This is a genomic window from Streptomyces sp. NPDC037389 (assembly GCF_040636475.1).
GTDB lineage: Bacteria > Actinomycetota > Actinomycetes > Streptomycetales > Streptomycetaceae > Streptomyces > Streptomyces hesseae.
This window is the reverse complement of record NZ_JBEZUS010000002.1, coordinates 630,724-687,290: the sequence shown is the minus strand read 5'-3', so window position 1 is coordinate 687,290 and position 56,567 is coordinate 630,724. Positions and strand designations below refer to the sequence as shown.

At 66.9% G+C, this 56,567-nt stretch carries 57 protein-coding genes, 2 tRNA genes and 1 pseudogene (2 of these 60 only partly in view); 22 read left to right on the top strand and 38 right to left on the bottom strand.

All coding sequences use genetic code 11. The annotated features are described in order from the left end of the window. Both AB0E98_RS06680 and AB0E98_RS06675 read left to right on the top strand, forming a co-directional pair. Window positions 1-5,363 carry the 3' portion of a DUF6197 family protein gene (locus AB0E98_RS06680; protein WP_361699258.1) on the top strand. 1,372 nt of this gene lie to the left of the window's left edge, so only the last 5,363 of its 6,735 coding nucleotides appear in the window; its start codon lies off the left edge, out of view; it ends in the stop codon at window positions 5,361-5,363. Between the two features lie 79 nt (window positions 5,364-5,442). Further along, entirely contained in the window at window positions 5,443-6,822 is a 1,380-nt protein-coding gene (locus tag AB0E98_RS06675) for a DUF3987 domain-containing protein (RefSeq protein ID WP_361699256.1), read from the top strand. Between the two features lie 113 nt (window positions 6,823-6,935). On the opposite strand, the gene AB0E98_RS06670 is transcribed toward AB0E98_RS06675, so the two are convergent. The 27 genes from AB0E98_RS06670 to AB0E98_RS06540 all read right to left on the bottom strand — a co-directional run bounded on the left by AB0E98_RS06670 (window position 6,936) and on the right by AB0E98_RS06540 (window position 31,354). Continuing rightward, window positions 6,936-7,232, bottom strand: coding sequence for a hypothetical protein (locus AB0E98_RS06670; protein WP_361699254.1), 297 nt, complete (start codon window positions 7,230-7,232; stop codon window positions 6,936-6,938). After that, window positions 7,232-8,074 carry a peptidoglycan-binding protein gene (locus AB0E98_RS06665; RefSeq protein WP_361699252.1) on the bottom strand — a complete coding sequence of 281 codons (843 nt, stop codon included), beginning with the start codon at window positions 8,072-8,074 and terminating at the stop codon, window positions 7,232-7,234. The genes AB0E98_RS06670 and AB0E98_RS06665 overlap by 1 nt, the downstream gene beginning before the upstream one ends. Before the next feature lie 58 nt (window positions 8,075-8,132). Next, window positions 8,133-8,429 (bottom strand): hypothetical protein, encoded by a 297-nt coding sequence (locus tag AB0E98_RS06660; protein ID WP_361699250.1) that lies wholly within the window; start codon window positions 8,427-8,429, stop codon window positions 8,133-8,135. 4 nt (window positions 8,430-8,433) lie between these two features. Then, window positions 8,434-8,988 carry a hypothetical protein gene (locus AB0E98_RS06655; protein ID WP_361699248.1) on the bottom strand — a complete coding sequence of 185 codons (555 nt, stop codon included), beginning with the start codon at window positions 8,986-8,988 and terminating at the stop codon, window positions 8,434-8,436. 3 nt (window positions 8,989-8,991) lie between these two features. Then, the gene (locus AB0E98_RS06650) at window positions 8,992-10,125 is read right to left on the bottom strand and encodes a hypothetical protein (protein ID WP_361699246.1); all 1,134 of its coding nucleotides are present in this window, start codon (window positions 10,123-10,125) and stop codon (window positions 8,992-8,994) included. Window position 10,126: 1 nt separating this feature from the next. Continuing rightward, window positions 10,127-10,957, bottom strand: coding sequence for a hypothetical protein (locus AB0E98_RS06645; protein ID WP_361699244.1), 831 nt, complete (start codon window positions 10,955-10,957; stop codon window positions 10,127-10,129). After that, window positions 10,950-11,708 (bottom strand): hypothetical protein, encoded by a 759-nt coding sequence (locus tag AB0E98_RS06640; RefSeq protein ID WP_361699242.1) that lies wholly within the window; start codon window positions 11,706-11,708, stop codon window positions 10,950-10,952. The genes AB0E98_RS06645 and AB0E98_RS06640 overlap by 8 nt, the downstream gene beginning before the upstream one ends. 8 nt (window positions 11,709-11,716) lie before the next feature. Beyond that, a complete protein-coding gene (locus AB0E98_RS06635; RefSeq protein WP_361699240.1) occupies window positions 11,717-12,790 on the bottom strand; it encodes a hypothetical protein in 1,074 nt (357 codons plus the stop codon). After that, window positions 12,791-14,008, bottom strand: coding sequence for a siphovirus ReqiPepy6 Gp37-like family protein (locus AB0E98_RS06630; RefSeq protein ID WP_361699238.1), 1,218 nt, complete (start codon window positions 14,006-14,008; stop codon window positions 12,791-12,793). Window positions 14,009-14,032: 24 nt separating this feature from the next. Beyond that, window positions 14,033-14,935, bottom strand: coding sequence for a phage tail family protein (locus tag AB0E98_RS06625; RefSeq protein ID WP_361699236.1), 903 nt, complete (start codon window positions 14,933-14,935; stop codon window positions 14,033-14,035). 113 nt (window positions 14,936-15,048) lie between these two features. Continuing rightward, window positions 15,049-21,810: a CHAP domain-containing protein gene (locus AB0E98_RS06620; RefSeq protein ID WP_361699234.1), complete on the bottom strand. Its 6,762-nt coding sequence runs from the start codon at window positions 21,808-21,810 to the stop codon at window positions 15,049-15,051. A gap of 9 nt (window positions 21,811-21,819) precedes the next feature. Continuing rightward, a complete protein-coding gene (locus AB0E98_RS06615; RefSeq protein WP_361699232.1) occupies window positions 21,820-22,017 on the bottom strand; it encodes a hypothetical protein in 198 nt (65 codons plus the stop codon). A 212-nt stretch (window positions 22,018-22,229) separates the two neighbouring features. After that, window positions 22,230-22,448 carry a hypothetical protein gene (locus AB0E98_RS06610; RefSeq protein WP_361699230.1) on the bottom strand — a complete coding sequence of 73 codons (219 nt, stop codon included), beginning with the start codon at window positions 22,446-22,448 and terminating at the stop codon, window positions 22,230-22,232. A gap of 123 nt (window positions 22,449-22,571) precedes the next feature. After that, the gene (locus tag AB0E98_RS06605) at window positions 22,572-23,498 is read right to left on the bottom strand and encodes a hypothetical protein (protein ID WP_361699228.1); all 927 of its coding nucleotides are present in this window, start codon (window positions 23,496-23,498) and stop codon (window positions 22,572-22,574) included. A gap of 68 nt (window positions 23,499-23,566) precedes the next feature. After that, window positions 23,567-23,950: a hypothetical protein gene (locus AB0E98_RS06600; protein ID WP_361699226.1), complete on the bottom strand. Its 384-nt coding sequence runs from the start codon at window positions 23,948-23,950 to the stop codon at window positions 23,567-23,569. Next, window positions 23,947-24,297, bottom strand: a complete 351-nt coding sequence (locus AB0E98_RS06595; protein ID WP_361699224.1) for a hypothetical protein — start codon at window positions 24,295-24,297, stop codon at window positions 23,947-23,949. The genes AB0E98_RS06600 and AB0E98_RS06595 overlap by 4 nt, the downstream gene beginning before the upstream one ends. A 330-nt stretch (window positions 24,298-24,627) precedes the next feature. Next, entirely contained in the window at window positions 24,628-24,966 is a 339-nt protein-coding gene (locus AB0E98_RS06590) for a hypothetical protein (RefSeq protein ID WP_361699222.1), read from the bottom strand. After that, a complete protein-coding gene (locus AB0E98_RS06585) occupies window positions 24,966-26,063 on the bottom strand; it encodes a hypothetical protein (protein WP_361699220.1) in 1,098 nt (365 codons plus the stop codon). Before AB0E98_RS06585 ends, AB0E98_RS06590 begins: the two co-directional genes overlap by 1 nt. Window positions 26,064-26,138: 75 nt before the next feature. Further along, the gene (locus AB0E98_RS06580; protein ID WP_361699218.1) at window positions 26,139-26,612 is read right to left on the bottom strand and encodes a hypothetical protein; all 474 of its coding nucleotides are present in this window, start codon (window positions 26,610-26,612) and stop codon (window positions 26,139-26,141) included. An 11-nt stretch (window positions 26,613-26,623) separates the two neighbouring features. After that, a complete protein-coding gene (locus AB0E98_RS06575; protein WP_361699382.1) occupies window positions 26,624-28,066 on the bottom strand; it encodes a phage portal protein in 1,443 nt (480 codons plus the stop codon). Window positions 28,067-28,097: 31 nt separating this feature from the next. Continuing rightward, window positions 28,098-28,175: transfer RNA gene (locus tag AB0E98_RS06570), tRNA-Leu, on the bottom strand. 217 nt (window positions 28,176-28,392) lie between these two features. Next, the gene (locus AB0E98_RS06565; protein WP_361699216.1) at window positions 28,393-29,349 is read right to left on the bottom strand and encodes a hypothetical protein; all 957 of its coding nucleotides are present in this window, start codon (window positions 29,347-29,349) and stop codon (window positions 28,393-28,395) included. Window positions 29,350-29,411: 62 nt separating this feature from the next. Then, a complete protein-coding gene (locus AB0E98_RS06560) occupies window positions 29,412-30,008 on the bottom strand; it encodes a hypothetical protein (RefSeq protein ID WP_361699214.1) in 597 nt (198 codons plus the stop codon). An 18-nt stretch (window positions 30,009-30,026) separates the two neighbouring features. After that, window positions 30,027-30,200 carry a hypothetical protein gene (locus AB0E98_RS06555; protein ID WP_361699212.1) on the bottom strand — a complete coding sequence of 58 codons (174 nt, stop codon included), beginning with the start codon at window positions 30,198-30,200 and terminating at the stop codon, window positions 30,027-30,029. 48 nt (window positions 30,201-30,248) lie between these two features. After that, complete coding sequence (locus AB0E98_RS06550) at window positions 30,249-30,686, bottom strand: hypothetical protein (protein ID WP_361699210.1); 438 nt, start codon at window positions 30,684-30,686, stop codon at window positions 30,249-30,251. A 227-nt stretch (window positions 30,687-30,913) separates the two neighbouring features. Continuing rightward, window positions 30,914-31,192: an HNH endonuclease signature motif containing protein gene (locus AB0E98_RS06545; RefSeq protein WP_361699208.1), complete on the bottom strand. Its 279-nt coding sequence runs from the start codon at window positions 31,190-31,192 to the stop codon at window positions 30,914-30,916. 66 nt (window positions 31,193-31,258) lie between these two features. After that, window positions 31,259-31,354, bottom strand: a tRNA-OTHER gene (locus AB0E98_RS06540). Window positions 31,355-31,732: 378 nt separating this feature from the next. On the opposite strand from AB0E98_RS06540, the gene AB0E98_RS06535 reads away from it, so the two are divergent. Beyond that, window positions 31,733-32,248 (top strand): hypothetical protein, encoded by a 516-nt coding sequence (locus AB0E98_RS06535; protein WP_361699206.1) that lies wholly within the window; start codon window positions 31,733-31,735, stop codon window positions 32,246-32,248. A gap of 82 nt (window positions 32,249-32,330) precedes the next feature. Here the strand turns inward: AB0E98_RS06535 and AB0E98_RS06530 are convergent, their stop codons facing one another. Continuing rightward, on the bottom strand, window positions 32,331-33,131 hold the full coding sequence (locus AB0E98_RS06530; protein WP_361699204.1) for a helix-turn-helix domain-containing protein: 801 nt from the start codon (window positions 33,129-33,131) through the stop codon (window positions 32,331-32,333). Window positions 33,132-33,453: 322 nt separating this feature from the next. Between AB0E98_RS06530 and fabG the strand changes: the two genes are divergently transcribed. The 14 genes from fabG (at window position 33,454) to AB0E98_RS06460 (ending at window position 42,955) form a co-directional block, all read left to right on the top strand. Beyond that, window positions 33,454-34,173, top strand: a complete 720-nt coding sequence (fabG, locus tag AB0E98_RS06525; protein ID WP_361699202.1) for a 3-oxoacyl-[acyl-carrier-protein] reductase — start codon at window positions 33,454-33,456, stop codon at window positions 34,171-34,173. Window positions 34,174-34,294: 121 nt separating this feature from the next. Beyond that, complete coding sequence (locus AB0E98_RS06520; RefSeq protein WP_361699200.1) at window positions 34,295-34,642, top strand: hypothetical protein; 348 nt, start codon at window positions 34,295-34,297, stop codon at window positions 34,640-34,642. Beyond that, window positions 34,639-35,412 (top strand): PD-(D/E)XK nuclease family protein, encoded by a 774-nt coding sequence (locus AB0E98_RS06515; protein WP_361699198.1) that lies wholly within the window; start codon window positions 34,639-34,641, stop codon window positions 35,410-35,412. The genes AB0E98_RS06520 and AB0E98_RS06515 overlap by 4 nt, the downstream gene beginning before the upstream one ends. 89 nt (window positions 35,413-35,501) lie before the next feature. Then, window positions 35,502-36,230, top strand: coding sequence for a BRO family protein (locus AB0E98_RS06510; protein WP_361699196.1), 729 nt, complete (start codon window positions 35,502-35,504; stop codon window positions 36,228-36,230). Beyond that, window positions 36,230-37,054, top strand: a complete 825-nt coding sequence (locus AB0E98_RS06505; RefSeq protein WP_361699194.1) for an AAA family ATPase — start codon at window positions 36,230-36,232, stop codon at window positions 37,052-37,054. Before AB0E98_RS06510 ends, AB0E98_RS06505 begins: the two co-directional genes overlap by 1 nt. Before the next feature lie 199 nt (window positions 37,055-37,253). Next, window positions 37,254-37,541 carry an endonuclease VII domain-containing protein gene (locus AB0E98_RS06500; protein WP_361699192.1) on the top strand — a complete coding sequence of 96 codons (288 nt, stop codon included), beginning with the start codon at window positions 37,254-37,256 and terminating at the stop codon, window positions 37,539-37,541. A 43-nt stretch (window positions 37,542-37,584) separates the two neighbouring features. Next, a complete protein-coding gene (locus AB0E98_RS06495) occupies window positions 37,585-37,980 on the top strand; it encodes a CHC2 zinc finger domain-containing protein (RefSeq protein ID WP_361699190.1) in 396 nt (131 codons plus the stop codon). Further along, on the top strand, window positions 37,928-38,500 hold the full coding sequence (locus tag AB0E98_RS06490; RefSeq protein ID WP_361699188.1) for a toprim domain-containing protein: 573 nt from the start codon (window positions 37,928-37,930) through the stop codon (window positions 38,498-38,500). Before AB0E98_RS06495 ends, AB0E98_RS06490 begins: the two co-directional genes overlap by 53 nt. Next, the gene (locus AB0E98_RS06485; protein ID WP_361699186.1) at window positions 38,500-38,895 is read left to right on the top strand and encodes a hypothetical protein; all 396 of its coding nucleotides are present in this window, start codon (window positions 38,500-38,502) and stop codon (window positions 38,893-38,895) included. The genes AB0E98_RS06490 and AB0E98_RS06485 overlap by 1 nt, the downstream gene beginning before the upstream one ends. A 5-nt stretch (window positions 38,896-38,900) precedes the next feature. Then, a complete protein-coding gene (locus AB0E98_RS06480) occupies window positions 38,901-39,713 on the top strand; it encodes a metallophosphoesterase (RefSeq protein ID WP_361699380.1) in 813 nt (270 codons plus the stop codon). After that, the gene (locus tag AB0E98_RS06475) at window positions 39,703-40,269 is read left to right on the top strand and encodes a hypothetical protein (protein ID WP_361699184.1); all 567 of its coding nucleotides are present in this window, start codon (window positions 39,703-39,705) and stop codon (window positions 40,267-40,269) included. Before AB0E98_RS06480 ends, AB0E98_RS06475 begins: the two co-directional genes overlap by 11 nt. Before the next feature lie 19 nt (window positions 40,270-40,288). After that, the gene (locus tag AB0E98_RS06470) at window positions 40,289-40,828 is read left to right on the top strand and encodes a hypothetical protein (RefSeq protein ID WP_361699182.1); all 540 of its coding nucleotides are present in this window, start codon (window positions 40,289-40,291) and stop codon (window positions 40,826-40,828) included. A gap of 78 nt (window positions 40,829-40,906) precedes the next feature. Then, the gene (locus AB0E98_RS06465; RefSeq protein WP_361699180.1) at window positions 40,907-42,706 is read left to right on the top strand and encodes a DNA polymerase; all 1,800 of its coding nucleotides are present in this window, start codon (window positions 40,907-40,909) and stop codon (window positions 42,704-42,706) included. Between the two features lie 12 nt (window positions 42,707-42,718). Then, complete coding sequence (locus AB0E98_RS06460) at window positions 42,719-42,955, top strand: hypothetical protein (protein ID WP_361699178.1); 237 nt, start codon at window positions 42,719-42,721, stop codon at window positions 42,953-42,955. A 248-nt stretch (window positions 42,956-43,203) separates the two neighbouring features. Here the strand turns inward: AB0E98_RS06460 and AB0E98_RS06455 are convergent, their stop codons facing one another. After that, on the bottom strand, window positions 43,204-44,868 hold the full coding sequence (locus AB0E98_RS06455; RefSeq protein ID WP_361699176.1) for a recombinase family protein: 1,665 nt from the start codon (window positions 44,866-44,868) through the stop codon (window positions 43,204-43,206). Between the two features lie 24 nt (window positions 44,869-44,892). Here AB0E98_RS06455 and AB0E98_RS06450 point away from each other — a divergent pair. The 3 genes and pseudogenes from AB0E98_RS06450 to recX all read left to right on the top strand — a co-directional run. Then, window positions 44,893-45,189: pseudogene (locus tag AB0E98_RS06450) on the top strand (AI-2E family transporter); the annotation flags it as partial. Between the two features lie 199 nt (window positions 45,190-45,388). Then, window positions 45,389-46,513 (top strand): recombinase RecA, encoded by a 1,125-nt coding sequence (recA, locus tag AB0E98_RS06445; protein ID WP_361699174.1) that lies wholly within the window; start codon window positions 45,389-45,391, stop codon window positions 46,511-46,513. Window positions 46,514-46,521: 8 nt separating this feature from the next. Further along, window positions 46,522-47,142, top strand: coding sequence for a recombination regulator RecX (gene recX / locus AB0E98_RS06440; RefSeq protein ID WP_361699172.1), 621 nt, complete (start codon window positions 46,522-46,524; stop codon window positions 47,140-47,142). Here the strand turns inward: recX and AB0E98_RS06435 are convergent. The 8 genes from AB0E98_RS06435 to AB0E98_RS06400 all read right to left on the bottom strand — a co-directional run bounded on the left by AB0E98_RS06435 (window position 47,124) and on the right by AB0E98_RS06400 (window position 53,710). Beyond that, window positions 47,124-47,579 carry a rhodanese-like domain-containing protein gene (locus tag AB0E98_RS06435; protein WP_361699170.1) on the bottom strand — a complete coding sequence of 152 codons (456 nt, stop codon included), beginning with the start codon at window positions 47,577-47,579 and terminating at the stop codon, window positions 47,124-47,126. The two genes, recX and AB0E98_RS06435, sit on opposite strands and share 19 nt — an antisense overlap. Beyond that, window positions 47,576-48,112 (bottom strand): cysteine dioxygenase, encoded by a 537-nt coding sequence (locus AB0E98_RS06430; RefSeq protein ID WP_361699168.1) that lies wholly within the window; start codon window positions 48,110-48,112, stop codon window positions 47,576-47,578. Before AB0E98_RS06430 ends, AB0E98_RS06435 begins: the two co-directional genes overlap by 4 nt. A gap of 122 nt (window positions 48,113-48,234) precedes the next feature. Beyond that, on the bottom strand, window positions 48,235-48,321 hold the full coding sequence (locus AB0E98_RS06425) for a putative leader peptide (RefSeq protein WP_361699378.1): 87 nt from the start codon (window positions 48,319-48,321) through the stop codon (window positions 48,235-48,237). A gap of 32 nt (window positions 48,322-48,353) precedes the next feature. Then, window positions 48,354-50,111 carry an FAD-dependent monooxygenase gene (locus AB0E98_RS06420; protein ID WP_361699166.1) on the bottom strand — a complete coding sequence of 586 codons (1,758 nt, stop codon included), beginning with the start codon at window positions 50,109-50,111 and terminating at the stop codon, window positions 48,354-48,356. Between the two features lie 221 nt (window positions 50,112-50,332). After that, entirely contained in the window at window positions 50,333-51,229 is an 897-nt protein-coding gene (locus AB0E98_RS06415; RefSeq protein ID WP_361699164.1) for an amino acid ABC transporter permease, read from the bottom strand. Continuing rightward, window positions 51,226-51,876: an amino acid ABC transporter permease gene (locus tag AB0E98_RS06410; RefSeq protein ID WP_311611015.1), complete on the bottom strand. Its 651-nt coding sequence runs from the start codon at window positions 51,874-51,876 to the stop codon at window positions 51,226-51,228. The genes AB0E98_RS06415 and AB0E98_RS06410 overlap by 4 nt, the downstream gene beginning before the upstream one ends. Window positions 51,877-51,924: 48 nt before the next feature. Then, on the bottom strand, window positions 51,925-52,848 hold the full coding sequence (locus AB0E98_RS06405) for a glutamate ABC transporter substrate-binding protein (protein WP_361699162.1): 924 nt from the start codon (window positions 52,846-52,848) through the stop codon (window positions 51,925-51,927). A gap of 85 nt (window positions 52,849-52,933) precedes the next feature. After that, entirely contained in the window at window positions 52,934-53,710 is a 777-nt protein-coding gene (locus AB0E98_RS06400) for an amino acid ABC transporter ATP-binding protein (protein ID WP_126916400.1), read from the bottom strand. A 256-nt stretch (window positions 53,711-53,966) separates the two neighbouring features. Here AB0E98_RS06400 and AB0E98_RS06395 point away from each other — a divergent pair, with 256 nt between their 5' ends. Both AB0E98_RS06395 and AB0E98_RS06390 read left to right on the top strand, forming a co-directional pair. After that, a complete protein-coding gene (locus tag AB0E98_RS06395) occupies window positions 53,967-54,677 on the top strand; it encodes a response regulator transcription factor (protein ID WP_361699160.1) in 711 nt (236 codons plus the stop codon). 12 nt (window positions 54,678-54,689) lie between these two features. Further along, window positions 54,690-56,096 (top strand): HAMP domain-containing sensor histidine kinase, encoded by a 1,407-nt coding sequence (locus tag AB0E98_RS06390; RefSeq protein WP_361699158.1) that lies wholly within the window; start codon window positions 54,690-54,692, stop codon window positions 56,094-56,096. Between the two features lie 65 nt (window positions 56,097-56,161). On the opposite strand, the gene AB0E98_RS06385 is transcribed toward AB0E98_RS06390, so the two are convergent. Continuing rightward, on the bottom strand, window positions 56,162-56,567 hold the end of the coding sequence (locus AB0E98_RS06385; protein ID WP_361699156.1) for a TAXI family TRAP transporter solute-binding subunit. 593 nt of this gene lie beyond the right edge of the window; 406 of the gene's 999 nt are visible here — the last part of the coding sequence; its start codon lies beyond the right edge, outside the window — the gene reads right to left on this strand; the stop codon is at window positions 56,162-56,164.

Here is a 56,567-nt window from a genome sequence, read left to right as displayed (position 1 = left end):
CGGAGTTGGTGGAGACCCGGTTGGAGGACCGGGTGTGGCGGGTGGAGAGGTACGGGCGCGTCGGCATCATGGCGTCGTACCGGTGGGGTTGGGAGTACCGGCCCAATGGCAGGTTCGCTGAGGCAGGTTCGGGGAGCAACGTCGATGGGGCATTTCGAAAGCGGGCCGCCTACTACCTGACAGTGGGCGGGCTGGACGACATCCCCACGGAACGTTGGGTGATCGCGGGCACAGACGCCCCGCACGGGAAGAACGCCACGGAGTGCGGTCCCGGGGGGTGGATGCACGGCGGGTGCCGTGCCCGGAAGTCACCAGGGCGCTTCCTCGTGGACATCCTTGCCGAGGACGGTTCCGTCATGGACCGGATCGGTGTCTGTGCCGAGCACCTGGCCCGCCGTCTGTTCGAAGCGCACGGGCACACGGGCGACCCGTGGCACGAGGCGCACAAGCTCTGTGGCAAGACGTCCGGCCAGTGGGGTTCCTGGGTGGACTGGAAAGAACGGCTATACGAGCTCGTCGCGGAGAGGGTGACGGCCGCCCTGGAGGCAGGCGAGTACAACCCCCGTCCCGACGTGGTGTCGGCCCTGTACGCGGAAGCGCGGGTGATCGGCGAAGCGGTCGCGGCGAAGGCGGCTCGGGCCGACAAGCAGAAGAAGGCGGCCGTGCAGGCGGGCTCACAGACGATGCAGGCGGAGGAGAAGACGGTGAAGGCCCCGAAGGTCAGCGGCATCGCGTTCGACGGCGAGCGGGGCCGTGAGCGGGCTCAACTCCTGGGTCACGCCTACTGGGTGTCGATGCTGGCGGGCACGTACTTCGTGAAGCACCTTGAGAGCGGTGTGGAGATCGCCAAGGGTGTTCAGGGGCGCCCGGCCATGAAGCGGGCCATCCTCACGGACGCGGTGGAGCGCGGCCAGCGGCAGATCACCGGGGCAGTCGTCAAGGTCGCCGTCGCGGCCCCGTCGACGGCGGTGGAGACGACGCCGGAAGAGTCGGCCCCCGAGTACGGGTGGGAGCTGTACGGCCAGCGGTTTGCCATCGGCGACGTGGTCCGCCCGGGGCACCCGCGTGCAGAGGAGGGCACGGGCGTGGTGGCCTCCGTGCGCGAGCGCGGTGACGGCGAGCAGATAGCGGGCGTCCGCTGGGGCCGGAACCCGGTCCCCTACGAGCAGTGGTCGGGAACGCTGGTGTCCGTGCCGGTGACGGTGGTGGAGCGGGCCGAGGCTCCACAGGCACTCACGCCTGCCCCCGCCCCGAAGGCTGAGCTGGCGGACGTGGTGGACGCGGAAATCGTCGACGACGAGCCCCAGGAGTGCGAGGACTGTGAGGAGTCCCCGTGCGCGTGCTGGGACCCGGACGCGCCGCAGCCCGAGACGGAGACGAGGGAAAGCCATGCGGCCGAGACCTACCCAGAGCTGCGGCGGTGGCTGACGCGGTGGCAGGAGGGTGACCGCAAGCGGGTCCTGAACCTGTTCTGTGGCCCTGGGGGTGCTTGTGTGGCGCTGCGCAGGATGCTGCGGAGCGACGTGGACATGATCTGTGTCGACAGCAACGCGCGCTGTGTCGCGACGCAGAACGCCGCCGGATGCACGGCCATTCAGGCGGACGTGACGACCCTGGACCCGTCGGACCCGGTCTTCCGTGACGTCCACGGCCTGATCATCACGCCGCCCTGCATCGACTACACCGACGCTGGGAAGCGGCTGGGCCGTCTTACCGAGAACATCGACATCCTCGGGGAGGCATGGGACTGCGCCCGGCGCGCGGCAGGGACGATCCCCCTCTGTGGTGGGGACCACCCCGACTTCGGCAAGGAGGTGGGGCGCCGCCTGCCCGACGGCGCCACGTGGTTCGACGTCCGGCGCGACCTGGACGGCTACTCGGGCGAGACCGGCGGGCTCATGCTGGAGATTGCCATATGGTCCCTGGGCCTGGAAGCCGCTGGGGCACCTCTGGAGTGGGTGGCCGTCGAGCAGTCCTCGAAGCTGCCCGAGGAGATACGCGGGGAAGTCGTCGCTGACTTCCAGCTTCTCGGGTGGTCCATCGCCGAGTGGAAGATCGCCGACGCGGCCGACTATGGCGGCCCCTCGCACCGTGTACGGGCTCTGCTGTACGCCCGCCGTGACGGCGGCGCCATGAGCATGGAGGCGCCCGGAGACCTGACCACGGGCGCGGCACAGGCCACGGGACTCCCGCAGGGAACAACGGTGTGGACGCGGGGCAACCGCAAGACCTCCGGCGGCAACGCCTTCACCATCACCGACGAGCCGTGCACCGCCATTACCAGCAAGGTGCGTTCCTGGGACGTTGCAGAGCACGGTGGACGCTTCACCCTCGAACAGGTCGCCGCCCTGGTGACCATGCCCCGTGACTTCCCTGCACAGGGCTCCCGCACGGCCATCTGCCAGCAGCTCGGCGACGTCTTCATGCCCGTGGCCGCCGTCGCCCTGCTCGGGGCAGCTCAGGGCGTCGCGTGGATACCGGCGCTACGGGAGTACCTCGCAGAGCAGTTCCCCAACGTCCACGGCGTTGAGCCCACCGAGGTTCGGGACACATCGCCCGCCGATGGGGGCGACACCCTGGAGCCAAAGGAGACAGCCGACGCGGAGGGCATCCCGGATGTCCCGGCGGTCCGCTACACGCCCAACAGCGTGATCGTTCCGGACACTGCGCCGGAAATCCTCCGGTGGGCCGCCTGCCACATTGAAAACGTCGGCCTCCACCAGGGGCAGCGCCTGTTCAACGGGCCGGGGCGTACGGTGACGTTGGCATGCCGCCCTCGTGGAGCGTTGTCCGTCGCTGCGGGCTTCGGCCGGATAGCCTCGGGTCGCACCTACGATCACGATGCGATCCGGGCAGCGGAGCGCGAGGCGCTGCGCTTGCTTGCCGAGCACGTCACCGGACAGCCCATGGAGGTGCTGACCGACTCGGCTGCGGTACGGGCGTGTTACTGGCGCCCGGTCGATGAGTGGGGCATGGCCCAGGGCCGTACAGCGGCCGAGGTGGCGAAAGTAATGCGCGCGGTGGCGGCCGGTGCTGCCCCGGATGCCGACACGGCGGAAAACCCGGCCGAGGGTCCGGCCGGCGACGGGGGCCAGGATTCCCCGCTCGCCGACACGGGCGAAAATCAGCAGACGCCTGCCGAGGCCGAGGAGGCGTCCGCGCCAGTGGCCGTCTTCACCGCGAGCCGCAACACCGCGCCTACGAAGATGCGTGTCCTGTGGCGTATGACCCGCGCCGAGGCCATGCGACTCTGCTCGGACGATCGCTCGGCGGGCCGCAATCACATGCTGTGCTGGACGGCCGACCCTGGCACGGAAGGGGAGGACTGGGCCTTCGTCGAGGACAACGGGTCGCATGACGGGCTCTTGGCTGACCTGGGCATCGTCCCCGCCCGCACGTGGCAGGAGCCGGAACCGGAACCGGAACTGATCGTGGCCCAGAATCCGCCCGAGCATGGCGGCACGTTCTCCTACCGCTGGACTGCCCAGATCGGCGGGGACGACGGCTACGGCATCACGGGCGACTGTCAGGGCAAGGTCACCCGGGGTGTGCCAGCCCACAAGTCCTTCCGGGCGTACTGGGCGCACGGCGAGAGTGACGAGCTGAACGTGTGGACGCTGGGCCTGGCCTCAACGTGGGAGGAAGCCCAGGAGCTGATCCGGGAGCACTGGCGCCGATCCCGTACGGAGGACGCGTGCACCGTGGCTGTGCGCATGCGCTACGCCTCCGGTGAGTGGCTGTTGCCGGATGTCGGCGACGGCGAGGCGATCACGTACCACGTCGAGAACTTCTGGACGATCACCAGCGTGCAGGGGCACCGGTACGAGGTGACCAGCGGCGGCCGGAAGTGGCTGACCTACCGGGGTGACGACCTCCACGTCCACCACATCGACGGTGACGAGCTCGTGTTCGTCGGCAAGACCACCAAGCACTACGAGCAGCAGTGGCCGCAGATGCTCGGCATCCTGCGGGACCACTCGGCCGCGCTCGCCCCTGCCGACACGGCGGAAATCCCGGCCGATGTCCCGGCCGGCGACGGGGGCCAGGATTCCCCGCTCGCCGAGACGGGCGAAATCCAGGCCCAGCTTGAAAAGCAGGTGCGTACGCAGATGGCATACCGGATCAACGACGAGCAGCGGCGTGCCGTGTGGAGGCTGGCCGGGGAACGGATCCAGCAGGAGCGCAGACGGCAGGACAGCACGCCGGAGCCGGTAGCCCCGGCGGTTGCCGACGGCGAGTCCATCACCCCCATGAACCCGGGGTGGGGTCAGGAGTGGTGGCTCTTCCGGGACGCCCACGGCTATGGGTACGAGATAGCGCACCGGTCGGACCGCTGGTATGGGCTCGCCCGCCTGGAGGAGGGGACCGGCGTGGGCGGGGCGACGATCCCCGGCGACCTGAAGCCGGTTGTCCAGGGCGGCTGTGCCACGGCTGACGAGCTGCTGGAGCTGTGCCGCGAGCTGGGCAGGCAGCGCGCCTACAAGGACCCTGCGTCCCGGTTGCTGGAGCGGATGGCGCGCCAGGTTGCTGACGTCTGGGTCTCCCAGGAACCCATCCCGAACCCGTACGACAGGACCGAAGACCCCATGCGCAAGACCGTGCTTGTCCCCGTGGAGAAGACCCTGTGTGACGCGCACGTGGCGCGCGACGGGTCGGAAGTTGAGGCCACGGAGCAGCTCACCCTCGGGGGCCGTTCGTGGGACCTGTGCGGCGAGCACGCCGAGAAGTTCGCCGGGCTCCTGGTGGAAGCGCTCGGCGAGCCCGGCACCGCCGCCGACGTGGCGGAAATCCCGGACCAGGGCCCGGCCGGCGACGGGGAGGCGGATTCCCCGCCCGCCGACACGGGCGAGAACGACGACCAGGAGCAGAGCGAGCAGGACGACGAAGCCCCCACGGAATTCGATGCGGTCGACGGCACGCGGCCGTCGGTGATGCTCTGCGGCAGGGTCCCCGGATACCACTGGGACGACGCCCGGGACGCTCTTCGCCGCGCTGGCTACGAAGTGGTCGGCAGGGCCGACGACTCCACCGTCCTCCTGGTCCTGGGCGAGGACGGCGAGTACAACACCAAGAAGCTCCAGGACGCCCGCGAGCGGGGCATTCCCTGCATGGACGTGCGCGAGTCCGGGCGGTTCCGCGACGCGGTGAGGTCCGGGCGGTTCGAAGGTGGTGACCGCCTGCCGCAGCCGGTGAAGGCCGCGAGTTCGGGAACGAGCGAGAAGGAACGTGGCCAGGCCATCCGGGCATGGGCCAGGAGCCACGGATATACGGTCACGGCCCGGGGCCGCCTCTCCGCCCGGATCAAAGAGGCGTACGAGCGCGCCCACAGGAACGAGCCGGAACAGCACACGCTAGCGGCCTAACAGCGTGGGACGGGCGCGAGGTAAGCGCGCCCGTCCCACCTAGCCAACCCTATCGAGACCTTTGAGAGATCGAGCAAACATGCGCATCATCAAGGACACCGAGCCGATGTTCTACGGCCCCATCGGGGCTGCTGTGGCCCGTATCGCGCCGTTCGCGGAGACCGACCCGCTCGGGATCTACGTTGCTGCCCTCACCCTGTGGTCCGCCGCTATCAGCGGCACGGTCCGCGTGGCCTCCCGGGGCAGCACCCGCCCCGTGCTGGTCTGGTCGGCCCTCGTGGCCCGGTCAGGCCGAGGAAAGGGCGAAGCCCTCCGAGGCGCTCACCACGTCGTGGGACAGGCCCTCGACCGGTTCCTCCACACCCACACCATCTCCGGCATCACCTCCGGGGCCAGCCTGGTCAATCATCTGTGGGAACAGCAAGAGGCAACCTCCGAGACCGAACAAGGCCGCGACGTACGGTCGTTGGTCCTGGAAGAAGAATGGTCGGAGATTCTCAAGCGCACCAAACGCGACACCTCCTTCACCACCAAACTCCGGACCGCGTGGGACGGGGCGACACTGCGGAACACCACCAAAGAAGGGCCGCAGGAGGTCAAGGCTCCGGCCATGGTGCTGCACGCCCACATCACCCCGTCGGACTGGGCTACCTACGTGGCGCAGTCCGACGCGGCAGGCGGCTCCTACAACCGCATCTTGCCGTTCCTCCTCGCAGCCGTGCCGATGATGGACGACGAGGTTCAGTTCCCGCCGGTGGAGGGGGAGGCGCTGACCGAGGCATACAAGTGGGCCACCGCAAAACCCCGGGTGGTCACCCTCTCCGAGGACGCAAAGCCCCTGTGGCGCATCGTGCGCCGGTACGCCCGCATCCTCAGTGAGACGCTCCCCGAGGACCAGGCAGTCTTCATCGAACGAACCGCAGAACAGACCTTGCGCGTCGCGGCTTGCCTCGCCGCCTCCGAGCGCTCCGAACTCATCACCGCCGGACGGCTCAACGCCGCGTTCAACCTGGTACGCCGCTCTGTCCAGGACGCCGTACAGATCGTGACACGGGCCGCAAAGCAGAGGGCGAAGAAGCAGCCTCTCAGCCTTGCCGACAAGGTCCGCGCCCGGGTGTTGATGCACGGCGGCCGGGCCACGTCCTCTCAGGTCCTCCCGTACGTAGGGGCGACCGCCGCAGAGGTCAAGGCCCTGCCCGGCATCGTTGTCGAACACGGAAAAGGCACCGGGGGGCGTCCGACCGTCATCCTCTCCCTCGACGACGCCGACGACCGTGCACCGGCCGCCGAGCCGGAGCCGGACGTGAAACCGGACCCCGTACCGGCCCCCGAGCCCCGGAAGGCCACGCCGCCGACCCGCCTGCGGACGGTCCCGGCTCCCGCGAAAAAACCGGCACCGGTCCAGCCGGCCAGGCCCCGGCCCGCACGATCGGAGAACATGTTCTTCTCCGTACTGTAAGAGCCTGAAACGAAAAAGGCCCCGCCCATCCAAGAAACGGATGGGCGGGGCTTGCTGTATTTACTCAGAATGCTATCTGGAATATAGAGGCTGATTGCGATTTCGAGGCTGGGTTAGTTAGTTGGGCTGTCGGCGGCCTGGAAAGTCTTACGTACAGCCGATTGGGCCAGCAGTTCGAACGCCTCCATTGTCTTGGAGTTCTCCACCCGCTGGGTCACCTCACCGGCGCCCAGGAGCGCGGCCGCCAGGGCCAAAACAGCCTCCTGGGGGATGCTCACGTACTGGGCGATCAGATAGACGGCCGCAGCGGCGATGCTGTACAGCCGGGCCGGATGCTCCCGGGCTATTTCAATGAATGGGGAGGCGGCGGCCGGTCCTCGATGCCGACCGCGCTTCGGTATCGACGCCATTAGGCTGCCCGCCCGAAGTCGCGCTTCAGCCGGTCCAGCTGGAGCTTGCCCGGAATGCCGTCAGCATCAGCGCCACGGTCACCAATCTTAATCTGGTACTTCCGCATGGACTCGGTGTCCGCAGAAGTCCACACCGGGCCGGGGCCCTCCTTGTACGCGGAGCAGCCTGCCGCGACGAGCATGCGACCGAGGCGGGTAATGTGGTCGCCCTTCGCTCCCGGGCCGTACGCGAGGCCATCAATCACGACCTGGCGGCCGGAATCGGTCGGGGTGGCCGGGCGGGAGCCGCCGGCCGGGATGTCGTCCTCCGACGCCTCACGGCCGAAGAAGACGACACTGTCACGACCCTTCCATTCCGGGTCGGCCACGACGATGCCCTCCGGATAGGCCGGGTACCCGTAGCCGTAGACGTAACTCGACTTTCGAGGGCGGGCCTTTCGGTAAACGCCGTCACCTTCCGCACTGCCGCTGTCGTTCGTGTTGCCCTCGACCGTGTAAATGGTGTCGTCGGTGTAGGAGGTGACGATGCCGACGTGTGTGCCGCCACCGGAACCGAAATAGACGACGGCGCCGATACCCGGGTACTCCGAGAAGCGGCCCTGGTCCTCAAACCACGAAACGCCCTCAAAGCAAGATGCGGTGACCGGCGCGAGGTCACTCGCCCCGGCCTCCTGGAAGACCCAGCTTACGAACGTCGAGCACCACGGCTGTTCGTCGGACCAGGCCAGGCCGGGCACGGCCCCTGAGAACTTCTGGGAGTTGTCCCAGTGGCCGCCGGAGAATCCCTCCTGATAGCCCACCTCACTGCGGGCGGTGTCGAGTACCTTCTGTGCAACAGACATGCAGCCTCCTGTAATTGGGCATGAAAAAGGCCCGCATGAGCGGGCTTCGGATGAGGGGTTAGTTAGAACGCTCGGTGGTGGGGCGGAGGATCCGGGCCGGGTCCAGGGCGGTGAGAAGAGCGATCAGGTGGGCGTTCTCCGCCTCGATGCGCTTCAGACGTTCCTTGATCTCCGCCAGATCCTCCTGGAGCCGGTCGGCCCTTGCCTTCTGGGCCTCGGCTTCATCTCGCCACACTTCGGCGGTCTTGGCTTCCTTGGAGGCCTTGACGACGACGTAGCCGCCGATCACGGTCGCCAGGATCCCGACGATCCCGAAGAGGTCCAGGATCAGGGTGGATGTAGCGATACGGGTCACCTGACTATCTGCTGGTGCCGGGTGCCATGAGCACCGCGGAAAAACGGTTCAGTTGGGGGCTGGTCCGTGAGCCGGCCGACACCTCCCAAGAGCCCGTGCCCGGCGCCGCGTAGGCCCGGAGACTGATCCGGTCCCCCTTCTCGGCGACCAGCTCGCTGCGCAGGGAGCATGTGAGGTAGGTCCCGCCCACGACGATCGGGTTGTGGGAGCGGAGCCACTCCTTCTCGGCCTGGCCGGTCTGGGTGACGAGGGTGAGGTGGAGGGCGGGTCGTCGGGTGGTGTCCCGTGGGGACAGGGCGGTGAAGTTGGCGGTCACGAAGTAGGTCCCGCTCGTCGGCACGGTGAAGGTGTCCGCGGTGGTGGTCCAGCCGCCGGCCTCGTCGATGACGTCCCACTTAAGGGTTTTAAAAACTCCGGAGTCCGGCACGCTTGCGATCGTGCTGACGCCTGCTGCGGCCAGGCGAGGCGGGCTGGCCAGCTGCCGGTGGACGTCGCGCACACGGGCGTTCATCGTGGCGGCGTCGGCCAGATCCCGAGGGGACCAGGAAGAGAAATCCATTCCTCACCCCTTCATTGCGGTGGCCCCGGGGGCGAGCATCACCGCGGACAGCCCGTTCCACCGCTCGGTTCGGATGTCGGCCCCGTAGCCCTGCCAGGTCACCTCGGCGCCGGTGCCGAGGAAGTCGACGCCGAGGAAGTCGCCCTTGGACAGGAAGACGAGGTCCGTTCCGCTGATGCCGGTCGGGTAGGTCGACCTTGTGTTCTGCCGCTGCCGCAGCGACAGGAGCGAGCCGTTGCGCAGAAGATTCACCTGGTAGGAGCCGAAAGCGCCTTCGGGGCCGTCGCGCTGGACTGCGAGGGTGAGGGCGACGAGGTAGACGCCCGTGGCCGGTGCGGTGAGCGCGGTGCCGTCCCTGCTGAGCACCCACCCGCCGGACTCCTCGAACCCGGCGGTCGACCAGCCGACACGCACCGCTTGGTTCGGCGGTGTGCTGTAGGACAGCGGACGAGCCACGGAGACCCGCGGCGGACTGTACAGGCCTCGGATGGGGTCGCTGATGCGGGCCGTCATCATGGCGGGCGTGGCCTGCTCGCTGTCGCGCCACTCTCCAGCCGCGACGAACAGTGAGGGTGCCGCTGAGAAGGCGGGTACTGGGGCGGTCAGCCGCGCGGTGAAATGGCTCTCCGTCTCGCCGGTCTGCACGGCGTAGGCCGTGCTGGGTGAGCCGCTTTCGAGGTAGACCGCGACCGCGAGGGCGTCGCCGGCCGTCAGGTGCGTGATCGTCGCGGCCGAGACGGTCTGGACGTCGCCGGGCTGCTGGACGATTTCCCGGACCGTGGCCACGCTGACGGTGCCACTCGCGGTGCGCCGGTAGAGGTAGAGGATGACCCCGTCACCAGCTGCTTGGGTGGCGCCGGATTTCACGCTCACACTGCCCGACAGGACGTACACGCCGGTGTCGGGGACGGTGAACCAGCGGCGGTCAGCGTCGGCGGAGAAGGCGTTGGTGTCGGCGGTGGACCACCGGATGACGCTGGAGGAGCCCCGGGTGACCGACTGACCGGGTGCCGCTCCCCGGAACGAGATCCGCGGCGGGTCGGCGAGATACCGCAAGGGATCGCGCACCTGGTCGTTGAGCTTTCGGGCGGTGACGGTTTCCCGCCGGGCCCACGTGGCTATGGGGGGTGCTGCCATATCACTCCAAGAAAGTCGTGGACCCGAGGATCGAGGCGCGGTCGTCGCCCAGGATCCAGGTGGGCTTGCCGTCACTCCGCCCCGGCACCGTGATCACCGCGACTGCGGCTGTGTCGACGGTCGTGTCCATGCGCAGGGAGCCGGGGGAGGCGCCAGCACCAGGGGTGTCGGCGGTCAGAAGGCTGATCTGCTGCGTGCCGAACTGGCCGAGGCGCTGTGCGCGCGGAATGACTCCGTCCGGCCAGGCCGCTCCGGTCAGGGAGTCGGAGACGGTCAGCACGGCGTACAAGGTCGTGAAGTCCTGAGAGGAGCCCAAGGGGACGGTGTTCACGCGCTGGTGCTCGGTGATGCCCGCCACCGGGGTCAGGGAGACGGCGCTAGTGTCCCCGCCCCGGTAGGCGAGGTTCATCACCGCCGTGGTGGTGCTGCCTGCCGTGTCCCACACGGTGGTGGGCCCCCGGGAGGGCTCCCACGGCCACACCGCAACGAGTAAACGGATCCCGGATCGTAGGGTGTAGACGGTCGGCAGGACCCCGGCCGGCGACCGCAGCGGCGCCATCGGAGACTGCCCTCCGTACTGCGCACAGATGGACACCATCAGGTCACCGGTCCGTACGTCCGCCGGGACCGGCAGCTCGGCTAGGTCACCGGAGACGATCCCGGAAACGCTGCTGGAGTAGGACGGGAACTCGCGCGGCGACGGGGCCTCGGAGCGCCATTCGGCACCGTCCCAGTACAAGGGTGGTACCGCGCGCCACGTGGTCCCGTCGAAGACCTGGAGCGTCCGGTCGACCCACGTCTTACCGTCGAAGACCAACAGCTGATTAGCCATACTTCACCCACACGTCCCCCGCTCGCGGGGCGGACGGCGCGAGCGGGCCGGAGAACACCCGGGCGTTGCCGAGGTTCGCAGCGGTGACGGTGCCACTGCTGATGACGGACCCGTCCCCCTTCACCTGGAAAACCGCTCCCTCACTCGACGGACTCGCCGCGGTGGAGCTGACATTGATCACCGTCTGCCCCGGCCCGAACCCGGGGGCACCGATACACAGGGGCGTCCTCTTGCCGATGCTGTCGAGGTAGAGAGCCCCGGTGCTGCGAAGGCGGGTGCGCTCCGCCCCGTCGGCGGTACGCAGCCGGAGCACGTTGCCGGACGGGTCGTCGGTGACCACAGCGGACAGCCATGCATCACCGGTGGGGACTTGGACTTCCGTGCCCCGAGCGGGCAGGTAGGAGGCCAGGCGTTCATCGGTGTACGCCCGCGACTGGTGCGGGTCGACGTCCACCAGGTGCTTGCGGAGCCGGTCTCCCACCGTCACGGAGACCAGAGCGATCCGGCCCACACCGAAGTCGACCCAGACCCGCTCGGCGTCGTTGGCCGGGCCGTAGAAGGCGGGGATGAATCCCCGGACGTCGGCCTGTAGCTGGATGATCGGTGCGCCGTCGGCGTCGGTCAGGTCGGTGATCTGCCGGGCCCCGTCCGAGGGGCCGTCCCAGACCGTTCCCACCGCGCCGGGGACGCGCCGGCCGTCGATGTCCTCAGCGACATCGGAGGCCGTACCGCCGAAAAGATTCCGCGCCATGAGGCCCCCTATTCGTTGTAGATGTTGGTTTCGTAGGTGCCGGAGAAGAAGATGGTCGACCGTCCGGGAAAGACCCGGAGCGCGTCCATCCCCTCAGAGACCCGCTCGCTGTTCTGGTGAAAGATGCTGGCGTGCGTGGACCCGCCACCGGGCCAGCAAAGGGCCTGGAGCTGGATGAAGTTGGCGAGTCCGCCCCGGTACTCCATATTGCGCATGTGGCCGGCGAGGATCTGGCCGGTATCGCCGTTGGCCTGCTGGGGCAGAGCGAAGCCGATGGGATCGTCCTGCCGGTTCCTGATATTCGTGGTCGTGGTGTTGGAGATGCTGATCGAGTAGTAGACGACGTTCGGAGCGATCCACCGCCAACGCCCCTTGAAAATCATTCCGTTGGTGGGCACGTTGACCGCGTTGGCCAGTCCTGGGGTGTAGGTGCGGGACTTGCCGAGATGGCGGGTGACCATGTAGCCGTCGCGACCCCGGTAGGCCTCATAGGGGGTGTCTCCGCCGTTGCTGTCCATGTCGTAGAGGAACGAGCCCATGGGAAGGAAGTCCGCGGAGGCTCGGGTGTTCCACGGGGTGCCCACGGCCGGCGGCATGTCGAAGGGGGCGCGCAAAGAGAGCTGCGGTGAGCCGTCCTTGGCCGGGACGTCGATCTCGTAGAGCACCATTTCCCACTGCTGGCCCGGTACTCGCCGGGGCAGCGGAGCGATCGGGGAAGCACTGGGCTGGCCCTTGATCACCGCCAGGTTCACCGACCCCTGCGCCAGGTCGGCGCGCAGGGTCAGGGTGTCCTTGCGGGCCTTGTCCGTGGGATTGGCTTCGACGGTGACGGATGCGGAGGCGGTCAGTTGGTAGTAGAAGCCGCCGACCCATGCCCGGCCGGGCTGGATCTCGATCGTGCGGCCGTTGATGACAGCGGCGGAGAACGGCAGGGCGCCGGAGGCGTACGACTCACTGGTGAGCCGGAAATCGACCCGGTCCCCGCCCCACATATTGGCCATGGCTTGCCACTGGACTTCGGACACTATCTCGGTGCCCCCGGTCTTACTCGACTGGGAAAAGGGGTAGCTGATCTCTGCCATTCACATCCTCGCTTCCAGCTTCCGCAGCTTCTCCCGCATGTCGAAAACTGTCTTGTAGAGATTCAGGGGTGAACCGGTGCCCTGGTCACCGATCTTCGGCGTGACCGCAGAAACACGACCACCGTCCTCAACAGAGATGTTGACCTCACGGACGACGTCCGTGTACTCCTCGCCATCGACAGCCACGGTCACCTTGTCGCCCACGAAGTAGTCGCGGCCGAACTTCAGTTGCTCGGTGTCGATCGGGTAGATCTGGAAATTTCCGTTGCGGGCCCCTTCACGCAGGGCGTTCTCGGCCGCCTCGATGACGGCCTTCTTCGCCGCCTCGAAGTCGGCATCCGAGACCTCTGTCTTCGCCTTCACCGGCTTGCCCGTTGCCGGGTCCGTCTTGAGGGGAAGGTCGCGGCGGTCAATGAACTGCTCGATCTGGAGGTTCCATTCCTTCTCGGCCTCCTCATCGACCTTCTGAGTGATATACCGGTCGGCTCCCTCGCCTTGGCAGGCCACGATGGCTCGGGTGACGCGAGGGGCTGTGAGTGTCCAGGTGTACTCGCGGAGGTTGCCCAGCTCCGGGGCGAAGCGGACGGTCTTGGTCTTGTCGTGCGGTTTGAAGACGTCCAGGACGATGCGCTTGCGGTCGGGGTCGTGCACGAAGCGGTAGCCCACGTTCTTGGTCCTGCACCACTCTTCGAGCTTGGTACCGAGCACGTCGAAGCGGAGGTTGTCCGCGACCGTGTCCCCGACCAGCGGGTTGACGCCGACGTCCACGCCTGCAACCTGCCGGTCGGGCAGGGCCTTGGAGCCGATGGCGTGGTCGAGCTCCCACCACAGGGCTTGACCGGCGGGACCGCTTGCGCTGCGGCTGTCCTTCGCCTGGTACTGCTGACCGACCGGCTTGGACGGATCAGGAAAGGCCAGCCGACCGTAGGCAAGTTTGTTGTCACACTTCCCCCCGACGAACACTGAACCGGCACCGGTGTGCTGCTCAACCGTCCAATACCGCTGGAAGAACTCGATCTGACCGCTGAAGATCGGGAAGTTGACGCCGTCTTGCCAGACAATGATTCCACCACCGCGCTGCAAGAGCTGCGCTTGGGGCGTGCGGTCCTTCACAAGAATCTGCCATGTACCTTGCTGACAGAACCGGATGACCAGATCCATTTTGATCCATGTGTCAATTTCTCCAATCCGGTTCAGATCCTTGTCCCGGACCTCCACGCGATATCCCACACACACCTCATGTCAGTAGCTTTCGTAACGGGGCCGGAGAGTGAGCTTCAGGGAAGCAGGGCCGCTGCCAGCCGTGAGGCTCACGCCGACGCTGCTCCTCCCGGGCTGGACCGGCCACAGGGACGGGGAGGCGTCCAGTAGAGGCCAGTAGTTCTTGCCCTGGTCGTCGGTCAGTGTCTTGCGGCCGGGACGGGTGTCCACCGTCAGCACCCGCCCCGCTGCCACGGTGTCGGCACCGTTGGCCGGTGCGGTGATGCCGAATGACTGGCCGTCCGGGCTGGTGAAGGTGAACCCCCGGACCGGCCCCCGGATTTCCCACACAGGCCACGCGTCGACCTCGCCGGGATTGAGCACGGGAATACTCTGATCGGCCATGGACCCGCGACTGAGGGGTACGGGGAAGAACGCCTCTTTCTTGCGAAGGAACGCCTTCCCCTGGTTGAACGTCCACTCAGCAACGCGGAGATCATCCGCGTAGAAATACGGGTCGAATGCCGTCAGCTGGATCCCGTACTTGATCCACCGGAACCCTGCATTGTCAGCGGCCTCGTTTCCCTCCATCCCGGCCTTGTAGTAGCAGTAGAGCTTGCGGACCTGAGAATCAGCCTCAACGAATTTCAGGACGCAGTATCCGCGTGTGGGGTTCAGCGCGGAGATTAGTTTGCGCTTGAGTTCCTTGAGTGAGCGCCGGTCGACGCCGTAGAGATAGACGGGCAGCATCACCTCGCGGGCCGCCGCACGTGCCGACCGGAACATCGAGCCGTCGAGGTTCGGGCTGCTGTCGGCGTGCAGTTCGAAGGGGGGCGTGTCCAGGCCGGTGGCGCCGGCCTGGAGCAGGATTCCGGGCCATCGCCGGTCGGTGAAGGAGGTGAGGGGGATTTCCTCCCCCTCACCGTCGCTTCCTGTGATCGACACGTAGGTGTGCCCCCACGCCATCGCATGGGGCGGGATCGGTACCGGATGAGGCCGGTCTTCGAGAACCCGGTCTCGGGTTGCCGGTATCGGAATGTGCGCACCCTCCTTGTCAATTACATGCCGCCGTGCATCACCTCCGCGTACTGCATGGCCCGCAGCACCGCCTGAGTCGTCGACTCGGCTTTGGCCTCGTGGACGTGAATCTCGTAGGTCCGGCCGCCCAGGAGTTCCTGGGTCTGGCGCGCGGTGTGGACCCGCTCACCGCCCCGGAAGTCCACGAGTTCCGGCCCCTGCTCACCCACCAGGCGAAGACCAGGTGAGGCCGAGAGGGTGCCCATCCAGTAGCCGGACGTGCCGCTCAGGGCCCGGCGCCACCCGGAGCCGTAGCGGTCGATCGCGTACGACAGACCGGCATAGAGGCTCGCTGCCGGGTGGTACTGCCCGAGAGAGCGGTACGGTCCCGCGTACGCGTCGAAGGTCGACTTGATCACCTGGAGCAGGCCCTTCGACGGGTCCCCGGCCAGGGCGTTGGAGTCCCAGTTGTTGACGGCGTTCGGGTCGCCACCGGACTCCACATCGATGCGGTGAAGCACCAGGGGAACGTCCGCGAGGTTGATGCCGCCACGGCCGCCGAGTTCCTGAATGATCCGCTCGACGAGCGGACTCCACCGGCCGACGGCGTCGCCGACGAGCCCGGCGAACTCGCCAGTGCCCTCGGAGAACCGGGCCAGGGAGCCCGGCCACGGGTTGAGGAACGGGCCCTCACCCGCACCAGGAGCACCGCCACGTGGGCGGAGTGCGCCGTCGGCCCTGTTGCCGTACCCGAGCTGGCGTCGCAGGGACCGGGACTCGTTGCCGCCGACCGTTTCGAGCTGGGTGCCCTGGCGGCCGGTGACAATGTTGATGTGGCCCCAGTCGCCGGGGCCGAAGCCCCGGTAGACCATGAGGTCACCCGGGCGGGCCGACGCGGTCGGGACCATGGGCATGTGCTCGGCCCAGGTAGCCACCGCAGGCCACCGGTTGCCCGGTGTCCCGGTCGGCGAACCGCCGTACGCGACGGTTGCCTGCGCGTGGTCGACGATCCAGCTGACGAAGTCCGCGCACCAGGATTCGTATGCGTCCGATCCGATGTACTTCCGGCCGGACAGGTCACCGTTCTTCGCCTCTTGGAGGGCGAGCTTGACGACCTGGCCGCCGCCCCCGGTGGCATGTTCGTCCACCCAGCGGCCCCACCGGGTTAGCCACGGCTCGGCCTTGCCGAAACCGTCCGAACTGAGCCGGCCGACCTGCCCGAACTTCGAGCTGATCGACTTCAAGTGCGGTGTGATCGCCGCGTCCCAGCCCTTACGGACCGCCTCTTCGTAGCCCTCAAGGGGATCGTTCTGGTGCTTGTGCACCCAGTCTCCGCCGCCGACGACACCACCGTTCGCGAACGTGTTGCCCCCGCGGCGGGCGATGTCGTTCCACCGGTAGATCGTTTCTGCGCCGAGGGCGCGTACGACCTCCGGGCGAAGAATGCCCTCGCCCTCGCTGAGCAGTGCGGGGACGTTGTCGACGCCCGGCCGGTAGCCGGGAACCACACCACCAAGGGAGAACTGCACCGGAGATAGCGGTGCGGGCGTCCCGGCGAGCTTCGCCATCTCCGACATCATCGGGACGGCGCCCGAGTTGTACGGGCCGGCCAGGGTGCTGCGGGTGGAGCTGTCGACGATGGCCATCGAGGCCCGCCAGGACTCGCGGATCCGCCCGCCACTGGACTCGAAGGTGACCTGAAGAGCGGACACGCCCGCGTGGAGGCGGGCGAAAGTCCCGAGCATGGTGGCGGTGGAGGCCAGCACGCGAGCCTGCACGCTCGTCCAGACACCCTCATGAGCGGACTGGAACGCGCGCTCCGCAGCGGTGAGCGGGCCGGAGAGGCGGGAGATCCACTGTTCCTGTGCCGGGATGATCTGCCCGTCGACCGCCGTACGCACCGAGCCGCCGACACCAGCCCACGACGCCTGGGCTGCTGCCTGATGGTCGCGCAGGGCCTGCACCATCAACACCAGAGCGGCTTGGATCCGCTGCACGGCTTCCTCAACGGCCTGAGCATCAGGGGCCGCAGTCCCGCCCACTGTGCCAGCACCGTCACCAGATGTGAGTGGGAGCCGGCCGCGCTTGGCGGCAGCGTTCAGGGCCAGCACCGTCCGGTGCCCCAGCGCTCGCGCGGCTTCCGGCACGAGTACAGCCTCACCCGGGGCGACCAGCGCTCGCCGCGAGTCTTGTCCCGGGGCGAACCCTGGGACGATCCCGCCGTCCTTGAACTTCAGGAGACCCTCGGTGTTGGGCATGGCATCCTTCGCCCGCCCCCAGAACTCGCCCAGGACTTCCTTCGCGTACCCGGACGGGTTGGAGATGATCTCCTGCACGCCTTGGACGGATTCGTCGACGCTGTCGACCAGACCCATGACCAGCTGCTTCAGCTGGCTGATCGGCTCCTTCAGCGCCCCCATGGGGTCCTTGAAGAGGCCGACGGCCGAGGAACCGATGGCCTTGATCGCCTCTTCGAGACCGCCCAGAGCACCCTTGACGTACGCCCAGATGGATTCCGGCTTCAGCAGGTCCGTCGCGAACTTTTCACCGCGCTGGAGGATATTGCCGGAGCCCTTCCAGACGTCATCCCAGAAGTACTCGCCCGCCGTGGGGGCGATGGCCCCGGCCGCCAGGCCGACCAGCTGACCGGCACCGGTCGGCACCCGTCGCAGCAGCTTGGGCATGTTCTTCGTGGCGAAGTCCAGCGTGCCGCGAAAGCGCCGTGCCGCGCCCTCGCCGCTTGCGCCGCCGCCTCGCTCAGATCCCCAGCTGATGAGGTTCCGGCTGGTCCGGCCGCCGATCCTGGCAGCACGGGCGTCGAAGGACACCGTCTTGCCGAAGAGGCTGATGACCGGCGCCATGTCGATCTTGTCGAGATCATCGAGGAGGAACCCCAGCGGACCACCCCGGCCGGCGATGCCGCCGCGCGCGAAACGCGACAGCCGGCCACGGACCGCCAGCTCGTTCCAGGCATGGATCCGTGGGGCGCCCAGGTGCTGTACGACCTCGGGGCGCAAGATTGCTTCGCCGGGACTGAGGATCGCCGGTATGGAGTCCTGCCACGGGGCGTACCCGGGAAGAACGCCACCTCGGGCGAACTTGCCCTTGGGCTTCTTGGGGCCTCCCTTCCCACCGCCCCCGCCAGAACCGCCGCCACCGTTGGTGTCTCGGTTGACGTCCCCGATGCCGTCATCGAGGTCGCGGGCGGCCTTGGCAGCGTCACGCAGGGCGTCACACAACTGCTCGACCTGCTTCGTCACCGAGGCCAGCGACCGGCCGTTGAGGTTGGCGATACGGCCGTTGACCGAGCCCGGCGTCTTCACCGCGCCGACCAGGTCATACACAGCGTCGATCGCCGAATAGAGGCTGGTCTTGCCGCCCTTGAACTCGTCCCGGATCGGCTTCAACGACTTGCGGTTGAGGAGGTTGACGGACGCGATGACGTCCTTGACCTTGCCCTCGACCGCCCCCGCCTCCGGCACGGTCAGAGTGAACTCTCCGCGTACCGATTTCAGGGACTTGCCGTTGAGGCTCTCGACGCGGTCGGCGGCGTCGCCGATGGTCCGCTTGAGGCTGTCGGCGCGCTTCTCCGTCGGCTCAAGCTGCTGCACCCGCAGCGACCCCAGACGACGGCCGTCGAGATCGTTGACCTCCTGGCCCGCCTGCCGGATCGCCGCCTTAAGCGCGTCGGCCTTCTGCTGAACATCGGCCAGCTTCCTGCTGATCTCGCCAAGGCTGGCGCCGTTGACGTGCGAGGTGCCGTCGGCGACGATGCGGCGCACCGCTGACTGCGCCTGGTCGGCCGAGGACCGGACGCTCTGTCCGACCGAGCCACCCAGGTGATCAATCAGGCTCCCCAGAGGCGCATCGTTGACTGCGCGAAGGGCCCGCTTGAGAGCCTCGACGCGCTCGTCGACCTGGCGGAGCTGCTGCTCCGCCTCCCGCATGCCGCGCTGAGCGGCATCCCGGCGGTCGGTGCTGTCCTGCGGGCGCAGCCGCTCAGCCGCACTGCGGCGGGTGGAACGCCGGTTCTCGCGGTACTCCTCGCGCACCTCGTCCCGGCGGCGGTTGAGGCGGATGCCCTCGCGCATGCGCCCGCCGGCCAGGGCCTGGCGGCTGCGCTGGTCGAGATCGTGCATATCGGCGGTCCGGTTCCTGCGCCGTCGCCTCCAGTCGCCGGGACCGTCGTAGCCGGTCAGCCGCGCAGTTCCGTAGCGGGCGTAGCCCGCCGCGGTGCGAAAGCGGCCGTTCTCCCGGCCCGCCTGCCCCACACGCTGGCGATTGCGGCGACGGGTCTGGTCCCGCTCCCGGAACTGGTCGCGCTGGGCGTCGTAGCCCTCAAGGAACCGGCCACCCTCACGCCGGGAGCGCATGCCGCCCGCGACCTGGCGGCCGTAGCGGGTGGCGCCACGCACACCCCGGCTCGCGCCGGTGACCGTGCCAGCCAGCATCTTCACGGGCGTGGCAGCGAAGCCCAGGAGTTTGCCGAGCTTGCCCGCTGTCTTCGTCAGAACACCGAGCGCCAGAAGGAGCGGCGCCGCCACCGCGGCCATTTTCGCCGCTTCCAGCACCAGCTTCCGAAGCCCCGGGTGCTTCTCCAGGAAATCGACGGTTTCCTTGCCCCAGTCGGTGAACGTCCCGATGGTGTCGAAGAATGCGACCAGCATCTCCTTGCCCATCGGCAGCAACTTCGTGCCGATCTCACCAGCGTCCTTCAGAAGGCCGCCCTCGAAGCGGGTCCCGTTCTCGTCGGAGACCTTCTTGCCCATGATGGCGGCACCGAGGCCGGTGTACTCGTATTCACCGCGATCGTTCTGGGAGTAGAAGATCTTGCCCAGATTGAACTGAGACTGTTCCTTCATCTGCTCAAGACGACCGCTGATCGTGGCACTACCCATACGGTGCGCCGCACCCCGCATACGCGGGTCCTTCTTCCACCGGTCGAGCAGGCCTTCAATAAGCTGCTCACCGGAGATGCCGCCAGTGTCCTTGGCGTTCTGCATGAAGTCGAGCATCTGGGCCGACGCTTCGTAGGTCTCGGGGACCTTCCGCACCATGCCGTTCTTCTCATCCCGGGCCTTTAGCTCCGCCATCTCCTTGGCGGTGTGCTTCCGGGACTTGAAGCCGAGGATCTGCGCCAGGGCGTTGGCCGGGATACCGGTGGCGGCCTCCAACTGCTTCACGTTACGCAGATTGGTGCGGCCCATGTCCTGCATGACCTCGATGGCATACATGCCTCGCGAGACCATCGCCGGATCCATGACACCGCCATAAGCGGCGGAGTCACCCACCATCTTGACCATGTCCACAGCACGCTGCGACGCCTTCGCCGACCCTAGAGCGTGACGGGCAGGATCCTTCGACTGAAAGTCGGCATCGTGCGACGTATTCGCCCGCACATAGCGCGTGCCGTACTTGAGCATGTCATTGACCGAATACGGCGTCTCAATACCGTACTTCGTCATCTGCTCCAGCAGACTATTGACGTCGTCCAGGGCAATGCCCATGCCCTTCAGACCAGCCTGGGCCTGAAGCATCGCATCCGCCGACTTGATACCGAACGTCGTCGCCGCGGCACTCGCGAGACCGAGCGGGGCCACCAGGCCACGCGTGATCAGATGACCGGTCTCCGTCGCCGTCGTACCAGTCGTCTCGATCGCATGAGAACCGCGCTTCCACCCCGACCGCATCGCCGCCCACGCCGTGGCCTGCGTCGACTGCACCGCCGCCATCGTGCGCTCATGCTCGGCCAGCTGCTCCCGCAAGGACTGCCGGGCAGCCTGAGCAATAGCCAGCTGCGCACCGATCGCGTGGGACTGCTCCGCCTGCCGCTCGGCCATGGTCTGGCGGATCGCCGCGCGCTTGTCCCGCTCAGCCTGCTCAGCGACCTTCGCCGCCTCCCGGGCCATACGGATCTGCGTTTGGTGGACCTCCCGGTCCATCCGGGCCTCGTCCTCCAGGGCCCGCCGGCGAGCCACTGCCGCCGCGTCCTCCTGACGCTGCCGCTCAGCAAGAACCTGCGCCTGCTCACGAGCAGCCTCCCGAGCAAGGCGCAGCTGAGTCTGATGAATCTCCCGATCCATGCGCGCTTCGCCCTCAAGGGCACGCTGCCGCTCCGCCGCCGCGGCTTTCTCCTGCCGTTGCCGTTCGGCGAGAAGCTGCGCCTGCTCGCGCGCGGACTCGCGGGCAAGGCGGGTCTGGGTCTGGTGGATCTCGCGATCCATCCGGGCCGCGTCTTCCAGGGCCCGCTGGCGGGCGGCTGCTGCGGCGCGCTCTTCGCGCTCCCGCTCGGCCACCGCTCGCGCCTCGGCACGACGGCGCTCCTCCAGGAGACGGAGACGGTCCTGCTCGGCGGTCTGCCACCGCTGGGCGGCATCCCGTGCACCCTGCGTCTCCAGCCGCACCGTCTCTTGCACCGCGCGACGGGTCGCCTGCGAGGTGCCTTCGAGTGCCTGGCGCTTGCGCTCCTCCAGGTCGCGGAAGGCACGGAAGCGCTGCCCGGCCTGCTGCCCGTACTCGCGGGTCAGCTCGGCCTCGATCGCCGCCAGCTTCGCCGCAGTGTCGACAGCGGCCTTCTCCGTGTGCACCTTGGCGGCCTTCGCGGCTGCTGCCGCGCTCTTCGGCAAAGCCGCCATGCCGTTCGACGCGGCGGCGGTGAAAGCCTTACCCCCGGCTGCGCCGGCCAGCTCCATCTGGCGGGTCAGCTCCGCCCGCATCCGCGCCGTGCCCTCGCGGGAAAGCGTGGGGGCGATGTCGATGTAGCCGGAGCCCACCTTGATGGGAATACGGCCGCCGCTGGCCATGGGCGCCTCCTACATAGTGCTCATCTCCTGGAAGAACTGGGCCAGTTCGCCGCCTGTGGCGAAGTCCTCCACTGGCTCTTCGGGAGCCGTGGGAGGAGCCCCGGGGCGGGGGAGGGGATCGGGGGGATCCAGAGTGCTGGCGTTTTCCGAATGTGCTTTCAGGAACAGGTAGTTGCTTAGCTCCATGGCATCGGAGATACGTGCCATGAGGTGATCCTGCGTGGACCACACCGTTGTTTCATCCAAGGCGACCAGGAGCTGTGAACGGCCCGCCTTGTGCGTCAGTGCCTTGATGAGGACGCTGACGCGCCGCAGGGAAAGCCGTCCACGCCACAGGTCCAGCAGATCAACCCCGAAATGCTCCAGGAGATCGGCCTCAAGCTCATCGGAGAGCTCGTGGACTGTGCGGACGGTCTGAATCAGTTTCCCGCGTCGTCAAACCCCTGGGCCGCGGCCACCTTGTCCGCCAGGACCTGAAAGTCACGGATCGTGGCACCACTGTCCTTGTAGGCATCCCACTGAGGGGCGCCCAGGATCAGCTTGACCGCCTCCACCTCGTCCTTGGCCTCAAGCAGGCCGATCGGCATATCAAGGGGATGCGGGATCGTGAACCGGATGTCGCGGTGCTCGATGACCACCGGAGCTTCGGCGGCCTCGGCCCCCTTCGCGGCGGTCTTCGACGGGGACTCGTTCTTGGTAGTTGCAGTAGACAGAAGACCCTCCAGAGGGTTGACGACAGGACGGAGATAAAGAGAGAAGGGTTAGGCGGCCGGGACGAAGCAGGCCTTCGACGTGCCCGTCGGAACGGTGTCCGTGACCTGGAAGCAGGACGCCACGCCGCGGTGGGTCACCTTGATCTCCGCGGTCTTCATGCCCTGCGGGATGGTGACGTCGACGGTGCCGTCCTTCGTGGCCGTCGCCTGGTCCTCGTACCCGGTCTTGTCCGCGCGGAGGAGGGAGACCACCGCCGGCCCGGTCGTGCCGGTCACCGCGACCTTCGCGGTCCACGAGGCCTTCGAGCTGTCGTTGGTAGCGGAGCCCGGCACGGACACAGCCGCCTTGAACGGCTGCTCCGGCTCCACCGGGACGGACGGGCGGCCCAGACCGAGAATGTCGTCCGTGGTCAGCACGTAGCCCAGACCACCCTCGTGATCGAGGGCATCGATGGTGAGCTCGTACTTCTGGTTCTCGGTGCGCTGGAGCTGGATAGCACCCCGGTCGGAGATCATGGCCCGGGGGATGACGCACCGGTAAGGGACGCCCTTCTGGGCCCAGTCGATCACGATGCTGAGCTCGTTCAGCTCCGGCGTCGAGGACAGGTCCAGCCGGTAGGTGCCACTGTTCTTGCCCTCGGCGTCCTTCAGCGGCTTCCACTCCGCACCGAAGAAGAGGCTGGTGGTCAGATCGTTGGTCTCCATCAGCGTGGCCTTGATCTTGAAACTGGCCGACTTGACCGTATACATCACTGGCACAGCGGACTGCCACACATTGACCGGATCTGTCTCAATGGAGGGGGTGATGGTGACCCCGCTCTGATCAATGAATCCGCAATTCCGGTAGCCGGCCGGGGCGGTCTTGCCGTCACCGGCATCGGTCGGCAGCACCGTCGATGACGTGCCCGTACGCGGGGCAGGTGCAAGGTAGATGTTGCCGTTGGGGGCGAAGCGGATCTTGGAAGCGTCGGCCAATGGGGCTCCTTGGGAAAAGACGAAAGCCGAGCACGGACAGGTGCTCGGCTCAGGAAAGGGGGGAAGGGTCAGACGACGAAAAAGACCGCGACCTCGGCGCTGTAGCGGTGCTCACGGCTGACGGCGTCAGGGTCGTACCGGGGCGCGGAGATTTCTCCGACGTCCAGGACCTCCGCGCCACCAATCACCAGGCCGGGCAGCTCCTCAAGGAGCGCCTCACGGCAGCGGTAGGCCAGGTCCACCGCGGCCTTGCGGTCCTCGTGGTAGATGTCAACGGTGATGTCAGCGCGGTCGAGGCGGTCACGGACGATGCGGAACCCGCCGCTGTGCTCAAGGTAGATCATGGGCTCGCCGGCCTGGTGGCCGACGTGATCACCCGTGACGTACTGCGCGGACAGCCCGGGGACGGCGCGGAGGAACTCGACGACGACCGTGACGGGGTCTTGTTTCACTCGATCCTTTCCTTCTCCAGGGCCCGCTTGAGGAACCAGCGCCCCGCGTGCGCACGGCCCTTGCGGTCCTTCCAACCCCGCTCCTGCAACATCGCGTGCCGCATCCGCCGGTCCTCCTCAACGAGAACCAGGCCGTACCAGCCGTAGCGGTCCAGGGCCAGACGCGCCCGAATGTGGTCGGGAACGGAGTTCCAGTGGTCCTTTGTCGGCTTCTTGGGGCGGGGTGCCGCCGCGGCGGCCACTTCGGTGAGCTTGACCGTGTGCAGCTCGACCAGGTCCCGCATCTGGGGAGAGAGGAAGATGCCCCGCTCCCACTCAGGCGTCAGCCGCAACGTGAACTTGCTCAACTCACCACCCTCCACGCACGGATACGGACATGACGAAGAGAACCCTGCGTCCAGCGGGCGGGCTCGCCATCGACCTCGTAGGTCAGACCCCGCCAGACGACGCGGTCGGCAGAATCGACGTCCGCCTCTGTGGGCAGGAAAATGATCAGCCGCTCCTGTGCGGTCTCCCGGGCTGGTGAACGGACCTCGAAGGCCCGGTCCGGCTGGACGCTGGCCCGCCCGGACCACACCGTCACCGACTGCTGCCAGTCGCGGTGATTGGTGTAGGCGGTCGCGGTCAGCGGCGCCCGGCGTACTTCGACGGAATCGTTGAAGAGCGTCGTGCGCCCCTCAGACCCGGTACAGGCCGATGGACCCGAAACGCCGCCGGAAGGGACGAAGGCCCCCTTGAGCAGCGGCGGAAAGCGTCTGAGTGCCAGCGGTTCCCCACTGGACTTCCATGTCGCCGACCTTCTCGGCGACGATGCCGGGCTGCACGGCCAGCCACCGGATCACCTCGCCACAGATCACGGCGCGGATGGCCGGCGAGCCTTCGCGGTACCGGCTGCCGCAGTAGCCCTGCACGAGCGCGGTGACGTCGTTGAGGAATGCCTGCACCCGTGGTCGCTCATCCTCGGCGAGGGGACGGCCCAGCCGGGCTGTGACGTCTTCGAGGGACACCCACGTCATTACGAGCCCGCCCCGGCCGGCTTCTCCGTGATCGCGATCTTCAGACCACGCACGAAGCTCTCGCCGATGCCGACGCCACGAACCGAGTAGTCCGGATCCTCCTTGACGGTGGACAGGCCATACATCGTGTCCAGGCCGATCGTGTCCGCCTTCTTCGCGTAGTCGTAATCGACCAGCATGCGGGTGGCGATTCCATTGATGTTCTGGATGCTGCCGTTCACCGCGCCCATCGGGATAGCAGGGCAGGCGGAGACCAGGATCATCGCCGACTTGTGGAACAGGTACGCCTCAAGACCGAACGAGTTGTGGATCACGATGTCGAAGCCGTAGATACGGCCGACGATCGCCCGGCGAAGCGCATTCGTGTCGCCGGAGTAGTCGACAGCGACGAATTCGGGGTCCTTGAGCAGGATCGCCTCTACCTCGGGGCCGGCGATCAGATACCGCTCCGAAACGGGGACATTGGCCAGGTTCATCGCCATGCGGGCATCGACGAGCGCGGTACGTAGCCCGAGGGCGCGCGTCTTCATGTTCTCGGCAGTGCCGTCTGCGGCCGGGATGGTGACCGCGACGTCGCCGCCCACGGCCTTCTTGGCCGCCGCGCTGAGACCGGCGCGGGTGATGTTGTTCTTGATGAAGTCGGCGGTAGTGTCGTCGAAGTACTCGGCGAATCCGCGGGTGAGCTTGCTCAGAACCTGAGAGCCGAACTGCCGCAGATCGAAAGCCACCTGCTCCATACTGAGCGTGGTCGCATTCTGGGCCAGCGTCGACAGCTGCACCGGGAACCGGGACTCACGAATGAAGCCCTGCGGGGCCAGGCGGGGATCACTGGGGAGAGGGCGGTCCGAGGACGCGGCAAGGCGGTCCTTGTCGCCCTTGATCGGGTTCTGGATCGGAGCCGTGATCCCGGCGGCTGTCACGGGAATTCCCCGGGACTCCCGGTTGACGTTGATGACGTCACCAAGGCCGCCGGTGAAATTCAGCTCCGAGTAGCGGGCGGGGATGCCGCCAAGCGTTAGCTGGCGGTCGAGCAGCCCGAGGGCCGCGATCGTCGTCTGCGCCGGGTCAAGATTGAAATGATGAGTGGTGAGAGCCAAGGGCTAACCTCCAAAGAGCATGAAAAAAGCCCCTCGGACCTCCGAAGGACTCTTATGGAAAGGGGAGTTGAAGGATTAGCTGCGCTTGCGGCCCTCGATCAGGTCGGCGAGCTCCACCGGGTCCATCGTGGTTGGCATGGGACTGGTGCCGGGCCGGTATTCCGTGACTGCCGCCAGGTCGAAGCCCCGAATCTTGGTCGACGGCTTCGGCAGCGACTCGACGAATGCCGAAATCGTGTCCTGGTCCGGCCGGCCGTCCTCACCGAGGAAGCTCGGCAGGTCCAGGTGACCGGGCACCGCGACACCAGCGGCGGCGGCCGATGCGCGTAGCTCGGCTTCGACCAGGGCAGTGCCCATCTCTGCGAGAGCGGCGGTGCGGGCCTTTTCCTGGGCCTGCTCCAGCTCCCGTGACGTCTCCTGCCACCGCTGCTCGTGCTCCTGGCTCAGCTGCTTCCAGTGCTCCAGTTCTGCCGACAGATCCGGCGCCGGGGTGACTGGTGCAGGCGCCGGAGCGTCATCCGGGGCAGGGGGGTTCGTCTTCTCGTCCATCACCACTCCGTCTACTTCTGTTCGTGAATCTTGCGGCTGACGTTCCCGGAATTGCCCTGCGGTGGCTTCGCGGCTATCTGAGCCGCCTTGGCCCCTTCAGCTGTACCCGGATGGTCAGGCTGAGGGCCAAGTTTCTGCACTTCCGCAGCGGCCTTGGCGTCTTCCTTCCGCATCGCGCGAAACGTCGAAATCTGTGAAGGCGTATAGCCCGCGTCGCTCCACAGCTGCTCCTCCGGAACGTTGAGCTGCTTCAACTTCAGTAGCGCATCAATGTGCTGTGCTTCCGTCCGGTACTCTGGGTCACGCCACACCGTTTCCATGGAGAAAGCCTCTGCCCGTTTGTCGCCCTCCCACGCGAAGCACAATCGGATGACTTTTTCCCATGCTTCGCCGAAATGCAGCATCCGTTCGCGGACCTTGGCGACAAGGCCAGCCTCTGCACTGATGATCGCCTCACCAGACGGAGCGGTGCCCCCGTTGACGAGAAAATAGTGGCTCGGGGTCCGGGACAGGGAACTCATGTGCTGGAGAAGTAGCCCGACGAGATCACAGTAATTGCTGAGACTCGCGGCTTCGAACTGGCCGAATTTAGCGGCCGGGTCTTCCGCCTGCAAGAGCTTGTCGACAGCCACCTTGAAAGGCTCTACTGGGTTGCCCTCCGCGTCCTCGACGATTTCAAGTCCAGTGACATAGCGCTGAGGAAAAGCTGCGAACTCTGATGCGGTGAGCGCGTCTGAGACGGTCTTGTTGATCGCGTCCTGGATGGGGATGACGTTGGTGAGATCAGAATACGGTTCACCGGCAAGCCGAGAGCGGTTGTGGAAGGGAACAACGGGGACGACTCCGAGAGGGTTGGGGCGGCGACTGCCGTTCTCCCATTCAGTTGTTCCGGCCTTGACCTCGTACACATAGGCCTCGGTCCACAGCGTTGCGGACGGGCGGCCCCACGAGTCCGTGAAGAATAGCGCCGCGGCCTCTAGTTCCGTCTGGCTACCCGCCTTGTACTCAACCACCATGTTCTCACCAGACCGGGGCGTGATTCGCACCTTCCCGTCGTCCCCCAGCCAAACGAGCACATAGGCCCTGCCCTGTAGCATCGCATCCAGGTGCACAGCATTGGACAGGACATCAAGGCTGTTGCGCTGCCAGAACTCCCGGGCGTCAGTGTCGAATCCTGGGGAGTCCGGCAGGCGGAAACCTTCGACGACCATGCGCTCAGTTGCAGAGTCGATGATCAGCCCGCAGAAGTTATCCCGCCAGGTCTCGAAGACCTCTCGGAACTCGGCCTTGTAGCGAGCCTGGGAGAAGGCAAGACGCTGATGGTCGCCCTCGTAATACTTGGCATAGCGCCACATGTCCGGGAGCTGATTCGTCAGCTTCCCGTGAAGATAAGCAAGCCAGTCGACCGGTGTCTCCGGCGGACCGGCAGCTGTATAGCCATTCGGCGGGACAATCAGCGGCGCCTCCCCGGGTAGTTCCTTGGTTTGGTGCCCGCCCCCGGAGTCGAACCGGGAACATCACGGGTCTGAGCCGTGCGCCTCGTACCAGTTGGGCTAGGCGGGCGGGAGAGGGGGCTGCACGGGCTTTCGACCCCGTTCGGCTGACGCCCATGCGGGCGCCGGTTACTAATGGGCGGTACAGCCCCCTCGGGATGCTGGCCTCACGTCGGTCCGACGATCACCCGGTAACCGCGCAGGTGCACGGCAGCACGGGCCAGCGTGCGCAGGCCGACCGGGGAGCAACACTCACCCGGCTGGCCCGGTCTTGGGGAGAAGGGGAATCAGAAGCCGACAACCCGCCGGCGCTGGATACGAAGCCTGCCGTCCGCGATGGCGTCGGCTCGTGCCTCGAAAGCGAGGATCGCGCACACGGCCAAGTCGATCTTTTTCTTCGAGCGAGGAGAGTCCTTCGTGATCAGGGTTCCCTGCGGGACTTCACGCGTCACGGCGTTCAGACAGTGGCGTGTCAGGTCGGGGTCGCCATCGTGTTTGAGGTCGCCGACCACCACGGCGGAATGGAAGCGTTCAGTTGCTTCGCACATCCGCGTGGGCTTGGAAGTCCAATACTCGTAAACCCGGTCATCTCCGTACTCCAGGGCCCACCTGCCTAGGGCCTCCTGCCAGTACGGCGGGTCACCGTAGAACCATTCAACTCGATAGGTCTCGAAGGCCTTCTTGACGGAGGCCTCGACCGCGAGGACGTCAACCTCCCAGTCCGGCTGTTTTGGATCTCGCGGATTCTCCTGGAGGTGGAGGACGAAAAGCTTGCCGTCCCGGAGGCGGACGCCGCAGATTGCTGTGCTGTCTCCGCGGATGCTCCCGTCAAACCCGATCGCGATCTGGTCGCCAGGGAGGATCGGATCCTCGTCGTGGAAGCATGCGTCCCACTCGGACTTGACCAACCAGCCGTCCGCGTTCTCCTGGATGTTGTTCAAGTAGAAGCGGTAGGCGACGGCCGCGCTGGTGCGCGGGTCCATGACTGCGGCGACGATGCCGTCGACGTCGACCCAGTGCGAATCGCCGTAGGCGTCGATGACTGCCGCGCGAACAGCGGCTTCGTCCTTGAGGTCGATGTCCCGAACCGCCTCACGGCAGTCGTACAGGAGCCCCTTGGCCCCCAGCTCCATCGCGGCCTCGTAGGTCCGCTGGGCAATCGAGTCTTCCAGGGGGTTGAAGGCGTTGGTCGTCTCGATCAGTCGGGAGCCTGCGCCAGCTGTCTTTTGGACATTCCGGTCCAAAGTCTCCCAGACATATACACCCTGGTTGTTTTCAACCCAATGGTGGACCTCGTCGCATAGGACTAAGCGGCACCGCGCCGGCCCCGGCAGGAACGTTTCTGCCGGGGCCGGGCAAAGGTGGGCCTCGCCCCCTCAAGACCACGAGAGGACGAGGTCACGGGCTCGATACGGCCAGGGCGACCGTCCTTGAACTGGATCAGGCCCTTGCCGATGTCCAGGTTGAATTCCCGCTCGGCAGGCGACTCGGCGAGCATGCCGCGGATCATGTCCCTCGTGTTGGCCGTCTGATCGAGCGACGTGGCAGCGATCTGCACCAGCGGCAGCGGCACCCGCTTGCCCACCGGAAGACCATCCTCATCGAAGTGGGAGAAGCGGGCCGGGCCGATGAACTCCACGATGGCCAGGGCCGCGAGAAGAGGTGTCTTGCCCCAGCCTTTCGCGCGGCGAAGCGCGGCAGACCGGTACAACCACCTCCCGTTCTCGTCGATGCTGTACATCCACAAGACGAAGCGCAACTGTTCCGGGCTGAATCGCCAGGGCTGGCCGGCGTTCTCGCCGTCCGGCTGGACGATGTACTTCTGGGCCCACCGGATGATGCCGTACCCAAGGCTCCGCGAAGGGTGGGGGACACCGGGCGGCATGTTTCCCGTCAGGGGCAACCCCTCACCCCCTTCGGGCTACTCGATGTCGTCGTCCAAGAATTCCGCGAGGCGTGCGGCAGCGTGGGCCGCCGCATCGGCGTCACAGGCCTCGACCATGCGGACCCAACCAGTGGTCTCCTTGGTGCCGCCGAGGAGATCAGGGGAGTGGAAGCCCGGGAAGACGACGAGGGCGTCGGCTTCGCCTGACACATCGCATCGCGTCCCGGCAACAGTCCAAGTCGCTATGGCAGATCCCTTCTACGATTCGGAGAGCATCCTGAACAGCTCCGCGTCCAGGTCCGTCGCCGCCGCTTCCTTGGCGGCCTGGGCGGCTTCCTGCTCCGCCTGCTCGTCGAAGTTCATGCGGAGGCGGGCACGATCCTCGGTGGTCGCACCCCACCGGCCCACCCGCTGGCGGATCTCACCGGCCAGCCGGACGTTGCCCTGGTAGAACTCGTCGACTAGGCGGGTGGTGATCTCCAGCTCGGCCCAGTCCGTCTCAAGCCAGTGCTGTGTCTGCGGGGCGCTTGACCAGGTCCTCCAGAAGCGTTTCGCCCCGCCGGTCTGGATGCCGAGGGTTTTCGGGAGGGCGCGGCCTTCGCCGGCCGTGGGCGTCAGCTCGTGTTCACCCAGGGCGTGGCTGGTGTTCCGGCGGCGGGCGTTCGGGTTCGGGGCCGGGCCACGGCGAGACGGCATCTGATCACCCCCTCGTTGGAATCACTGGCAGGCCGATGGTCTGAAAAGCGGCGCCGGGAAGGGCGCCCGAACGGTAGGGTTTCGCAGGGCAGTCCGAAATGGCGTGGCTGGCCAAGGTTCCGGACCCAACCGTTCGCGGAAAAGGGATTACGGCCGGGACCGCCATGCGCCTCTGAGGCGAAATCTCGGAGGACGGCAGGGCCCCGCCTTTTCGGGCGGGGCTCCTGCTATGCCCGGTCCTCGAAGTACGTCTTGCGGTAGTGGCACTCTCGGCAGAGCACCCACAGGTTGGACAGCTCCCACGTGCCTCCACGGGAGACGGGGACCCGGTGGTCAACCGCGAGGTGCTCCCGGGAGCCGCAGCGCTGGCAGGTGAAGCGGTCGCGGGCGAGGACTGCGGCCCTGCGCTTGTGGGCGTCACCAGGGCGGTTGCGGTTCCTCGCGGAGGTCTTCCAGGTCCGTTTGGGCGGTGCGTGTGTCTCGCACCGGCCGGCGCGTACCGTCACGGAAGTGCAGCCCACAGACATGCAGATCGATTTGGCTCGGGGCATCGTGACCTCCCTTCCGTGACGTGGTGAGTCGGCGGGATTCGAACCCGCTCTTCCGTCCGGTACTCACCCCCGCTGGGGGTTTTCTGAGACGCGCGTGCACGCCGGACACTGCGACTCCAGACGGGAGCTACCCGCCCTTGGGCCACTCCGGGGATCAGCCGGGGTGGATCGAATAGGGGCCCCGGCTGGTTGCTGATCTGGCAGCCGGGGCCTTGGGCCTTCTCGGATCTCAACTGAGAAAATTGGTATTCAGGAGATCTACAGGAAGGAAATTTATTTTCTCTCTTGGATCTTTTCTCACTAAGTATGTAGGTGTCATGTACGTCCAGGATCACCCTCAAAGTTCAAAATGAGACGCAGGCCACAAAGAGACTTACCGGCCGGTAAAGTTGAAAGTTGTCGTGAGACCGCCCGGCTGATAGCGTCCGGGCTGTTCTGCGGCGACCCTGGAAGCGGGTGGTCCCTCGAACCCCCGAACCTGCTGGAAAGGTCGCCATGACCAAGCTGCCCCCAGACGCGGAGCTGACGAAGCTCTTCCACCTCGGTGTGAGTGAGCAGGAGATCGCGACGCGCTATCGCGCGTCTCAGCAGGGCGTGAACAGACGTATGAAGAAGATGGGGCTGATCCGTACGCCGCTGTTCAACCGGCGCATCAACGCGCTGCTGGGCGGCATTTGGGACGTGAAGACCGACAGGACCGGCGGGGACACGCACCACAACGCCTACGCCATCCGCTACCTGAAGGTCTACCTGCGGCTTCGGCTCGGTGACGAGACGGTGAGCCCCACTGAGCGGAAGAAAGCTGACCGGCTGATCCGCAGCCTGGTGCGGGAGAACGAGGTCATCCACTACGACCCGACGAATGCTGATGGCTGGGTCTACCCGCCCCGGCTGCCGTCAGACGGCCGGCGGGTCCTGCGCTGGCCCGAAGGGGTGCCGTTGCCGGAGGAGGAAGACCTCTTGCGCGCCATGGACCTGCCCGAGGAGACACCGGAGGGGCCATCCGCCTGAGAGGGCGTCCGAGGCCCGGGAGTGAAGACAGCCCGGCATGCCCTTCAAGGGGCGTGCCGGGCTGTGTCTGTCTGCGGCAAGGTCAGGCGGTATCAGGGCTGTCGTCGACGGGGGTTGCCGGGACGACCATGAAGCGGAGTGACTGGTCGGCCATGGGCGTGAAGCACAGGAAGGTTGTTTCGAAGATCTGGTCTCCCTGGCCGGGGAGGTAGGCGCGGCGGCGGTGGCCGTCGGGGTGGTGCACCGCGGTCAGGTCTGTCTCCAGGATGCGGCGTGCGTGCCCCGGGTCGCGTTCCTTGATCTCCGCGACGACCTCGGCCAGGCGCTGGTGGCCCGGGTCGGCCTCGGCCCGCATGCGCAGCTGTGCGGCCATGGGCTTGGCCCAGGAGTTTTCCCAGTCGATCAGCTGCATGCGTGCTTCGGGGTAGGCCAGGGCCCAGACCATGACGTTGACCCCGTGGCGCATCCACGGCCACTCACGGCCGGCCGCCTTGTTGTAGGTGACGACGTCCCAGGCGTAATCCGATATGTACGCGGTCTGCTGTTGTTGCTGGACGAGGTCTTCCGTGGCGGAGTCGAGGAGGCTGGCGTCCGGGCGGCACCGGCGGGGAGGCTCCTGCCCGAGGCCGTAGACGTAAAGGCTGTGCCGCTGGCCCTCGGTCAGGGCCAGGGCGCGGACGACCGTCTCGATCCAGTCGGCCGAGGGCGCGTGGCGCCCGGTCTCCAGCTGCCGGACCCATCCCTCCGAGACGCCCGTCAGGGCACCGAGGTCCTTCTGCGTGATACCGAACCCGGCGTTCCGGTTGGTTCTGGCGACGAGGCCGGGAACCGCCAGGGGCTCACACGAGGCGCGCAGGTCGCGCACGAGGAGCGCAAATCGCATGAGGTCGGACAAGGTCGTACCCACCACCCTTAAGTAAATGAATCGCAAAAAAAGCAGGTGTCTGGCGGTAACCGTATCCCCTCTCTGGTGCCACGTGTGCACATTTCAGACGCTCTCAAATCCCCCAAAAATGGACAAAGATCCACTTCTCGGGGCCGGAATCCGGCCATCCGGTACCGAAACTCACAGTGTCGGTTTCGATCCCATGATCGAAAAGAGTGCGAACGCCGCGCCAAGCCGAGGCAAAGTAGTGCCCACGAGCAAACCGGACGCGCTGTTTCGGAAGCGCGTCCGCATGCCCCCCCCACTGAGAGGTCTTCCCGTGAGTCGTAGCGTCTTCGTCACCGGTGGCAACCGAGGTATCGGTCTGGCCGTCGCCCGCGCCTTCGCCGAGGTCGGCGAGAAGGTCGCCTTCACCTACCGCACCGGCGAGCCCCCGGCCGAGCTCCTGGAGCTGGGCTGCCTCGCCGTCAAGTGCGACATCACCGACCCCGAGCAGGTCGAGCAGGCGTACAAGGAGATCGAGGCGGCCCACGGCCCCGTCGAGGTCCTGGTGGCCAACGCAGGGATCACCCGCGACGGGCTCCTGATGCGGATGTCGGAAGACGACTTCACCAGCGTGGTGGACACCAACCTCACCAGCGCCTACCGGGTCGCCAAGCGCGCCTCGCGCGGCATGCTCCGCGCCCGCTCCGGCCGGATGATCTTCATAGCCTCCGCCGTCGCCATGCTCGGCGAGGCCGGGCAGTCCAACTATGCCGCGTCCAAGGCCGGCCTGATCGGCTTCTCCCGCTCCCTCGCCCGTGAGCTGGGCTCCCGCAACATCACGTGCAACGTGGTGGCGCCCGGCCTGGTCGACACCGACATGTCCGCGGTGCTGACCGAGGAGCGCAAGGCCGCCATGACCGGGCAGATCCCCCTCGGCCGCATGGGCCGCCCCGAGGAAATTGCCTCGGCAGTCCTCTTTCTCGCCGGAGCGGAGGCAACCTATGTCACTGGTGCAGTTATCCCCGTCGACGGCGGCGTCGGCATGGGCCACTGACCCCACTCTCCAAGCCCGGTGCCGACAGGGGCACCGGGCAGCCTTTTACCCCTCGGGTTGTTGTGAGACCGCCTTGGAGCAGGACCCACCTGTTCGGGGCATTACATGAGGAGACTCCCGCATGACTCTGGCCTGCGCTATGGCGTCGGCTTCGCCGCATGTGATCAAGAGTCTCGTGCATACCGTCAACGACACCTCCCTGACGGACTCGCCGGCCTACCTCCTGATCGGCGCTGGCGTCATGGTGTCCAGGCTCGTGGGCAAGGGCCTCACCTATTACCACCTGGTCGTCACCGACCGCGCCACGCCGTCCTGCGAAAAGGCCGTCGAACGGGCCTTCATGAAGGAGGGGCTGGCGCGCTGGCGTGACTGCGTGATCGAGATCCTCCACATGCCCCGACCCAACCGCCACTTCCCCGGCAGCAAGGAGAGCACCCTGTACGTCATCCACCCCGAGGCGGCGCGATGAGCATCGAAACCCAGCCGCGCTCGGTCTCCCAGACCCAGCAGTACGAGGAGTGCGCATGGCGCTTCTACCTCCAGCGCGTCGAACGCGTCGTGCCGCGCCCGGCCGCCTGGTCGCACCACGGCACCGCGTTCCATGCGGCGGCCGAAGCCGTCGAACGCTCCGGCCGGACCATGGCGGCGGAAGAAGCGGTGACCCTCTTCTCCGAGCACTACAGCGCCGCGGTGAACGCCTCGCTGGACGCGGAGCCCGATACGGACCGCTGGCTCGCCGCCGGTGTCACCCCGGCCGAGGACATCGAACGCCGATACCGCCTGGGCCAGGAGCAGACGGCCCACTATGTTGCCTGGTCCCGGGAGCATCAGCCGGAAATCTGGGTGACCCCCAGCGGCCAGCCGGCCCTGGAACTCGCCTTCCAAGTCGAGCTGGGCGGCGTGCGCGTTCGCGGCTTCATCGACCAGGTCACCGTCGAGACCGACGGCACACTCAGGATCCGCGACCTCAAGACCGGCAGCACCAAGAGCCGCTTCCAGCTTGAGACATACGGGGTCGCGGTCGAGCGGGCCTATGACGTCCCCGTCGGCTGTGGGGACTGGTACCTCGCCAAGGGCGGGCGGCTGTCGCGGCCCGTCGCCTTGGACGGTGTCACCGAAGAATCCGTTGGCGAGCGGTTCGCGGCCATGGACGCCGGAGTGAAGCGGGGCGACTTCCCGGCCCGCCCCGGATTCTCCTGCCGGTTCTGTGACGTGTCCCACGCGTGTTCGGCTAAGTAAAAAGTTGTTGTGAGACCGCAGCTGGCGTAGTGTCGGCCACCCGTCGAAGGCGGGATTCTTTTTTGACTAGAAAGTTGTTGTGAGACCGCATGTTCAGTCACTTCTTCCACCGCAACGACGGTGAGAACTTCGAGATCAGCATCATTCGTGACGAGGAAGGTAACCCCTGGTTCGTAGCCTCTGGACTGGCGAAGGCCCTCGGATACCGAGACGCGGCAAACATGACGCGCCGACTGGACGCGGATGAGAGGGGTACTCGTTCAGTGAGTACCCCTGGTGGGCGGCAGACGGTGAACGTCGTCAGCGAGCCGGGCCTGTATGTCGCGATACTGAGCAGCAAGGCCGAACACGCTAAGCAGTTCAAGCGGTGGGTCACCCATGAGGTGCTTCCGTCCATCCGCAAGACCGGCGGATACCAGGGTGGTGACGCCATCCAGGCCGCGATGCAGCAGCTCGTAGCCGACCCGGCGGCCGGCCTCATGCGCATGGCCGAACTCACCAAGCGGGCCGAGACGGCTGAAGCCAAGGTGAAGGAACTCTCCCCGCTGGCCGCGGCCTTCCAGGAGTTCGCCGACACTGCGGACACGGCATCGTGCCGCGACGTCGCCCGGCTCCTGGACATGCGCGAGCGACGGTTCACCACGCTCCTCCGCGAGTGGGAGTGGATGGAGAAGCTGGGAACGGCCGCCACCGCCAAGGCTCGCGAAGGCGGCTGGATGGCCAACCGGGTTGTTGAGGCCAAGTACGGTGCGCGCCCGGTCCAGGGCCGCATCACCGCCAAGGGCTTCGAGACCATCGTCCGGAAGATCGGCGCCTGATGTACTCGCTCAGCCAATCGATAAGAATGAAGGGGGCAGCCGGCGAACCCCTACCATCGCCTTTCAAAGGCCTCGCCAAGCTGGAGGTCGAGCTCCGGCGCGGAGAACTCTCCGTGGCCGTGGCGGCAGCCGGAACCGGGAAATCGGTCTTCGCCCTCAATGAAACCGTTCAGAGCAACGTGCCAACGCTGTATTTCTCCGCTGACTCCACTGCCGCAACCCAGCTCGTCAGGGCGACAGCCATCCTCACCGGCGACGACGCCAGAGAGGTCAAGGCGAAACTCCACGAGGGCAAGTTCGCCGAATACGAATCCGTCCTTGCCAAGCGCTGGTGGCAGCGCTTCAACTACAGCGCCCGCCCAACGCCCGCAGAGATCGAACTCCATCTTGCTTCCTACAAGGAGGTGTTCGGCATCTACCCGCACCTCATCGTCATCGACAACCTCACAAATATCGACGCCGGGGCAGCGGACAGCGCCGAAAGCTACACCTTTGGCCTGGAAGGGCTCTGTGACTATTTGTCGGAGATGGCCCGCGAGACACACGCCCACGTGATGGCCACGCACCATGTCATCGGCGAGTACTCCGATGGCCTCAAACCCATCCCGCAGTCCGGCATCAAGGGGAAGATCTCACGAGTCCCCTCCCTGATCCTCACCATCCACAAGGAAGTTGACGGTATGGACGGAAGGACCCTCCACATCAGCCCTGTGAAGAACCGCGAAGGCTTCGAGGACTCCAGCGGAGAGACCTACGCCTCGTTCAACTTCAACACACGCAACGTCCGCCTGACCGACGCCGAAAACTACGCAACAGCCTTTTAATTTACCTAAAAAGTTGTGGTGAGACCGTTTTTATGTGTAAGATCGGAAAGTGAGGGTGAAGAACTCCTCACGCAACAGCCGTCGACTCTGCGGCAGATGTCAACGCCGCCGCGCAGAACGGTTCTTCACCTCCCCGCGCGGCAGAATCTGCACCGCGTGCCGAAAGGTAGCGCGAAGCCGGGCCAGCCATGAGACCCGCGTGCAGGCAACCTACGGACTCCTGCCCGGCGAGTACGAGCAGTTGTTCCAGCTCCAGCAAGGACGCTGCGCCATCTGCGGCGGAACCAGAAAGCAACGCCTTTCCGTCGACCACTGCCACACGACCGGGCTCGTAAGAGGGCTGCTGTGCCGCATGTGCAACGGACGGTTGCTGACTGCGGCGAAGGACCGCCCGGACGTCCTCCGGGCCGCAGCCGACTACCTCGAAAACCCGCCCGCTCAACGCCACATAGGGCTGCGCTACCACCAGGACAAGAAACCGAAGTGAAACACCCTCGACCCAAGAGTTGATGTGAGACCGGAGGCTCGTCGTGAGGACACCGTATAAGCCCCCCATCGTCGCTGTCCTGACCCGCTACTACCCCCACTGGCAACCGCCCGCGCAGCGTGGTGGGTGGACCAAGTGCCTGTGCCCGTTCCATGACGAGAGAACCCCGTCCGCATCCATCAACTTTGAGAAAAACCGAGTCCACTGCTTCGCCTGTGATCTGTCCCTGGACTCGATCGACGTCATCCAGAAAGAAGAGGGGGTGAAGTTCATTGAAGCAACACGCCTCGCCGAAAGCCGATTTGGTGGTAGCAGCCAAGCGCTATCACAGCCGGTACGAGGAGAGCCCAGCCGAACCATACATAGTCAACCGCGGTTTGGGGTCCGTGGCCGACAGGTTCAAACTCGGCTTCGTTTCCGAGCCGATCACGGGACATGACCAGTACCGGGGCCGCCTGGCAATTCCCTACCTGAGACCGGCCGGCGGAGACAGCGCCGTCGCCACCATCCGCTTCCGTTGCATCGCGGACGCCTGCGTCAAGAACCCGGACGGCAGCTATCGCGCCCCTCATGAAGAGGATCACGAAGGCCACCCCAAATATCTGGGAATCCCGGGGCACCCTCCGCACCTGTTCAACACGTGGGCCCTGATTCACCCCAGCCATCACGTGGGCCTGGCCGAAGGGGAGTTTGACGCGATGGCCTCCGAGGTCGCCGGAGTCCCTGCCGTCGCCGTCCCGGGAGTGTCGAGCTGGAAGGACCACTTCACCCCTGCCTTCGCGGGCTTTAGAGCCGTCTTTTCGCTCGGGGACGGTGACCACGCCGGGCGCCAGTTCAATGAAAAGAACTGTGAACGGCTCTCAAACGCCGTGCCCATCGACCTTGGGGACAAGCGCGACGTCAACCGCTTCATCCTCGACTTCGGACATGAGGCATACCGAACAAAGCTGGGAGTTTAGTGACACGAAAGTTCAAGGAAGGTGACGAGGTCGTCATCACAGGGGTACCGGGGCAAGAGGCGTCCTGGCTGTACAACGGCAAGCGAGGAGTCGTCTATGCCGTTCACACAGGCTCGCGCTACCCGAACGAAGTGAAAATCCCAAGCCACGGGCTTGTGTGCTTCAGCGACAACGAACTAGCCCACACCGAAGAGAACCCGGGCAGACGCCATCTCGCCGAATCGCCAGGATTCCCGCACGGGATCGACACCGCCGCAGCCCAATCCATCATGAAATACGCGGTAACCGGCCAGGAACAGATAGAAAGCCTCGACATCAGCGCGACGATTGAACACCTCGAAAACGTCAAGCAGTACATCGAAGTTCGGATCCAGCGTCTGAGGGAGGCTATGTGAGCATCATGGAAATCGTGGTCGTCCCTGACGTCCAATACCCGCTGCACGACGCCCGAGCCGTCCGAAACCTCTGGCACTACATCCACGTGACGCAGCCGGCCGGGGTACTGATCATCGGTGACTTCATGGACTACCCGGCCCCGAGCCGCTGGTCCAAGGACACACGCGCTGAGTTCGAGGGCGACGTTTTCCGGGAGTCCGAGGGCGGCAAGGCCCTGCTGACAGACCTTCGTGAGGGCTACAGCGGCCCGATCAAGTTCGTGGTCGGCAACCACGACGCGAGACCCGCGGACTACCTCCGCAAGTACGCGCCAGCACTGGCTTCGACGCGGGCCTTCGACGTCGATGTCCTTCTCGGCTTCGAGGAGTTGGGTATCGAGGTCCTGCCACCCTTCAGCGAAGTCGCACCCGGATGGGTAGCCATGCACGGACACGAGCTTCGCGGCCTGAACACCATCCCGGGCCGCACGGCCGCGGCGAAGGTGAAGAAGCTGGACGGCAGCGTCGTCATGGGGCACACGCACAAACTCGCCGTCTCCCCGGAAACCGTCGGCGTCGGCAAGAACCGCCGGACGCTCTTCGGCTTCGAAGTCGGGCACCTCATGGCGGAGAGCAAGGCCCAATACCTGTCCGCTGGCGTCGTCAACTGGCAAAAAGGCTTCGGCCGGCTCCTGGTCAGCCAGCACTCCGCCGTACCCGTACCCGTCTACGTCGAACGGGACAGCTCCTTCGTCGTCGACGGAACCCGGTACGGGGCCATCAAGCGCAACAGCCGTGGGCACTTCGTCCGCAGAGAGGATCTCACTAGTGCAGCCTAAGACCGTCGAGCTCGACTGGGCATACCTCTCCGGCCTCGCCGATAAGGTCGCATACTCCATCGCACAAAAGTGGAGCGTCGTCGAAAAGGACGACGTGAAGCAGGAAATCCTGACGCACGCCTACGAGCAGCGGCCAGCGATCGAAGCCAACTACGAGAGCGAAGACATCCTCTGGAATATCTTCCAGAAGGCCGGAACGCAGTACGCGAGCCGGGAGCGCAACTACCGCGATTTGATTGACGATCAGTACTACTACACCCCGGACGAAGCCAAGGCTGCGCTGAGGTCCTTCATGTACACGGACGACGAGCTCGCGGAAATGATGGGCAAGAAGGATGACCTTCTCCAGGCTCGCGTCACAGACAACATGATCTCGGCGCGGATCGACGCCACGGCCTCCATGAAGAAGCTCAGCACCAGGTACCAGCAGCTCCTGATGCGACGGTTCGTCTACGGCCTCCCCGTCGCTGACCTGGCCGACCGGAAAGCCCTCTCCCGTGCCGTCGTCGCCCTCTCCCAGCAGATGAACCGCAGCCTCCGTACCCGAGCTGCCTGACAACCGGGACCAGTGACTGATGACTCTTGACGACCCGTTCGCCGACGTCTCCCCGTGGGACGAACCCAGCAGCCGCACCACCATTACCGAGGAGCAGCCCTTGACCACTACCCCCACCACTGAGTCCGCCCCGGCCGGCCGTGCCCCCTTCCAGATCGGCAGCACCCTCAAGGCGTCTTCCGCATTCGACGGCGAGTGGCTGACCCCTCGGGCGTCCGGCGACACGGCGACCGAGGCGGCCCGCCGCATGGCTGAACTGCTGGACGCCATCAAGCAGGAGCGGGTGATGGAGAAGCACGCAGCCGCAGCGGAGTTCATGCGCCAGCAGCACCGCGGTGGTCAGGGCCAGGCCGTGGCTCCGAAGCGCTTCGAGAACGGCAAGGTCGTCCCCGCCGCCCCCAGCGCCGACACCACCGGGTACAGCTGCACTCACGGCCCCCGGACATTCAAGGACGGCGGGAGCTGGGCCGCCTACTTCTGCGGAGGCCGAGGACTCGACAAGCCGCAGCAGTGCCCGCCCCTCTGGCGCCAGAAGGACGGCACCTTCCGCGCTAACTAAGCGCTTTTTATACCCAAAAAGTTGTTGTGAGACCGCACGGTGGGGGCGGGCAGCCGCCCCCACCCACCTGGGAGGTGCATGCGCCTCATCACCCACCCGATCAACGGGCAACAGATCCGCATCCACGTAGTGGAAACCGAGGCAGACCTGCCAGCCTTCGAGGCCTTCGTCCAGGAGCACCGGGAACTGCTGGGCTGGGACACAGAGACCACCGGCCTCGACTGGTGGAACGCCAGCCGCGGATTTCGCTGCCGCCTCGCCCAGTTCGGCACCGCCACCGAGTCCTACGTCCTCCCCGTCGAACTGGGTCCAGCCTTCGAGGCGGCGGCCCGATGGGCACTCCAGACCGCCCGCCGACTCGTCGCCCACAACGGCACCTTCGACATGCACGTAGCTGAGAACTGTCTTGGCGTTCCGCTGGAAGAGCTGGCGCCAAAGAGCTGGGACACCAAGCTGTACGCCCACCTCGTTGACCCCCGGGCCGCCAAGGAAAGCGGGCCAGGCCTCAAGCTCGAAGAGCTTGTTAAGCACTACATATGCGAGACCGTCGCCACGGAGGTCAAGGGCTCCATGGCGGCAATCGCTAAGGAACTCAAAGTAAAAAAGGATGACGTCTGGTCAGCTGTTCCCGTCGACCATCACGGCTACAACCTGTACGCCGGGATGGATCCGGTCCTGACCGTCTGGCTCCTTGAGATTCTCAAACCGAAAGTCCCACATCGCAGCCGGAGACGCGGGCTTATCTCCTGGGAACACCGGCTCGCACACATCACCGCAAAGATCGAACGAACCGGATACCTCCTAGACCAGGCTTACGCGCAGTCCAAGTCTGACGAGCTGCACCAGCAGCAACTGAAATGGGAAGCAGTCGCACGCCTCGAAGGCGTCGACAACGTCAACGCGAACGCACAGATCATCACAGCCCTCCAGGAGCGCGGGATCACGCTCACCAAGAAGACCAAGAAAGGCAACGTATGCGTAGACGATGAGGTACTGACCTCAATCGGAATCCCACTGACCGAGGCCATCATCCAGGCCAAGAAGGCAAAGAAGTGGAAAGCAACCTGGTTTGACCGGGCCCTCGAAGGCCAGGACCAGGACAGCCGCGTCCACGCGACGATCAACAGCTGCCAGGCCCGCAGCGCCCGCATGACCATCACTGGGGCCTTGCCAGCGCAGACGCTCCCGGCCGGCGACTCCTACGTCCGGCACTGCTTCCTCGCCGAGCCGGGCCACGTCACCGTCAGCTCCGACTACGGAAACATGGAGCTCAGAGTATTGGCCGCCTTCAGCGGCGACCCCACCATGTTGAACGCCTTCCATCAGGGCCTAGACCTCCACCAGATCACGGCGGACGCCGCCGGTGTCGACCGCAAGGCCGGAAAGGGCACCAACTTCACCGTCTGCTTCGGCGGCGGATGGCGGGCAATCGTCGAACAGTACGGCGTGGCTGAGGCCGAAGCCAAGAAGGCCGTCAAGGCGTTCTGGGAGACCTACCCCGGAGTGAAGCGATTCGCTGACCGGCTCCAACGCGAGGCCCGCCGCACCGGATTCATCTACACAGGCACCGGCCGACGCATTCCAGTCGACCGCAACCGGGTATACGCCGCCCTCAATTATTTTATTCAGTCCACCAGTCGCGACATTACCGCCCGCGCCCTTATTGAGCTCGACCGAGCCGGATACGCAGAATTTGTTCGTGTCCCGATCCATGACGAGCTCGTATTCAGCTTCCCCGCCGACCAAGCAGAAGAACTAGCCGAGAAGACAGCCCGGATCATGGAAACGGCCATCAACGGACTTCTCATCCCTGTGGACTCAGAGATCGGTGGACGGTCGTGGGGAAGCGTCCTTGACCTCGAAGCAAGCAAGCACTAAAGGAGATTAACGATGACTGACAGCAACCCCTTTGACGAAATTGTGGCCGGCCTCGAAGAGGAGCTGAACGCTGGGCTGGTGGAGAAGCGCGGCGTCCACGCCATCGCTGTCACCCGCATCACCGGGCTGGTCTACCAGGCAGCCGTCACCGGGGGCGCCCCTCACAGCCTCGCCCTGACCATGGCCGAAGATTACTGGGCATCCGAGATGCGCCCCTCTGATGTCGTCCTGGTGGACGACAGCGAGTGAGTCGACTCATGACGGCTGTAGGTGTGCGCGACTAGGGGCCGGGTGCTTTCCAGGGATGTGACACGTGTAGGAGCGAGGGCCCCTCTATGCGTGTGATTACTGTTCGAGTCGACGCAGATGGCAATGAGACGATTGTTAGAGAAAGGGTGTATAGCTTCCCGGAACCCTCCGACGTATCGGAGTGAGGGCAGGATTTAGCCTCCGTCATCCCCAGCATGAAATGGGGATGACGGAGGCTTTTCCTATGCTTAGGCTGCGGGTGTTATCTTATTTCGAAGTCTCCCCTCGGAGAAATAGCTGTCCCGTAGGACTAGCTTCGCCTTCACGTCCTCGGGCACCATGAGCTTCGCGTGGTCGTCGTAGACCAAGAACTGAATGCCGCCGCGCTTGAGGTCTTCTTCCATGCGCTCCGTGTCGCCCATAAGCCAGCGCTGCCGGTATGTCCCTTCAAGCTGCTTGTACTTCCAGCTGTCTGTAGAGGCTGCCTCCGGCAGGCTGCCCAGCTCGGCATTGTGCTTCTGTACGGCATCCTCTGCCGTCTTCTGAAGGAAGCCGCCGACCGCAAACTGTCCACCAGGCGCGAGGCCAGTCACGTAAAACTGGATGGACTCCTCAAGCTCCTTCCGGCGCTTGGCTGTCTCCTCGCCCTTCTGGTAGACCCGCTCAACTACCTCGTAGTCTCCGATCTCATCCAAGACGGCCTGGACAAGGGAGCCGTAGAGATCGCCCGGATTGGCGGAAGGCCTGTGGTCACACGGCTTGCTTACCGTGGAGAAGCAGCGGACGTATTCGTTGATCTTCTCCATCCCGCTCTTCAGTATCTTCTTGTTCGCCTGGTAGATCATGTTCCCCAGGCAATAGCCGCACTTGATTACGTCCAGGAAATTCGTGGACTTCTTCTTCTTTGGCGGGTGGACCTGAGACTTGGTCATATCGAACTCAATGAGTTCGGCGTGCTCCAGCTCTGTGTAAATAGCCTCCGCAACCTTTACCGGATTTCCGTCCGATCCATAGAAGATGCGGGGAGGGTTGTATCTTCCGGGCTTACCGTCGGAGATGATCCTTACTCCCATTAGTGCCGGATTCCTCATGATCCGGACCAGGGATGTGACCCTCCACAGCTTCCCTTGCGCAGTCCTAAATCCCGCAAGATTCAATACTCGGCAAATGAACCCATAGGATCGCTTTCTCCTCACTCGCATGAGTCGAGCCCAGCGAAGCATGAGAGCCCTATTAGGTGTGATGGCTAGAGAGACCTCCTTGGTCTCCGGATCCTTCACTGTGTGGTAGCCGAACACCGGCTTACCAACGACCCACCTTTCGGTTGTGCGAGCGTACTGCCAGAGGGAGGTGAGGCGGATGCCTAGGTTCTCCGCCTCGATGCGCGCCATACCGGCGATCATGGTCACCATCATCTGGCCGAAGGTCGATTTAAAGTCCAGCTCTTCGACCTTGGAGATCATGTTTTTGCCGAAATCCTTGCACCATTCGATCATTAGGTGCAGGTCGTAAATGCGGCGGATGAAGCGGTCGAGCTTCCAGAAGAGGATCACATCGAACTCAGGGGCCTTCTCGTGAAGCCAGTACCCGAGCATCTTTCGCTTCCACGGGGGGATCTTGGTGGCTGACTGGTTCAGGTCGGAGGCAACGCCTACAACCCGGATCCCCTTCGAGGTGGCCAGGGCCCACAGGTCTAGCTCCTGCCGGATGGGCGATGTCGTCTCATCTTTGAAGACGGAGAGGCGTACCGACAGCAGCCCTCGGGGGGCATCGCTCGGTAGAGCCGCCTGCATCTCGCGCCATCGGTCCAGCTCTGCCAGGTCGCCAGCGCCCCAGGTTGAGCGGTTGGGTTCGAGGCTGATCTCGGTCTCGGACGCGCCAGAGGGAATGGGTATGTCCGCTTCAGTTGCCATGGCCCTATGTTTAGCAGTCTTTCACTTTGGCAACAGTTCGAGAACTATGTGCTCCAGCCCCGGATCACCGCCAGGACCGTCGCCGTCCACCCGGCGGTCGCCTTCGGCTCCGTGATCGCGGGCGCCGCGCTGCTGGGTGCGGTGGGCGCCCTGATCGCCATCCCGGCGACGGCCACGCTCCAGGCCTTCCTGGGCGCGTACGTCAAGCGCTACGAGGTCGCGGGGCTCCCGGCGGGCCCGGACGGCCGGGACGAGCGGGGCGGCGACGGGCGGCCGCCCTCGCTGCTCGCGAGGGTGATCAAGGCCTTGCGGGAGCGCTGATTCCGCCGTGGTTCCGCCGCTGTCCGGCGCGCGGAGTGGCGCGCTTGACACCAAAATCGAACATCCATTCTCATGGGTGTCCCGGGCCGCTGGGGCCGAGTTATCCACAGGCCCGGAGCGACGCCCGGGCGCATTGTCAGTGGCAGGCGTTAGCGTCGTGGACGTGAAGCGATCGACTCAAGCGAACCGGGTGGAACCCATGGCAGGAACCGACCGCGAGAAGGCGCTCGACGCCGCGCTCGCGCAGATTGAACGGCAATTCGGCAAGGGCGCGGTCATGCGCCTGGGCGAGCGGCCGAATGAGCCCATCGAGGTCATCTCCACCGGGTCGACCGCTCTCGACGTCGCCCTCGGTGTCGGCGGCCTGCCGCGCGGCCGCGTGGTGGAGATCTACGGACCGGAGTCCTCCGGTAAGACGACCCTGACGCTGCACGCCGTGGCCAACGCGCAGCGGGCCGGCGGCACCGTCGCGTTCGTCGACGCCGAGCACGCCCTCGACCCCGAGTACGCCAGAAAGCTCGGCGTCGACATCGACAACCTGATCCTGTCGCAGCCGGACAACGGCGAGCAGGCTCTGGAGATCGTCGACATGCTGGTCCGATCCGGCGCGCTCGACCTGATCGTCATCGACTCCGTGGCCGCCCTGGTGCCGCGTGCGGAGATCGAGGGCGAGATGGGCGACTCGCACGTGGGCCTCCAGGCCCGCCTGATGAGCCAGGCGCTGCGGAAGATCACCAGCGCGCTCAACCAGTCCAAGACCACCGCGATCTTCATCAACCAGCTCCGCGAGAAGATCGGCGTGATGTTCGGCTCCCCGGAGACCACGACCGGTGGCCGGGCCCTGAAGTTCTACGCCTCGGTGCGTATCGACATCCGCCGCATCGAGACGCTGAAGGACGGCACGGAGGCGGTCGGCAACCGCACCCGCTGCAAGGTCGTCAAGAACAAGGTCGCGCCGCCCTTCAAGCAGGCCGAGTTCGACATCCTCTACGGCCAGGGCATCAGCCGCGAGGGCGGCCTGATCGACATGGGTGTGGAGCACGGCTTCATCCGCAAGGCCGGTGCCTGGTACACCTACGAGGGCGACCAGCTCGGTCAGGGCAAGGAGAACGCCCGCAATTTCCTCAAGGACAACCCCGACCTCGCCAACGAGATCGAGAAGAAGATCAAGGACAAGCTGGGCGTGGGCGTCCGGCCCGGTGCCACGGCGGAGGAGCCCGCCGCCGACGCCGCGGGTGCCGCCGCGGGCGAGCCGGCCAAGTCGGTGCCCGCTCCGGCCGTCAAGTCCACCGGTAAGGCGGCGAAGGCCGCGGCCAAGAGCTAAGCCGCGTCATGTCTGATGCACAGCCGTGGCACGGCGACGGGCCCGTGCCACATGAGCCGCGCGCGGACGACCGAACGGGCGGTGGCTCCGCTTCCCCGTCGAGGGCCGGGGCCGGAGCACCACCGTCACCGGAAGAGCAGGCGCGGGCGATCTGCCTGCGCCTGCTCACCGGATCCCCGCGCACACGCAAACAGCTCGCCGACGCCCTGACCAAGCGCGGCATACCGGCCGAGGCGGCGGAGGAGGTCCTGTCCCGGTTCGAGGACGTGGGCCTGATCGACGACGCCGCGTTCGCCGGCGCGTGGGTCGAGTCCCGCCACCGCGGCCGGGGCCTGGCCCGCCGCGCCCTCGCCCGGGAACTGCGCACCAAGGGCGTCGACTCCGCGATCGTCGACGAGGCCGTCGGGCAGCTCGACGCGGAGCAGGAGGAGCGCACGGCCCGTGAGCTCGTCCAGCGCAAGCTCCGGCCGACCCGGGGCCTGGACCGGGAGAAGCGGCTGCGCCGCCTCGCCGGAATGCTGGCCCGCAAGGGCTACCCCGAAGGGCTCGCCCTGCGCGTGGTGCGGCGGGCCCTGGAGGAGGAGGGCGACGACCCGGAGTTGCTCGACCACTACCTGCCGGACGCCTGAGCGGCCTGCCCGCCGGGCGCGGACGACCCGGACCCGCCCGGAAGCCGGGGCGTCACCGGCAGTCCGGCCGCGCGCCAGGCCTGGAAGCCGCCCACCAGGTCGGTGGCCCGGTACAGGCCCAGCCGGCGCAGGGAGACGGCTGCCAGCGACGAGGCGTACCCCTCGTCGCAGAATACGACCACCCGCAGGTCGTGATCCGTCACCCGCGCCGCGCGGTGCTCACAGGCCGGGTCGAGCCGCCACTCCAGCTCGTTGCGTTCCACGACGAGCGCACCCGGGACCGTCCCATCGCGCTCCCGCAGCGCCGCGTAGCGGATGTCCACCAGCAGCCCGCCGCCCCTCTGGACGGCGGCCGCCTCGGCCGGCCCCAGGCGGTCGAGCTGTGCGCGCGCCTCGGCCAGCAGCTCCTCCACCCTCATCCCCTCCCGGTCGTTCATGCCCACTCCCGCGCCCACTCGACCGCCTCCAGCCGCAGCACCTGACCGCTGCGGCTGTACCGGCGCATCATCGGCAGCGGCGGGTAGTACGCGTGGACGGACACCGCGTGCCGCTCCCGCGAGGCGTTGAACACCTGGTGGACATGGTGGGGCCCGAAGGCCCTGCCGTTCCCGTCCGCCAGCAGCCGCTCACGGTCGATGCCGTCCGCCAGCTCCAGCAGTTTCCATCCCTCGGTGGGCAGCCGCGCGGCCAGGGACTGCTCGGTCAGGCCCCCGGCGGCCACGGCGAACGCGCCGTGCGAGCCACCGTGGTCGTGCCATCCGGTGCCACTGCCCGGCGGCCAGCCGATGAGCCATGCCTCGCTGCCGGCCGGCCCCTCCAGCCGGATCCAGGTCCGTCCGTGAAGGTCGAGCGGGAGCGAGGCGACGAGACGGGTGTCGGCGGCCGTCCGGTCGGCGAAGTCGAGGAGATCCGCCTGAGACGGCGCCCCGGGGGCGTCCGGCGAGGCGGCGTGCGAAGCGGTCGTACGCACGGAAGCGGGTGCAACCGAGGAATCGGGCGCAACGGAAGAGGGCACAGTCGAACCGTCCTGAGTGATCGCGAAGGACGCGCGCGGCGCACGGAGCGCCCGGCAGCGCGAGAGGGAAGAGCGGATCAGCAGGACGGACGACAGACACAGCCCGCGTAGCGGACGAGGTCCAGATGGACCCTCCGCCAGAAATGCGAGCCGCTGTCAGTCACGTCGCGGAGTCAACCATGGCGACAAGTGCCGGTCAACGGTTGGCCGTAGCCTCACTGGTGGCTTCGTCGGGGCTCGCCGCGCCCGTGCGCACCGCTTCCGCCGGCGCCCCGGTGCCACCGGCGGCACCGCCCCGTGCCGCGTCCGCGCACGCGTACAGCTCCGCCGCCCGCACCCCCGCCAGCGCGGCCACCAGCCGGCCGTCCGGCCGGACCATCAGCACGGTGTGCGCGTCCGCCCCCGGATACCCCTCGGCGACCAGCAGTTCCGCCGCCGTGGGCAGGGCCGAGACGGCCGCCGCCAGCCCGGGCATGAGGCCCGCGCCCAGCCAGTGGCGGCGCTCCCACACCCCCGTACCGGGGGCCACGAGGACCACCAGAAGATCGCCGCCCAGCCGGTCGCGCAGCCACACCTCCGACCCGTCCGGCGCGGTCACCGGCACGTCCACGACCGGTGCCCCCACGGCCGTGCCCACCAGCACCGAGCTCGCGGGGGGCGCGGCCGGCAGCAGGGGCGTACGGGAGTGGACGGCCGGCGCGCCCAGCAGCCCGTGCCCCAAGTGGCCTTCCGTCAGCAGCGCGTCATGGGAGCGCGCGGCGCCCGGCACCAGTGTGCGCCGCACCGTCCGCCAGCCGCCCTCGCCGCGTACCGCCGGCAGCATCCGGTCGGCGGTACGCAGCCGGGCGGCGACGGCCTCCCGGCGCTCCGCCTGATAGCTGTCGAGCAGGGCCTCGGAAGCGCCGTGGTGCCAGGCCAGCGCCAGCTTCCAGGCGAGGTTCTCGGCGTCCAGCAGCCCTTCGTCGAGGCCCTGGGTGCCCAGCGCGCCCAGTAGATGCGCGGCATCGCCCGCGAGGAAGGCGCGCCCGCAGCGCCAGCGGCGCGCGAGTCGGTGGTGCACGGCGTACACACCGGTGTCCAGAAGTTCGTACGCCGGGGCTTCGCCGCACCACGCCGCCAGGGAGTCGCCGACCCGGGCGAGCAGCGCGTCGGGAGTGACCAGCCCGCCATCGGGTGGCAACGGCCAGTCGAGCCGCCACACCCCGTCGGGCAGCGGACGGGCCGTCACCTCGTCGCCACGCGGCGGCGACCGGTGCAGCACGGCCTCGCCCGGCCAGGGCAGCTCGGCGCGGAGCGCGGCGACCGCGTACCGCTCCACCGCCGTGCGTCCGGGGAAGCGGGCGCCGAGCAGTTTGCGGATGACGGAGCGGGCGCCGTCGCAGCCGATGAGATAACTGCCGCGCCACACCGTGTGGTTGTCGCCGTCGTTGTCGCCACGGGTGTGCGCGGTGACACCGGAGGAGTCCTGCCTGAGGAGGGCCACGCGGCTGTCGTGGACGACGCGGACGTCCGCCTCGCCGGCGAGCGCCGCCCGTAGTTCGCGCGTCAGGGCGTGCTGGGGCAGATGCAGCGGAGACGGTTCTGCTGCCGGGCCGGCGCGCCCCTCGTCTCCCGGATGCTCCTCGGTGTCCTCCGCGTCCTCGAACTCGGCGGGCTCCACGGCCTTTCCGGCGCCGCCGGGCGGCGCGAACGGGATCCGCGCCACCTCGGTCCGGCGACGCAGCGTGCGCCAGCCCGCCCAGCGGGTCCCCTCCGAGGTGACGCACCCCAGCCGCTCCAGCAACGCGGCGGTGTCCGGCCGCAGCACGACCGTACGCGCCAGGCGGCGCTCATGCGGCAGACCGGCCTCGTCGGGCGACTCGTCCAGGACGGTGACGGGCACCTCGTACCGAGCCAGGGCCAGGGCCAGGGTGAGCCCGACGGGCCCGCCCCCGACGACGATCACCGGGTCCACGGCGCGGCCCCCTCGCCCCCGGAACGGACGGTGACCTCGCCGTACGCGTGGCGCGTACGGGACGTACGGGGACTGGCAGGGGGAAAACGGTGCGCGATCACAGAACGTATGCAACCCATTGCCGGTGCGTGCGTCAAGTGATCAGAGGCGCCGTCACGGCGCGCCGAAGGCGTGCGCCCCGCCGGTCCGGTGCGACCGACGGGGCGTCAACCGTCGTCCGTTCAGCCGTTCCCGGCGCCGTCCGCGCCGGAGGCGCCCACGGTCCCGGCGCCCGGCACGGCTCCGGCGGTCGGCAGCGCCGGCGGCTTCCCCTTGCGTGAGCGCTGTGTGCGCCGTTCGACCCATGTGGCGACGGAGGACAGTGCCAGGCACAGCAGGATGTAGATCGAGCCGAAGACGATGACCATCGGGATGAAGGCGTAGACGCCGTTCACGGGTGGGGTCTGCTGGGCGAAGGCCTTGCCGACGAACAGCAGTTCCTCGTAGAGGATGATGAAGCCGAGCGAGGTGTCCTTGAGGGTCACCACGAGCTGGCTGATGATCGACGGCAGCATTGAGCGCACGGCCTGCGGCACCAGCACGGACGTCATCACCTGGGTCTTGCGCAGCCCGATCGCGTACGCCGCCTCGCTCTGTCCCCGGGGGACGGCGTTGATCCCGGAGCGGAAGATCTCCGCCTGGACCGAGCCGTTGTACAGCGTCAGCCCGATCACCAGGGCCCACATCGGCTCGGAGGTGAAGACCGCCGCGTACAGCAGGAAGATCATGATGAGCAGCGGCATGGCCCGGAAGAACTCCACCACCGCCGTGGCCGCCCAGCGCACCGGCCGGTGGTCGGACAGCCGCGCGGTGGCCAGCACGGTGCCCAGCGCCAGCGAGAGGACGGCCGCGACGGCGAAGGTCTTGAGGGTGGTCAGCAGGCCGTCGACGATCCGCTGCTGGGTCTCCGTGTACTCGTAGTCGTCCCACAGTCCGGCCTGGAACTGCCCGGTGGCGTCCAGCCGGTAGATCACGAAACCGATCAGCCCGGCGATCGCGACGGTGGACAGCGCGCCGTAGAGGCGGTTGCGGGCCCGGGTCCGGGGGCCGGGGACGTCGTAGAGGACGCTGCCGCTCATCGGGCCACCGCCAGTCGGTTCTCCAGCAGCCGGAACAGGCCGCTGATGGTGAAGGTGATGATGATGTAGCAGATCGCGATCCATAGGAAGATCACGTAAATGTTGTAGCCCGAGGCGGCGTTGAGGGTCTTCTGCACCGAGCCGAGCTCGGTGACGTTGAAGCCCGAGGCGATGGCCGTGTTCTTGGCCAGGGCGATCAGGAGGCTGCCGATGGGCGGTATCGCGGTGCGAACGGCCTGCGGCAGCACTATCCCGGCCAGCGTCTGCCCGAAGGTCATCCCGATCGACCGGGCGGCCTCCGCCTGGCCCACCGGCACCGTGTTGATCCCGGACCTGATGGCCTCGCAGATGAACGCCGAGGTGTAGCAGCCCATGGCGAGGACGGCGAGCCAGAAGGAGTCCCAGCCCTTCAGCCCCAGCGCCGGCAGCCCCAGGGTGACGGCGAGGAAGAGCAGCACCAGCGGGGTGTTGCGCAGCAGCGTCACCCACGTGGTGCCGAAGACGCGCAGCGCGGGCACCGGAGAGACGCGGAACGCCGCGACGAGGGTGCCCAGCACCAGGGCGAGCAGCGCGCTGAGCACCGTTAGCTCGACGGTGCCGATGAAACCTTCGCGGAACATCGCGAAGTTGTCCGACAGAACGTTCACGTCACTTCTCCGGGTATCGCGAGGCGGTCGTCCGGCACCGCTCGCCGGTCAGTAGCGCTCGATCGCGGGCGGGGTGGAGGCGGGGACGCCCGAGCGGCCCAGCGTGGCGTCGTAGGCCTTCTTCCAGTCGCCGTTCTTCTCGTGCGCCTCGATGGCCTTGTTGACCGCCTCGCGCAGCGCCGTGTCGTCCTTCTTGAGACCGACGCCGTAGGGCTCCTTGGAGAAGGGGTGGCCGACGACCTTCAGCGCGCCCTTGTTCTCGGCCGCGTAGCCCTTGAGGATCGAGTCGTCCGTGGTGACCGCGTCGACCGAACCGTTGACCAGCTCCTGCACACACAGCTGGTAGCCCTGCTGCGCCTTGGCCTCGGCCACGCCGTACTTGGGTTCCTTGATCCGCTTCAGCGGGGTGGAGCCGGTCACCGAGCAGACCTTCTTGCCCTTGAGGTCGTCCTCGCTCCTGATGGAGCTGTCGGCCTTCACCAGCAGGTCCTGCCCGGCGACGTAGTACGGGCCGCCGAAGCCGACCTGCTTCTTGCGCTCGTCGTTGATCGTGTACGTACCGACGTACAGATCGACGCCGCCGCTGGCGATCTGCGTCTCCCGCGCCTCGGAGGGGACCGTGACGAACTTGATGTGCGCCTCGTCGAAGCCGAGATCGGCCGCGATCATCCGGGCGATCTCCACGTCGAAGCCGGAGCGCTTCTTGGTGCCGGGGTTCTCGAAGCCCAGGCCGGGCTGGTCCGCCTTGGTGCCGATGGTGATCGTCTTGCCCTTGATCTTCTCGAAGACCGAGGATCCCTTGACGTCCGCGGCGGAGTTCACCTGGTACTTCGGCAGCTCGGCGGCGGCGGAGGCGCCGCCGCTGGACTTGTCGCTCTTGTCGTCGGGGCTGCCCGACTTGCCACAGGCGGTCGCGGAGACGGCCAGCGCGACGACGACGGCTGCCGCCGCTGCGGTGTTGCGGAGCTTCATGGAGGACATCCTTTGCGTCTGCGGGACCTCGGGTGGCGGTGGAGCGGCGGGGAAGGGCGGTGCGGAGAGGAGCGCGGTCGTGCGCTCAGTGGTGCAGGATCTTCGACAGGAAGTCCTTGGCCCGGTCGCTGCGCGGGTTGCTGAAGAACTGGTCCGGCCGCGCCTCCTCGACGATGCGGCCGTCCGCCATGAAGACCACGCGGTTCGCCGCGGAGCGGGCGAAGCCCATCTCGTGCGTGACGACGACCATGGTCATGCCGTCCCGGGCGAGCTGCTGCATGACCTCCAGCACCTCGTTGATCATCTCCGGGTCCAGGGCCGAGGTCGGCTCGTCGAAGAGCATCACCTTCGGGTCCATGGCCAGCGCCCGGGCGATCGCCACACGCTGCTGCTGGCCGCCGGAGAGCTGGGCGGGGTACTTCTCCGCCTGGGCGCCCACGCCCACCCGGTCGAGCAGGGAACGGGCCGTGGCCTCGGCCGACTTCCGGTCCTTCCTGCGGACCTTCACCTGCCCCAGCGTCACGTTCTCCAGCACGGTCTTGTGGGCGAAGAGATTGAACGACTGGAAGACCATGCCCACGTCGGCGCGCAGCCGCGCCAGCTCTCTGCCCTCCTGGGGCAGGGGCTTCCCGTCGATGGTGATGGAACCGGAGTCCGTCGTCTCCAGCCGGTTGATCGTGCGGCACAGGGTCGACTTGCCCGACCCCGACGGCCCGATGACGACCACCACTTCGCCGCGGGCGATGGTCAAGTCGATGTCCTGGAGCACGTGCAGCGCGCCGAAGTGCTTGTTGACCTTGTCCAGGACGACCAGGGCGTCCGCGGCGGGCGCCACGTCCTTGGTCACCGATATCTCGTTCATCGGCGCTCCTCGCTCCGTCCTCCTCGGTTGGGGAGGACCCTAATGAGCGGCGAAGACCAGCGTCATTACATCTGAGCTGAAATTGAGCATAACGATCCGGACTCAAACGGACACACAGCGTCAGATCGCCGGAACGTCCCGGTCCGGAGTACCGGCTGGATAACGGATGCCCTCGCGTGGGCAGAACCCCTTGACGTACCGGGAGCGCATCGGCGTGGATGCGGTGATACCGCACCGAGCCGCGTGGAGGGGGCCGATGAGACTGCTGCTCGTGGAGGACGACGACCACGTCGCCGCGGCCCTGTCCGCCGTCCTGGCCCGGCACGGCTTCGACGTCACCCACGCCCGGAGCGGTGAGGAGGCCCTCCGGGCCCTGCTCCCGGGCGAACGGTCGCCCTTCGGCGTCGTCCTGCTCGACCTCGGACTGCCCGATCAGGACGGCTTCGAGGTCTGCGGCGGGATCCGCAAGCGCACCACCACGCCCGTCATCATGGTGACCGCCCGCGCCGACACCCGCTCGAAGATCCACGGCCTGAACCTCGGCGCCGACGACTACGTGGTCAAGCCCTACGACACCGGTGAACTGCTCGCCCGTATCCACGCCGTCGCCCGGCGCAACCCGCCCCACGAGAGCGCACAGGGCCAGCCGCACGCCCCCGAGGGCGACCCGGGCGTCCTCAGCCTGGGCGCCCTGACCATCGAGCTCCCCAACCGCCGTGTCTGCGTGGACGGCTCGGCCGTCGCCCTCACCCGCAAGGAGTTCGACCTGCTGGCACTGCTCGCCCAGCGCCCCGGGGTCGTCTTCCGCAGGGAACAGATCATCAGCGAGGTGTGGCGCACCAGCTGGGAAGGGACCGGACGCACCCTGGAGGTGCACATCGCCTCGCTGCGCGCCAAGTTGCGGATGCCCGCCCTCATCGAGACCGTCCGGGGCGTGGGCTACAAGATCGTCGTTCCGGTCCGGTAGTCGCGGCACCCCGTGCGCGCCCGACTCCTCCCGCTGCTCATCGTGCTGATGGCGGGCATCCTGATGACCCTCGGCCTTCCGCTGGCCGCCGGCTTGGCCGCCGTGCGCCAGCAGCACGTCGTCGTCGACCGCATCGACGACACCGCCCGCTTCGCCGCCCTCGCCCAGTTCGCCGGCTACCGCACCCCCGAGCCGTCCCAGGGTGGCGAGAGCGGCGACCGGCAGCTCAGCCTCCAGCACGAACTCGCCCGCTACGAGAAGCTGTACGGCATCCGCGCCGGCGTCTTCTCCCGCGAGGGAAAGCCCCTGACGGTCGCCCCCGCGGGCTGGGTGCTGCCCCGGAGCGGCGAGAGCTGGGCGGCCTTCCAGGACGCGCTGGCCGGGCGCCGCAGCCGCGATCCCGGACAGATCTGGCCCTGGCACCAGGACCGGCTCACCGTCGCCTCACCCGTCATCCGCGACAGCGACGTCGTCGCCGTCGTCGTCACGGACTCGCCCACCGGCCGGCTGCGCTCCCTCATCCTGCGCGACTGGCTGCTGATCGCGGCCGGGGAGACGGCGGCGATGCTGGTCGCTGTCGCGGCGGCGTTCCGGCTCACCGGGTGGGTGCTCAAGCCCGTACGCACCCTCGACGTCGCCGCCCACGACATCGCCACCGGCAGGATGAAGTCCCGGGTCGTCGCCGACAGCGGCCCCCCGGAACTGCGCAGACTGGCACGCTCGTTCAACGAGATGGCCGACAACGTCGAGGACGTCCTGGAGCAGCAGCGCGCCTTCGTCGCCGATGCCTCGCACCAGCTGCGCAACCCGCTCTCCGCGCTGCTGCTGCGCATCGACCTGCTGGCCCTCGACCTGCCCGAGGGCCACGGGGAGGTCACCTCGGTGCGCGCCGAGGGCAAGCGGCTGGCCCGCGTCCTGGACGACCTGCTGGACCTCGCCCTGGCCGAGCACGACCCGGGCGACTCCCAGCTCACCGACATCGCCGAGATCGTCGCCGACCGGGTGGGCGCCTGGTCCCCGGTCGCCGACCGCGAGAAGATCGCCCTCACCTACCGGGGGCCCGCCGCGGCGACCGGCTGGGCCGACCCCGTCGCCCTCTCCAGCGCGCTCGACGCGATCGTGGACAACGCGCTCAAGTTCACACCCGAGAACGCCCGTGTCGAGGTCACCGTCGCCGTTTCGGGTGACCGGGTCGACATCACGGTGGCCGACGGCGGCCCCGGCCTCACCGAGGAGGAGCTCACCCGCGTCGGCGACCGCTTCTGGCGCAGCAGCCGCCACCAGAACGTCTCCGGTTCCGGCCTCGGGCTGTCCATCTCCCGCGCCCTGCTCGCCGCCGGCGGGGCCACGCTCACGTACGAGCCGAACAGGCCGACCGGGCTGCGCGCGACGATCACCGTCCCGCGCCATGGCGGCTGAGCCCACCACGTCCCGGGTGCGCGGGCGTTCCGCGTCGCGACCGCGACCGTCCCCGGAAAGGATGTTTACGGCTTGGCCGACAGGTAATAGCGGCGCGCTCCGGCGTGGAGCTCCAGGGGGTCGGTGAAGATGGCCGTGCGGAGGTCCACCTTCTGCGCGGCGTTCACCTTCTTGCCGATGGGGTCGCGGCTCTCTATCACCGTGCGGGTGACGCTCTCGGTGAGATCCGCGTCGGTGTTGTCCCTGGTGACAAGGAGATTCGCGATCGCGATCGTCTGGACGACGCCGGGGGCGTTCAGCTCGGGATAGGCGTCCGTCGGCATCATCGCCGACCGGTAGTAGCGCGTCTGCCGTCCCATCCGGTGCAGGGGCTCGATGAGGTCCCCGAGCTGGACGAGCCTTATCGGCAGCCGCTTTCCCAGTTTGCTGACGGCGTCGGTGGCCAGCCCGCCGGACCAGAAGAACGCGTCG

Excerpts from the sequence above, each read along its gene's own strand:
- AB0E98_RS06415 (WP_361699164.1), bottom strand. The coding sequence starts at position 51,229 with ATGAGCGGCAGCGTCCTCTACGACGTCCCCGGCCCCCGGACCCGGGCC.
- AB0E98_RS06615 (WP_361699232.1), bottom strand. The coding sequence starts at position 22,017 with ATGGCACGTATCTCCGATGCCATGGAGCTAAGCAACTACCTGTTCCTG.
- AB0E98_RS06670 (WP_361699254.1), bottom strand. The coding sequence starts at position 7,232 with ATGGCGTCGATACCGAAGCGCGGTCGGCATCGAGGACCGGCCGCCGCC.
- AB0E98_RS06550 (WP_361699210.1), bottom strand. The coding sequence starts at position 30,686 with ATGCCGTCTCGCCGTGGCCCGGCCCCGAACCCGAACGCCCGCCGCCGG.
- AB0E98_RS06665 (WP_361699252.1), bottom strand. The coding sequence starts at position 8,074 with ATGTCTGTTGCACAGAAGGTACTCGACACCGCCCGCAGTGAGGTGGGC.
- AB0E98_RS06655 (WP_361699248.1), bottom strand. The coding sequence starts at position 8,988 with ATGGATTTCTCTTCCTGGTCCCCTCGGGATCTGGCCGACGCCGCCACG.
- AB0E98_RS06520 (WP_361699200.1), top strand. The coding sequence starts at position 34,295 with ATGACTCTGGCCTGCGCTATGGCGTCGGCTTCGCCGCATGTGATCAAG.
- AB0E98_RS06645 (WP_361699244.1), bottom strand. The coding sequence starts at position 10,957 with ATGGCTAATCAGCTGTTGGTCTTCGACGGTAAGACGTGGGTCGACCGG.
- AB0E98_RS06400 (WP_126916400.1), bottom strand. The coding sequence starts at position 53,710 with ATGAACGAGATATCGGTGACCAAGGACGTGGCGCCCGCCGCGGACGCC.
- AB0E98_RS06455 (WP_361699176.1), bottom strand. The coding sequence starts at position 44,868 with ATGGCAACTGAAGCGGACATACCCATTCCCTCTGGCGCGTCCGAGACC.
- AB0E98_RS06530 (WP_361699204.1), bottom strand. The coding sequence starts at position 33,131 with ATGCGATTTGCGCTCCTCGTGCGCGACCTGCGCGCCTCGTGTGAGCCC.
- AB0E98_RS06515 (WP_361699198.1), top strand. The coding sequence starts at position 34,639 with ATGAGCATCGAAACCCAGCCGCGCTCGGTCTCCCAGACCCAGCAGTAC.
- AB0E98_RS06470 (WP_361699182.1), top strand. The coding sequence starts at position 40,289 with ATGACTCTTGACGACCCGTTCGCCGACGTCTCCCCGTGGGACGAACCC.
- AB0E98_RS06480 (WP_361699380.1), top strand. The coding sequence starts at position 38,901 with ATGGAAATCGTGGTCGTCCCTGACGTCCAATACCCGCTGCACGACGCC.
- AB0E98_RS06465 (WP_361699180.1), top strand. The coding sequence starts at position 40,907 with ATGCGCCTCATCACCCACCCGATCAACGGGCAACAGATCCGCATCCAC.
- AB0E98_RS06395 (WP_361699160.1), top strand. The coding sequence starts at position 53,967 with ATGAGACTGCTGCTCGTGGAGGACGACGACCACGTCGCCGCGGCCCTG.
- AB0E98_RS06650 (WP_361699246.1), bottom strand. The coding sequence starts at position 10,125 with ATGGCAGCACCCCCCATAGCCACGTGGGCCCGGCGGGAAACCGTCACC.
- AB0E98_RS06675 (WP_361699256.1), top strand. The coding sequence starts at position 5,443 with ATGCGCATCATCAAGGACACCGAGCCGATGTTCTACGGCCCCATCGGG.
- AB0E98_RS06620 (WP_361699234.1), bottom strand. The coding sequence starts at position 21,810 with ATGGCCAGCGGCGGCCGTATTCCCATCAAGGTGGGCTCCGGCTACATC.
- AB0E98_RS06505 (WP_361699194.1), top strand. The coding sequence starts at position 36,230 with ATGTACTCGCTCAGCCAATCGATAAGAATGAAGGGGGCAGCCGGCGAA.
- AB0E98_RS06405 (WP_361699162.1), bottom strand. The coding sequence starts at position 52,848 with ATGAAGCTCCGCAACACCGCAGCGGCGGCAGCCGTCGTCGTCGCGCTG.
- recA (WP_361699174.1), top strand. The coding sequence starts at position 45,389 with ATGGCAGGAACCGACCGCGAGAAGGCGCTCGACGCCGCGCTCGCGCAG.
- AB0E98_RS06635 (WP_361699240.1), bottom strand. The coding sequence starts at position 12,790 with ATGGCAGAGATCAGCTACCCCTTTTCCCAGTCGAGTAAGACCGGGGGC.
- AB0E98_RS06580 (WP_361699218.1), bottom strand. The coding sequence starts at position 26,612 with ATGGACGAGAAGACGAACCCCCCTGCCCCGGATGACGCTCCGGCGCCT.
- AB0E98_RS06535 (WP_361699206.1), top strand. The coding sequence starts at position 31,733 with ATGACCAAGCTGCCCCCAGACGCGGAGCTGACGAAGCTCTTCCACCTC.
- AB0E98_RS06510 (WP_361699196.1), top strand. The coding sequence starts at position 35,502 with ATGTTCAGTCACTTCTTCCACCGCAACGACGGTGAGAACTTCGAGATC.
- AB0E98_RS06435 (WP_361699170.1), bottom strand. The coding sequence starts at position 47,579 with ATGAACGACCGGGAGGGGATGAGGGTGGAGGAGCTGCTGGCCGAGGCG.
- AB0E98_RS06460 (WP_361699178.1), top strand. The coding sequence starts at position 42,719 with ATGACTGACAGCAACCCCTTTGACGAAATTGTGGCCGGCCTCGAAGAG.
- AB0E98_RS06640 (WP_361699242.1), bottom strand. The coding sequence starts at position 11,708 with ATGGCGCGGAATCTTTTCGGCGGTACGGCCTCCGATGTCGCTGAGGAC.
- AB0E98_RS06590 (WP_361699222.1), bottom strand. The coding sequence starts at position 24,966 with ATGACGTGGGTGTCCCTCGAAGACGTCACAGCCCGGCTGGGCCGTCCC.
- recX (WP_361699172.1), top strand. The coding sequence starts at position 46,522 with ATGTCTGATGCACAGCCGTGGCACGGCGACGGGCCCGTGCCACATGAG.